Annotated in this window: 53 protein-coding genes and 1 tRNA gene (1 of these 54 running past the window's edge); 26 read left to right on the forward strand and 28 right to left on the reverse strand. The window is 49.7% G+C overall.

Annotated features, from left to right (window positions below; genetic code table 11):
* Positions 1 to 37 precede the first annotated feature (37 nt).
* A complete protein-coding gene (locus CLV60_RS10630) occupies positions 38 to 2224 on the forward strand; it encodes a glutamine synthetase III family protein (protein ID WP_106595347.1) in 2187 nt (728 codons plus the stop codon).
* A 30-nt stretch (positions 2225 to 2254) separates the two neighbouring features.
* The gene (locus CLV60_RS10635) at positions 2255 to 2806 is read left to right on the forward strand and encodes a hypothetical protein (protein WP_106595348.1); all 552 of its coding nucleotides are present in this window, start codon (positions 2255 to 2257) and stop codon (positions 2804 to 2806) included.
* Between the two features lie 130 nt (positions 2807 to 2936).
* Here CLV60_RS10635 and CLV60_RS10640 read toward each other — a convergent pair whose 3' ends face one another.
* Positions 2937 to 3947: a glutamine synthetase beta-grasp domain-containing protein gene (locus tag CLV60_RS10640; protein ID WP_106595349.1), complete on the reverse strand. Its 1011-nt coding sequence runs from the start codon at positions 3945 to 3947 to the stop codon at positions 2937 to 2939.
* Positions 3948 to 4341: 394 nt separating this feature from the next.
* Between CLV60_RS10640 and CLV60_RS10645 the strand changes: the two genes are divergently transcribed.
* The 3 genes from CLV60_RS10645 (at position 4342) to CLV60_RS10655 (ending at position 6747) form a co-directional block, all read left to right on the forward strand.
* A complete protein-coding gene (locus CLV60_RS10645; protein WP_106595466.1) occupies positions 4342 to 5049 on the forward strand; it encodes an RsmE family RNA methyltransferase in 708 nt (235 codons plus the stop codon).
* Between the two features lie 160 nt (positions 5050 to 5209).
* Entirely contained in the window at positions 5210 to 5869 is a 660-nt protein-coding gene (locus CLV60_RS10650) for a DUF4159 domain-containing protein (protein WP_106595350.1), read from the forward strand.
* A 131-nt stretch (positions 5870 to 6000) separates the two neighbouring features.
* Positions 6001 to 6747, forward strand: a complete 747-nt coding sequence (locus CLV60_RS10655) for an acyl-CoA desaturase (RefSeq protein ID WP_106595351.1) — start codon at positions 6001 to 6003, stop codon at positions 6745 to 6747.
* A gap of 314 nt (positions 6748 to 7061) precedes the next feature.
* Here CLV60_RS10655 and CLV60_RS10660 read toward each other — a convergent pair whose 3' ends face one another.
* The 5 genes from CLV60_RS10660 to CLV60_RS10680 all read right to left on the reverse strand — a co-directional run bounded on the left by CLV60_RS10660 (position 7062) and on the right by CLV60_RS10680 (position 12292).
* The gene (locus tag CLV60_RS10660; protein ID WP_106595352.1) at positions 7062 to 8444 is read right to left on the reverse strand and encodes a sensor histidine kinase; all 1383 of its coding nucleotides are present in this window, start codon (positions 8442 to 8444) and stop codon (positions 7062 to 7064) included.
* A gap of 3 nt (positions 8445 to 8447) precedes the next feature.
* Positions 8448 to 9125, reverse strand: a complete 678-nt coding sequence (locus tag CLV60_RS10665; protein WP_019943812.1) for a response regulator — start codon at positions 9123 to 9125, stop codon at positions 8448 to 8450.
* Complete coding sequence (locus CLV60_RS10670) at positions 9122 to 9655, reverse strand: 5' nucleotidase, NT5C type (RefSeq protein WP_106595353.1); 534 nt, start codon at positions 9653 to 9655, stop codon at positions 9122 to 9124. Before CLV60_RS10670 ends, CLV60_RS10665 begins: the two co-directional genes overlap by 4 nt.
* Positions 9655 to 10956: a dihydrolipoamide acetyltransferase family protein gene (locus CLV60_RS10675; RefSeq protein ID WP_106595354.1), complete on the reverse strand. Its 1302-nt coding sequence runs from the start codon at positions 10954 to 10956 to the stop codon at positions 9655 to 9657. Before CLV60_RS10675 ends, CLV60_RS10670 begins: the two co-directional genes overlap by 1 nt.
* Positions 10957 to 11020: 64 nt before the next feature.
* Positions 11021 to 12292, reverse strand: coding sequence for a competence/damage-inducible protein A (locus CLV60_RS10680; protein ID WP_106595355.1), 1272 nt, complete (start codon positions 12290 to 12292; stop codon positions 11021 to 11023).
* A gap of 107 nt (positions 12293 to 12399) precedes the next feature.
* On the opposite strand from CLV60_RS10680, the gene CLV60_RS10685 reads away from it, so the two are divergent.
* Both CLV60_RS10685 and gldC read left to right on the forward strand, forming a co-directional pair.
* Positions 12400 to 13125 carry a DUF4197 domain-containing protein gene (locus CLV60_RS10685; protein WP_106595356.1) on the forward strand — a complete coding sequence of 242 codons (726 nt, stop codon included), beginning with the start codon at positions 12400 to 12402 and terminating at the stop codon, positions 13123 to 13125.
* A 35-nt stretch (positions 13126 to 13160) separates the two neighbouring features.
* Entirely contained in the window at positions 13161 to 13502 is a 342-nt protein-coding gene (gene gldC, locus CLV60_RS10690; protein ID WP_106595357.1) for a gliding motility protein GldC, read from the forward strand.
* A gap of 86 nt (positions 13503 to 13588) precedes the next feature.
* On the opposite strand, the gene CLV60_RS10695 is transcribed toward gldC, so the two are convergent.
* Genes CLV60_RS10695 through ispG form a run of 3 tightly spaced genes read right to left on the reverse strand, consistent with a single transcriptional unit; the run spans position 13589 to position 16136 of the window.
* A complete protein-coding gene (locus CLV60_RS10695) occupies positions 13589 to 13948 on the reverse strand; it encodes an MmcQ/YjbR family DNA-binding protein (RefSeq protein ID WP_106595358.1) in 360 nt (119 codons plus the stop codon).
* Entirely contained in the window at positions 13945 to 14124 is a 180-nt protein-coding gene (locus tag CLV60_RS10700) for a DUF6728 family protein (protein ID WP_090379576.1), read from the reverse strand. Before CLV60_RS10700 ends, CLV60_RS10695 begins: the two co-directional genes overlap by 4 nt.
* An 8-nt stretch (positions 14125 to 14132) precedes the next feature.
* Positions 14133 to 16136, reverse strand: a complete 2004-nt coding sequence (gene ispG / locus CLV60_RS10705; protein WP_106595359.1) for a (E)-4-hydroxy-3-methylbut-2-enyl-diphosphate synthase — start codon at positions 16134 to 16136, stop codon at positions 14133 to 14135.
* Positions 16137 to 16453: 317 nt separating this feature from the next.
* Here ispG and CLV60_RS10710 point away from each other — a divergent pair, with 317 nt between their 5' ends.
* From CLV60_RS10710 to CLV60_RS10725, 4 genes are read left to right on the forward strand one after another with little or no spacing between them, the layout of a single operon-like run.
* Complete coding sequence (locus tag CLV60_RS10710) at positions 16454 to 17182, forward strand: hypothetical protein (protein WP_106595360.1); 729 nt, start codon at positions 16454 to 16456, stop codon at positions 17180 to 17182.
* Between the two features lie 21 nt (positions 17183 to 17203).
* Complete coding sequence (locus tag CLV60_RS10715) at positions 17204 to 17608, forward strand: hypothetical protein (RefSeq protein WP_106595361.1); 405 nt, start codon at positions 17204 to 17206, stop codon at positions 17606 to 17608.
* 4 nt (positions 17609 to 17612) lie between these two features.
* Positions 17613 to 18698, forward strand: coding sequence for a T9SS type A sorting domain-containing protein (locus tag CLV60_RS10720; RefSeq protein WP_106595362.1), 1086 nt, complete (start codon positions 17613 to 17615; stop codon positions 18696 to 18698).
* Between the two features lie 55 nt (positions 18699 to 18753).
* Positions 18754 to 19125, forward strand: a complete 372-nt coding sequence (locus CLV60_RS10725) for a hypothetical protein (protein ID WP_106595363.1) — start codon at positions 18754 to 18756, stop codon at positions 19123 to 19125.
* Between the two features lie 36 nt (positions 19126 to 19161).
* Here CLV60_RS10725 and CLV60_RS10730 read toward each other — a convergent pair whose 3' ends face one another.
* From CLV60_RS10730 to CLV60_RS10740, 3 genes are all read right to left on the reverse strand, one after another.
* A complete protein-coding gene (locus CLV60_RS10730) occupies positions 19162 to 20244 on the reverse strand; it encodes a GHMP family kinase ATP-binding protein (RefSeq protein WP_106595364.1) in 1083 nt (360 codons plus the stop codon).
* Positions 20245 to 20250: 6 nt separating this feature from the next.
* Positions 20251 to 21477, reverse strand: coding sequence for a sugar MFS transporter (locus CLV60_RS10735; RefSeq protein ID WP_106595365.1), 1227 nt, complete (start codon positions 21475 to 21477; stop codon positions 20251 to 20253).
* 69 nt (positions 21478 to 21546) lie between these two features.
* Positions 21547 to 22842: a Gfo/Idh/MocA family protein gene (locus CLV60_RS10740; protein ID WP_106595467.1), complete on the reverse strand. Its 1296-nt coding sequence runs from the start codon at positions 22840 to 22842 to the stop codon at positions 21547 to 21549.
* A 362-nt stretch (positions 22843 to 23204) separates the two neighbouring features.
* Between CLV60_RS10740 and CLV60_RS10745 the strand changes: the two genes are divergently transcribed.
* Together CLV60_RS10745 and folE are read left to right on the forward strand one after the other, a co-directional pair.
* A complete protein-coding gene (locus CLV60_RS10745; protein ID WP_106595366.1) occupies positions 23205 to 23621 on the forward strand; it encodes a 6-pyruvoyl trahydropterin synthase family protein in 417 nt (138 codons plus the stop codon).
* Positions 23581 to 24270: a GTP cyclohydrolase I FolE gene (gene folE / locus CLV60_RS10750; protein WP_106595367.1), complete on the forward strand. Its 690-nt coding sequence runs from the start codon at positions 23581 to 23583 to the stop codon at positions 24268 to 24270. The genes CLV60_RS10745 and folE overlap by 41 nt, the downstream gene beginning before the upstream one ends.
* Positions 24271 to 24447: 177 nt before the next feature.
* On the opposite strand, the gene CLV60_RS10755 is transcribed toward folE, so the two are convergent.
* Positions 24448 to 25371 (reverse strand): sugar phosphate isomerase/epimerase family protein, encoded by a 924-nt coding sequence (locus tag CLV60_RS10755; RefSeq protein WP_106595368.1) that lies wholly within the window; start codon positions 25369 to 25371, stop codon positions 24448 to 24450.
* A 26-nt stretch (positions 25372 to 25397) separates the two neighbouring features.
* Positions 25398 to 26411 carry a cation diffusion facilitator family transporter gene (locus CLV60_RS10760; protein ID WP_106595369.1) on the reverse strand — a complete coding sequence of 338 codons (1014 nt, stop codon included), beginning with the start codon at positions 26409 to 26411 and terminating at the stop codon, positions 25398 to 25400.
* A gap of 38 nt (positions 26412 to 26449) precedes the next feature.
* Here CLV60_RS10760 and CLV60_RS10765 point away from each other — a divergent pair, with 38 nt between their 5' ends.
* Both CLV60_RS10765 and CLV60_RS10770 read left to right on the forward strand, forming a co-directional pair.
* Positions 26450 to 27004, forward strand: a complete 555-nt coding sequence (locus tag CLV60_RS10765) for an NUDIX domain-containing protein (RefSeq protein WP_106595370.1) — start codon at positions 26450 to 26452, stop codon at positions 27002 to 27004.
* A gap of 1 nt (position 27005) precedes the next feature.
* A complete protein-coding gene (locus CLV60_RS10770; RefSeq protein ID WP_106595371.1) occupies positions 27006 to 27620 on the forward strand; it encodes a LysE family translocator in 615 nt (204 codons plus the stop codon).
* A 3-nt stretch (positions 27621 to 27623) separates the two neighbouring features.
* Here the strand turns inward: CLV60_RS10770 and CLV60_RS10775 are convergent, their stop codons facing one another.
* Both CLV60_RS10775 and surE read right to left on the reverse strand, forming a co-directional pair.
* Positions 27624 to 29192 carry a GH3 family acyl-acid amido synthetase gene (locus CLV60_RS10775; protein ID WP_106595372.1) on the reverse strand — a complete coding sequence of 523 codons (1569 nt, stop codon included), beginning with the start codon at positions 29190 to 29192 and terminating at the stop codon, positions 27624 to 27626.
* Between the two features lie 14 nt (positions 29193 to 29206).
* Complete coding sequence (surE, locus tag CLV60_RS10780) at positions 29207 to 29974, reverse strand: 5'/3'-nucleotidase SurE (protein ID WP_106595373.1); 768 nt, start codon at positions 29972 to 29974, stop codon at positions 29207 to 29209.
* A 119-nt stretch (positions 29975 to 30093) separates the two neighbouring features.
* Between surE and CLV60_RS10785 the strand changes: the two genes are divergently transcribed.
* The gene (locus CLV60_RS10785) at positions 30094 to 30588 is read left to right on the forward strand and encodes a GNAT family N-acetyltransferase (RefSeq protein ID WP_106595374.1); all 495 of its coding nucleotides are present in this window, start codon (positions 30094 to 30096) and stop codon (positions 30586 to 30588) included.
* Between the two features lie 5 nt (positions 30589 to 30593).
* Here CLV60_RS10785 and trhO read toward each other — a convergent pair whose 3' ends face one another.
* On the reverse strand, positions 30594 to 31580 hold the full coding sequence (trhO, locus tag CLV60_RS10790; RefSeq protein ID WP_106595375.1) for an oxygen-dependent tRNA uridine(34) hydroxylase TrhO: 987 nt from the start codon (positions 31578 to 31580) through the stop codon (positions 30594 to 30596).
* Between the two features lie 154 nt (positions 31581 to 31734).
* Between trhO and CLV60_RS10795 the strand changes: the two genes are divergently transcribed.
* On the forward strand, positions 31735 to 32349 hold the full coding sequence (locus CLV60_RS10795) for a deoxynucleoside kinase (RefSeq protein WP_106595376.1): 615 nt from the start codon (positions 31735 to 31737) through the stop codon (positions 32347 to 32349).
* Positions 32350 to 32356: 7 nt separating this feature from the next.
* On the opposite strand, the gene CLV60_RS10800 is transcribed toward CLV60_RS10795, so the two are convergent.
* From CLV60_RS10800 to CLV60_RS10815, 4 genes are all read right to left on the reverse strand, one after another.
* Positions 32357 to 32827: a hypothetical protein gene (locus CLV60_RS10800; RefSeq protein ID WP_106595377.1), complete on the reverse strand. Its 471-nt coding sequence runs from the start codon at positions 32825 to 32827 to the stop codon at positions 32357 to 32359.
* Positions 32828 to 33102: 275 nt separating this feature from the next.
* Positions 33103 to 33186: transfer RNA gene (locus tag CLV60_RS10805), tRNA-Leu, on the reverse strand.
* A gap of 286 nt (positions 33187 to 33472) precedes the next feature.
* Positions 33473 to 35158 carry a PLP-dependent transferase gene (locus tag CLV60_RS10810; protein ID WP_106595378.1) on the reverse strand — a complete coding sequence of 562 codons (1686 nt, stop codon included), beginning with the start codon at positions 35156 to 35158 and terminating at the stop codon, positions 33473 to 33475.
* Between the two features lie 208 nt (positions 35159 to 35366).
* On the reverse strand, positions 35367 to 36704 hold the full coding sequence (locus CLV60_RS10815; RefSeq protein WP_106595379.1) for an amidohydrolase/deacetylase family metallohydrolase: 1338 nt from the start codon (positions 36702 to 36704) through the stop codon (positions 35367 to 35369).
* A gap of 303 nt (positions 36705 to 37007) precedes the next feature.
* On the opposite strand from CLV60_RS10815, the gene CLV60_RS10820 reads away from it, so the two are divergent.
* Positions 37008 to 38747: a T9SS type B sorting domain-containing protein gene (locus CLV60_RS10820; RefSeq protein WP_106595380.1), complete on the forward strand. Its 1740-nt coding sequence runs from the start codon at positions 37008 to 37010 to the stop codon at positions 38745 to 38747.
* 240 nt (positions 38748 to 38987) lie between these two features.
* The gene (locus CLV60_RS10825; RefSeq protein ID WP_106595381.1) at positions 38988 to 40712 is read left to right on the forward strand and encodes a T9SS type A sorting domain-containing protein; all 1725 of its coding nucleotides are present in this window, start codon (positions 38988 to 38990) and stop codon (positions 40710 to 40712) included.
* A gap of 14 nt (positions 40713 to 40726) precedes the next feature.
* Here CLV60_RS10825 and CLV60_RS10830 read toward each other — a convergent pair whose 3' ends face one another.
* A complete protein-coding gene (locus CLV60_RS10830) occupies positions 40727 to 42073 on the reverse strand; it encodes a WG repeat-containing protein (RefSeq protein WP_106595382.1) in 1347 nt (448 codons plus the stop codon).
* Positions 42074 to 42255: 182 nt separating this feature from the next.
* Between CLV60_RS10830 and CLV60_RS10835 the strand changes: the two genes are divergently transcribed.
* A complete protein-coding gene (locus CLV60_RS10835) occupies positions 42256 to 43419 on the forward strand; it encodes a DUF3095 domain-containing protein (protein WP_106595383.1) in 1164 nt (387 codons plus the stop codon).
* A gap of 3 nt (positions 43420 to 43422) precedes the next feature.
* On the opposite strand, the gene CLV60_RS10840 is transcribed toward CLV60_RS10835, so the two are convergent.
* From CLV60_RS10840 to CLV60_RS10855, 4 genes are all read right to left on the reverse strand, one after another.
* Positions 43423 to 43941: a cupin domain-containing protein gene (locus CLV60_RS10840; RefSeq protein ID WP_106595468.1), complete on the reverse strand. Its 519-nt coding sequence runs from the start codon at positions 43939 to 43941 to the stop codon at positions 43423 to 43425.
* An 88-nt stretch (positions 43942 to 44029) separates the two neighbouring features.
* Positions 44030 to 44599 (reverse strand): Crp/Fnr family transcriptional regulator, encoded by a 570-nt coding sequence (locus CLV60_RS10845; RefSeq protein WP_106595384.1) that lies wholly within the window; start codon positions 44597 to 44599, stop codon positions 44030 to 44032.
* A gap of 44 nt (positions 44600 to 44643) precedes the next feature.
* Positions 44644 to 45468, reverse strand: a complete 825-nt coding sequence (locus CLV60_RS10850) for a thiol-disulfide oxidoreductase DCC family protein (protein WP_106595385.1) — start codon at positions 45466 to 45468, stop codon at positions 44644 to 44646.
* Positions 45469 to 45524: 56 nt separating this feature from the next.
* On the reverse strand, positions 45525 to 46031 hold the full coding sequence (locus CLV60_RS10855; RefSeq protein ID WP_106595386.1) for a GbsR/MarR family transcriptional regulator: 507 nt from the start codon (positions 46029 to 46031) through the stop codon (positions 45525 to 45527).
* Positions 46032 to 46198: 167 nt separating this feature from the next.
* On the opposite strand from CLV60_RS10855, the gene CLV60_RS10860 reads away from it, so the two are divergent.
* Positions 46199 to 47371: a PQQ-dependent sugar dehydrogenase gene (locus CLV60_RS10860; protein WP_106595387.1), complete on the forward strand. Its 1173-nt coding sequence runs from the start codon at positions 46199 to 46201 to the stop codon at positions 47369 to 47371.
* 10 nt (positions 47372 to 47381) lie between these two features.
* Here the strand turns inward: CLV60_RS10860 and CLV60_RS10865 are convergent, their stop codons facing one another.
* A complete protein-coding gene (locus tag CLV60_RS10865) occupies positions 47382 to 49310 on the reverse strand; it encodes a pectinesterase family protein (RefSeq protein ID WP_106595469.1) in 1929 nt (642 codons plus the stop codon).
* A 129-nt stretch (positions 49311 to 49439) separates the two neighbouring features.
* On the opposite strand from CLV60_RS10865, the gene CLV60_RS10870 reads away from it, so the two are divergent.
* The 5 genes from CLV60_RS10870 (at position 49440) to CLV60_RS10890 (ending at position 55060) form a co-directional block, all read left to right on the forward strand.
* A complete protein-coding gene (locus CLV60_RS10870) occupies positions 49440 to 50111 on the forward strand; it encodes a CAP domain-containing protein (protein WP_106595388.1) in 672 nt (223 codons plus the stop codon).
* Positions 50112 to 50175: 64 nt separating this feature from the next.
* Positions 50176 to 50739 carry a Crp/Fnr family transcriptional regulator gene (locus tag CLV60_RS10875; protein WP_106595389.1) on the forward strand — a complete coding sequence of 188 codons (564 nt, stop codon included), beginning with the start codon at positions 50176 to 50178 and terminating at the stop codon, positions 50737 to 50739.
* 92 nt (positions 50740 to 50831) lie between these two features.
* Entirely contained in the window at positions 50832 to 51590 is a 759-nt protein-coding gene (locus tag CLV60_RS10880) for a type 1 glutamine amidotransferase domain-containing protein (protein WP_211302230.1), read from the forward strand.
* 198 nt (positions 51591 to 51788) lie between these two features.
* A complete protein-coding gene (locus CLV60_RS10885; protein ID WP_229210911.1) occupies positions 51789 to 53276 on the forward strand; it encodes a sulfatase family protein in 1488 nt (495 codons plus the stop codon).
* Between the two features lie 11 nt (positions 53277 to 53287).
* The gene (locus CLV60_RS10890) at positions 53288 to 55060 is read left to right on the forward strand and encodes a sulfatase-like hydrolase/transferase (protein ID WP_211302231.1); all 1773 of its coding nucleotides are present in this window, start codon (positions 53288 to 53290) and stop codon (positions 55058 to 55060) included.
* Positions 55061 to 55072: 12 nt separating this feature from the next.
* Here the strand turns inward: CLV60_RS10890 and CLV60_RS10895 are convergent, their stop codons facing one another.
* Positions 55073 to 56486: the 3' portion of a sulfatase family protein gene (locus tag CLV60_RS10895; protein ID WP_106595473.1), read on the reverse strand. 29 nt of this gene lie beyond the right edge of the window; only the last 1414 of its 1443 coding nucleotides appear in the window; the start codon falls outside the window, past its right edge; it ends in the stop codon at positions 55073 to 55075.

A 56486-nucleotide genomic window follows, 5' to 3' on the forward strand; every position in this document is an offset into this window, starting at 1 on the left:
ATAATTTTGGGGAGAATTAATATAAATCAATAAATACATGACGTTTCGTTCCAAAGCTTTTGAGATTGCGCAAGGCCGTGTCTCGCCTGTTTTGACCCCTCCCACAGAAAAAGTAGCCGACCTCTATGGCAGCAATACATTCAGTGATGATGTGATGAAGACCCTGCTTTCGGCAGAGGCATACACCAAGATTTCCAACTCTATCCGCTCCGGTTCGACGATCGACCGGGAGGTGGCCGAGGAAGTGGCAGCAGCCATGAAATCGTGGGCCATTTCCAAGGGCGCGACCCACTATACCCACTGGTTCCAGCCATTGACGGGGACGACCGCCGAGAAACACGACTCGTTTTTTGACCTTACCATAGACGGCAAAGCGGTAGAGAAATTCAAAGGCAGCGCATTGGTGCAGCAGGAGCCGGACGCGTCCTCGTTCCCGAGCGGAGGCTTGCGCGCGACGTTCGAGGCGCGGGGCTATACGGGCTGGGACCCGAGCTCGCCTGCGTTCCTGATGGACAATGGGGCAGGTGGTAAGACCTTGTGTATCCCGTCCGTATTTATTTCCTACAATGGCGAGGCGTTGGATTACAAAGCGCCACTTCTGCGCTCACTCATGACGCTCGACAAGGCCGCTACCGGTGTTTGCCAGTTTTTCAACCGCGACGTTTCCAAAGTAACGCCTACACTCGGAATCGAGCAGGAGTATTTTTTGGTGGATAAGGCATTGTACTACGCCCGTCCCGATTTGCTGATGGCCGGCCGGACCGTTTTCGGGCATAACCCGGCACGCGGCCAGCAGTTGGATGATCATTACTTCGGTTCGATTTCGCCGCGCGTGAATGCATTCATGGTGGACTTTGAGTTCGAAGCGTTGAAGCTGGGCATTCCAGTGCGCACGCGTCATAACGAGGTGGCACCCGGCCAGTTCGAATGCGCACCGACTTTCGAAGAGGTGAACCTCGCTATCGATCACAATGCATTGCTGATGGATTTAATGCAGAAGATTGGTGACAAGCATAATTTCCAGGTGCTTTTCCACGAGAAGCCATTTGCAGGCATTAACGGAAGCGGAAAGCACAACAACTGGTCGCTTTCGACGGATACGGGCATTAACCTGCTTGCACCTACTTCGAAGCCGAAAGAAAACCTGCGGTTCCTGACGTTCCTGATGAACGTGGTGAAAGCCGTGCACGATCATGCGGATCTGCTGCGCGCGTCCATATCGTCCGCGGGCAACGAGCATCGCCTGGGCGCGAATGAAGCCCCGCCGTCGATCGTGTCGGTGTTCCTGGGGGGCGATTTGACAAATATGCTCGAAGAGCTCGTAAGCAAAGGCGAGATTACGTTGGAAAAGGGAGAGAACTTCTATTATAAACTAGGTATTTCCCGCATTCCTAACCTTCAACGTGATAACACCGACCGCAACCGCACGTCACCGTTCTGTTTTACCGGAAATAAATTCGAGTACCGCGCGGTAGGAAGTTCGCAAAACAGCGCCTCGCCGATGATCATCCTGAATACGATCGTGGCCAATCAGCTGCTCGATTTCAAACGCGAAATGGACGAGCGACTGGCAGCCGGCGAGGAGAAGAAAGTGGCGACTGTGGAGATTCTGAAACGCTACTACCTCGAATCCAAAAACATCCTGTTTGAAGGAAACGGCTATTCCGATGAATGGATCGAAGAGGCTGCGAAACGTGGTTTGAGCAATATCCGCGAAACTTACGATGCATTGTACGCTTACAAGACCGATAAAACGGTTGCTGTGTTCGAAAGAACAGGCGTTCTGAATTCACGTGAGCTGCACGCACGTTACGAGATCGAGCTGGAAAATTATGTGAAAAAATTGCAGATCGAATCACGGGTGATCGGTGACCTGGCGTTGAACCACATCGTTTCTACCGTGGTGAAGTACCAGTTCAAACTCGCACAAACGGCCCGCTCACTCACTGATCTCGAAATGCTGGAAGAAGCCGAGCCGATCAAGGAAATCATCCGCGACATTTCGTCACATGTGGTGGTGATCAAGAAGCTCGTGCATGAAATGACCGAAAGCCGAAAGAAAGCTAACAATATCGAGGAGCTTTTTGAGCGTGCGAAATGCTACGGTTCAGAGGTAAAGGGGCATTTTGATGAGATCCGCTATCACGTCGATAAATTGGAATTGTTGATCGATGATGAGGACTGGCCATTGGCTAAATACCGCGAAATGCTATTTTTGGAGTAGTTTTACAATTGAATCAAACAACAAAAGAATATGAATCCCGGATTTGATCCAGAAGAAATCGCCCAGCTCAAAGCCGAATGCAAGGCCGAAAATTCGAACTTTATATATGTAGAGGACGAATTCGAGGACGAAGGTGACAACAACGAGCATGCACATGTGCAGTTCGTTGGTACTTACAAAAACCAGGAGGTCATTTACGACGCGCTGGTTTACACTTTGCGCCTGCACCATTCTACACTTGTGTACGACGAGGCGCTGGAACGGTTGAAAAAGGAAATGCCCGGTTATTTGTCGCCCGATGAGCGCCCAGCCAACTACAAAATCTCCGACGAGCAGGAAGACGAAGCGGAACTGCTGCTGACCGAGTTCATCGAGGAAATCGAAGAAGGAGAGGAGATTACCGTCCGCGAGCACGTCGAAATTGATGATCAGTTTGAGTACGGCGTGGGGCTGGAAGTGGGTCTAAATAAAACGGAGATCGATGAAGATGTGATCAGCGACTTTATCAAGGCTTATACGGCAGGTAATGTACAGCTGGATCCTACCTTGTATTCGTTCACCGGCAGCGAAGAGGAAGATTGATCCCAATAGGATAGTAATGGAAAAGTGCCTTTTTAACCGAAGGCGCTTTTTTTTGTGCCTAATGCACAATAGCAAACAAAAACGGCCACCTTTTGGGATGGCCGTTTTGCAAAATATGTCGTTCTGCGGATTAGATAGCAGATTTAACAGTCTTGATGATACGAGCTGCCACTTTGTAAGGATCAGCCGCTGAGTTTGGGCGACGGTCTTCCAGGTATCCGCTCCATCCTTTTTGAGGAACCAGAACAGGGATACGGATAGAAGCACCACGGTCAGAAACACCGTAGCTGAAATCGTGGATAGAAGCAGTTTCGTGCTTTCCAGTCAGACGCAGGTGGTTGTCAGCACCGTAAACTTCGATGTGCTCTTTCACTACCGGACGGAATGCTTCGCAAATTTTATCGAAAGTAGCTTTGCTGCCAGCAGTTCTCAAAACGCCGTTTGAGAAGTTAGCGTGCATACCTGAACCGTTCCAGTCAAGGTCGCCAAGCGGCTTGCAGTGCCAGTTGATAGATACACCGTATTTCTCACCGATTCTTTCGAGGAGGTAACGGCCCAACCAGATTTGGTCACCAGCTTCTTTCGCACCTTTCGCGAAGATCTGGAATTCCCACTGACCAGCAGCTACTTCTGCATTGATTCCTTCTACGTTCAGACCTGCATCGAGGCAAACGTCAAGGTGCTCTTCGATGATCTCACGACCGTAAGCGTTTTTCGCGCCTACTGAGCAGTAGTATGGTCCTTGCGGAGCTGGGTAGCCATTTGCAGGGAAGCCAAGGGGTTTGTTTGTTTCGTTATCCCAAAGGAAATATTCTTGCTCAAATCCGAACCAGAAGTCGTTATCGTCGTCTTCGATAGTTGCGCGACCATTTGATTCGTGAGCAGTTCCGTCAGCGTTCAATACCTCGCACATTACCAGGTAGCCATTTTTACGCTGTGGATCAGGAATAATGTAAACCGGTTTCAGCAAACAGTCGGAAGAACCGCCGGGAGCCTGCTCAGTTGACGAGCCATCAAACGACCACATTGCGCAATCTTCCAGTTTTCCACTAAAATCGTTTTCAATTTTGGTTTTGCTGCGTAAACTTTGGGTCGGCTTGTAGCCATCCAACCAAATATATTCCAGCTTGGACTTTGACATAATAGTACTAGATAAAGTGGTGACGAATAATTATAACGGCACAATATTAATGCAAAAATGTATTTACAAAAAATAAATGTTAGGAAAAATTAACCATCCACAGAATATTATTGCGTTCGTGGTAGTATTGTCAGTAAAAAATGTACTATTCCAATAAAATGAGCAGGTTTCAAAAATCGGTATTTCGCGGGAATTTTTTGTTAAAAAGTCTGAAACAGGTTAAAAATATGCCTTTGAAAACATAAAATAGTGAGAATATCCAATAAACCGTCACTTTTGGATCCGCACTCGGATAGAATTCTGCGGGGATTGTAAATTTTGTGCTGTTGCCGATATTTTGTATATTTTTGAAGGCTTCAGCGGTATTTGCTCACATTATCATAATATTGGAAAAATGCATTTGTTTTACCAGCCTGACCCTCACGTTTTTGAACTCGACGAGGAGGAAGCAAGGCATAGTTCGAAGGTTTTGAGGCTGGGTTCCGGCGACATGATTTATGTTACAAACGGCAAGGGATTACTCCAAAAATGTCGGCTCAACATTCAGGGGCGAAAAGTAGGTTATGAAGTGATAGAATCCAAAATGACGGAGCGAAGAAATTTTGCCGTCAATATGGCCATCGCACCCACGCGTAAGGCCGAGCGGAACGAATGGATGGTGGAAAAAATGACCGAAATAGGCGTGGAGCGCATTGATTTCGTCGTAACCGAGCATACCAACCCGGAGACGTTGAACCGCGTGGTGAACCTGACGAGGCTGAACCGCATTGCTGCTGCCGCCATGAAACAGTCGCAGCAATATTATATGCCCGTCATTACAGTAAATAACAAGTACGAGCCGTTTATTAAAAACGTGGGCGACGCCATCAGGCTGATTGCCTACGTTCCCGAACAAAATACGGTGGAACACGTTTTCAGTAAAATAAAGAAAGGCAGCGATACCACTTTGCTGATTGGCCCCGAGGGCGATTTCAGCCCGAAGGAAGTGGAACTGGCGCTCGAAAACGGATTCGAAACGGTATCGCTCGGCCCGACAAGGCTCCGTACCGAAACCGCAGCGGTTGCAGGTTGCCATGCGATTAACCTGGCGCAGATTTTATAATGTTGAATGATTGAATGACCGAATGACTGAATAGGTTTTATAGTCATTGAGTCAGAAGTGGTCATGAAATAGCCAGGTAGAGTTAAACAACACCTGACCATCCCTGACCACACCTAACTTTCATTCAGTCATTCAATCATTCAGTCATTCAATCATTAATATGAACATCCGCCTCTTCGTTATTGCCCTATTACTTTGCGCCTCGAGTGCGTCGTTTGCGCAATCGTCCTTAAAAATCGCCAAGCTGAAATATGGCGGGGGCGGAGACTGGTATGCCAACAAAACATCGTTGCCGAACCTGATCAAGTTCTGTAATGCGGAGCTGAAAATGAATATCAACCCGGTGGAGGATGTGGTGGAAGTGGGCAGTCCGGATATTTTCTCGTACCCATTTGTGCACATGACCGGGCACGGGAATGTTGTTTTCAGCGATGCCGAGGCATTAAACCTGCGGAATTACTTGCTTTCGGGGGGCTTTTTGCATGTGGACGACAACTATGGCCTCGATCAGTTTATCCGGCGGGAGATGAAGAAAGTCTTTCCCGAGCTGTCGTTCGTAGAGCTCCCGTACGACCACCAGGTTTACCATATGAAATATAACTTCCCCGACGGCCTGCCGAAAGTGCACGAGCACGACGGCAAGCAGCCGCAGGGATTCGGGCTGATCTGGCAGGGAAGGCTGATCTGCTATTACAGCTACGAAACCGACCTTGGGAATGGCTGGGAGGACCAGAGTGTGTATAACGACCCCGAGGAAATGCGCCGCAAAGCATTGCAAATGGGGGCAAACCTGCTCAGTTATGCTTTCATGATCGAGTAGGTCATTGGGAGGTTCGGATGTTGGTAAGTCCTATGGCTATATTCCAAATTTAGTTTGGGAAATTTCGGTTTTCTAACCTTTGGCACTTACTTTTGTGCAAAGTTTAGCTTATCAAAATTTTCCGCCGTTCCATGTATATAGTCCTGATTGTATTTGTTGTACATTGGTATTTGTCACTATTCTGTCAAACCTTTTTCCTGCACCGCTATTCCGCTCATAAGATGTTCATTATGAGCAAGCCGTGGGAACGGTTCTTCTATTTGCTTACCTATCTTTCACAAGGTTCTTCCTATCTGAGCCCACGTGCATACGCAATCCTGCACCGCATGCACCACGCGTTCAGCGACACCGATAAAGACCCGCATTCACCGCATCACACCAAAAACGTGTTCACGATGATGTGGGAGACCAAAAATATTTACAATGCCGTATTGAACCGCAAACGTGCGGTCGAAAGCCGTTTCGAGCGTAACTACCCTGAATGGAGTTTTGTAGAAAAGCTGGGTGATTCCTGGATTTCGAGAGCAGGCTGGGGTGTGTTGTACATCGTATTTTACGTGCTGGCCTACATTTACCTGGATATGCACTGGGCGTTTTTCTTCCTGCTGCCGATCCACTTCCTGATGGGCCCGATCCACGGAGCGATCGTTAACTGGAGCGGACACAAATATGGCTACCAGAACTTCGATAACGACGATAAGTCTAAAAACTCTCTGATCTTCGACTTCCTGATGATGGGCGAGCTTTTCCAGAACAACCACCACAAACGTCCGAACTCAATTAACTTCGGTTCCAAGTGGTTCGAAGTTGACCCGACTTACCCGGTGATCAAGCTGCTGAACAGGTTGAAGATTATCGAAATCCGAAAGAAGCACTGATAAGGTAATATGATATTGAAAGCCCTTCGTCGACCTGGCGAGGGCTTTTTTGCGTTATGGACTGTCTTCGACTTCGCTCAGACTGACAGTGTGCATATGTCAGTCTGAGCGAAGTCGAAGACAGTCCGAACGGCAAGATGTTAGAACAGCTGTAAAAAAAAATTGGCAGACGTGAGAGACGCCTGCCAATCTGCTTATTAACACCACAAAAAATGAAATCCTTTGAAATGCGACTTGCGATTGTTTCGCCCTGTCGACATTACAAATAAGATTAACAATACTTAGAAAGGCGTTAATAATAAGTTAGAATTTCCTTAGAGGCGTAAAAAAGTTAAGCGGAATGTGGTGCCTTTCGGGAAGTTGGATTGAATGCTGATGCTGCCGTTGTGCAGCTTCACAATGCGCTCCACGAGCGAAAGGCCGATGCCATACCCTTTGATATTCGCGGTGTTGTCGCTGCGGTAGAAGGGCTGGAAAACGAGGCTCTTATCTTTGTCCGGAATCCCCTTTCCATTGTCTGAAAACGTGAGCCCGAGCTGTCCTCGCGAAGGGAGCAGGCAGACGGTCACCGCATTGTCTTCAGAGAACTTGCAGGCATTATCCATCAGGTTCAGGAACGCGGTTTTGAGCAGCGTCGAATTGCCGGTGATTTCGAGCCAGGTATCGTCTTCCGGGAGCTCGTCGAAGTTGAGCTGAATGTTGTAAGTTGGGTTGGCCTGGGCGAGGTTCATGCGGCAGTCGAGCAGGAGGTCGTCCACCCGGATAAGTTCGGTGAGCAGGTCGCGCTGGTCTTCGCTTACTTTCGCGAGTTCCAGCAACGTATTGGAAAGCTGGCCCAGCTCCTGGATGTCTTCCAGTACCGAGCGGATGGTCATCTGGTACTCGGCCGGGTTTCGCTCTTTGAGCATACTCACTTCCAGCTGCGATTTAATTTTGGTCAGAGGGTTTTTAAGCTCGTGTGAAACGTTTGCGACGAATATTTTCTGCATTTGGAAAGCCGTTTCAATACGGTCCAGCAGCTTATTAAAAGTGATCGTCAACCGCCCGATTTCGTCTTTCTGGTTGGGTACATTGAGGCGGGTATCAAGCTTTTGAGGCAAAATACCTTCCACCGCATTCATAACCTTTGAAATAGGCCTTAATGCGCGTTTGGAGAATATCCACCCTACGATTGCTACCACGAACGTGACGATGAGATACAGAACGGTCAGCAGCGTTTTGAGGTTGGAGAGGTTCGCTTGCCCGTACAAATCCTTCGCGCCGAGCATGACCACGGCTTTATTGAATGGGTATTTGTAGTAAAGTCCTACCACTTTATAATCACCATCGTCGTACCGGATCTGGCCCGCTTTGCGGATTTCGTCGAGCCAATAGTTTGACACGTGCAATGCTTTGAGCTGCGGGGTAGTGGAGTTGCTGTAAATGAGCCGGTTCTTTTCGTCGAAAATGAAGATGTTTTCGTCGTAAATCAGGTCGCGGTTGGTTTCGTCGAGGGCTTTGAGTACTTCCGCATTGATGAGCGGCACTTGTACTTTCAGCAAAAGCTCGGCCTGGGATTTCGCTTTGGAGCGCAGCCGGTCATAGAAGTCCTCGGTAACATTATAATAGGTGAAAAAGTAGACGGCCAGGAAGGTGACCAGCAAAATACCGCTTACCAGCAAGGAAAACTGAACCGTAAGTCGGGTGCGGATTTGCATAGCTTATTCTACTTTGAGCACATAACCCATTCCAAACTGCGTATGAATGAGTTTCACAGGATAATCTTTGTCGATCTTCTTGCGAAGGTAATTTACATATACTTCAATGACATTGGTACCCGTGTCAAAACCGATATCCCATACCTGCTCGGCTATTTCGACTTTTGAAATAACCCGTCCCTGGTTACGGATCAGGTACACGAGCAAATTGAACTCCCGGGCCGTCAGATTGATCTTGTTTCCCGAACGGTAAACGGTTTTGGCGTCCAGCGAAACTTCCAGATCGGCAAACTTCAAAACCTGCGCGGTATGTGACACGGTCGAGCCGCGCTTTGTGAGCGCGCGTACCCGTGCGAGGAGTTCTTTGAATTCAAATGGTTTGACCAGGTAGTCATCTGCGCCGGCATCCAGCCCTGTTACTTTGTCGTCGGTCGTTCCCAATGCAGTAAGCATCAATATGGGCGTCTCATCGCCCCAGCTCCGGATTTCGCGGCAGAGCTCGATCCCGTTGATGCCGGGAATGATAATGTCGCTGATAATCAGCTGGTAGACATTGCTGCGCGCAAGTTGTTTACCAATCAGCCCGTCGTAAGCAATATCGACCTCATACCCATTCTCTTCCAGCCCTTGGCGTATGGATTGCAATGTTTTGGGCTCGTCCTCTATCAGTAACAGTTTCATACGCTATGCAGGAATAGTTCCGACACTTCCTTCCAACTCGATACACGCTTGTAGGCCGTTTCCCGGAGGTTGTGCGGGGATGAAAAAAGAATGCCTTTCCCTTTGAAAGCCGCCAGGTTACGCACGTGGTCGTCGATCAGGTAATCCGACTGGATAATGCTCTTATACCCGCAGAAAACCACATTCGTCCAGGGGATAAACGGAAAGTGTTTTTTGAGCCAGTCGAACTTGTCACGGAACGAGTTGGGAAATTCCATGCAGGCCGTTGCCACGAACAGTTCGTAGTACTTCGAAAGTTTATGAACTGTTTCGATGGCTCCTTCTTTCACCTGGATATCTGCGAAAAAACCCGGTGAATCCATGATCTTATGCAGCTTCGATAGCTGCTTCGGATGCAGCAATTCCCTCAAACCTTTGGTCTGGAAATCCTCGCGGTGCAATGTGGTCGAAAAATCGGCGAGGACAATGTCGACGAGTTTTTCGTGGGTATTAGCCAGCACATCGTCCATGTCGAGGGTCAATCTCAGCATCAGAGTATGGTTCGGCTAATGTCGAAGTTTTCTAGATAATCGTTCACGCGTTTCAGGAACAGGCCGCCCAGCGATCCGTCTACCACGCGGTGGTCGTACGAATGCGAAACGAACATCATGCTACGGATACCGATCAGGTCGCCTTGTGGCGTTTCGATAACCGCGGGTTTCTTTTTAATCGCCCCGAATGCCATAATTGCCACCTGCGGCTGCACGATGATCGGCGTGCCCATCAGATTCGCGAATGCGCCGATGTTGGACACGGTGTACGTGCCTCCGGCCAGGTCGTCGGCTTTCAGGCGGTTCTCCCGCGCGCGCTTGGCGAGATCGTTCACTTTGCGGGCAAGGCCAGGCAAGTCGTAGCGGTCGGCATTATGAATCACCGGCACGATCAGGTTACCATCCGGTAACGCTACGGCCATTCCTATATTGATGTCTTTCTTTTTGATGATTTTGTCGCCCTCCACCGAGATATTGATCAGCGGATAGTCTTTGATCGCCTTCACCACTGCTTCGATCAGGATCGGGGTAAATGTGATGCTATCGCCCGTTTTCTTGCGGTATTCCGCCTTCACATGCTCGCGCCAGCCTACCACCGGCGTCATATCCGTTTCGATAAACGATGTTACATGCGCAGAAATCCGCTTCGATTCGACCATCCGTTGCGAAATCATCTTCCGCATGCGGTCCATTTCGATGATTTCGTTGCTGCCATTCAGCGAAGTAGCAGGAGCAGGGGTAACCGCAGGCCCTTTTTTACGGCGGTGTTCGACATAGGAAAGGATATCGTCCTTCGTAACCCTGTTTTCGAGTCCGCTTCCTTTGATTACCTTCAATTCATCCACAGGAATCTGCTCCTCACGCGCGATGCTCAGCACAAGCGGCGAGTAGAAAGAATTAACTGCGGAATCCGCAGGGGCATATTCATAAACCGGCTCGGAGGTTCTGCTTACAGCCGTTTGGAAATCTTTTTCAAGCACGGCTACCGTCGCCGCCGCATCAGCGTCCTCTTCCACGCCTACCAACACAGGTGTACCGGCATCCTGGGCAACTACGTCGTCGGCTACTTCAATTTGCGCCACAGCGCTGCCGATCGGCACCACTTCATCTACTTTGACGAGCCATTTGGTGAGTGTTCCCTCGTAAGGGCAGGGTACTTCGGTATCTACTTTATCGGTAGCCACTTCCAGGATGGAGTCATCGATCCGCACCTTCGCGCCTTCTTCTGCAAGCAGGTGTAGCACGGTGCATTCCATGATGCTTTCCCCCATCGGAGGCATTACCATTTCAATTATTTTCATAAATGGTGTTTTTTCGAAGGTAAGGAAAACATGCTTTCGTTACCCTTATGGTCCTGATCTTCGTTTACCCTTTTACCGCGAGAGAAGTTTTTAGTATGGTTTTTCTCAGCAGGTTGAGCGCGTAAGAGCAGGTTAGTTCTATATTGATTTTTCTGTTGTTCCTCAATGTCAGCAGCTGGGTAAATGTCTCCTCGGGCGTCGCGCACGCGATCCACACGGTGCCCACCGGCTTGTCGGGAGTGCCGCCATCGGGACCTGCAATGCCGGTTGTAGAAATGGCGAATGTCGTGTTCAGTACACGCCTTGCACCTTCGGCCATTTCACGGGCGGTTTGCTCGCTCACCGCGCCATAGGCTTCCAGCGTTTCGCGTGATACGCCCAGCACACTCATTTTAACATCATTACTATAACTTACCACCGAGCCTTCATAATACCGCGAGGAACCCGGAATACTCGTGATCTGATTCGCCACATACCCGCCCGTGCAGCTTTCTGCGGTACCGACGGTCGCATTGTGGTTCATCAGCAGTGTTCCTATCACGGTTTCCAGCTCATCCGAATCATAACCGAAAACATATTCTTCGATCAGCGGAAGTACCAATGCTATTTGCTCATCGAGTTGTTTGTCCAAAACGGCCTGATCCGTTCCCGTGCCGGTGAGCCTGAGCTTTACCTGGCCGAAATGGGGGAGATAGGCCAGTTTAATATGCTCCGGCAAGGCATCTTCCCAGGTTGAGATTTTCTCAGCGAGGAAGGATTCGCCGATGCCGATTGTGCGTATTTGTTTGTGCTGGATGATATGGGTCGAAAACCGCGCTTTCAATCTCGGCAGGATCTCGAACTCCATCAAGCTCTTCATTTCATAAGGTACGCCGGGCAGCGACACGTAAATGACCCCATCCTTTTCGAACCACATGCCGGGAGCGGTGCCCCAGAGGTTCGGGATGTAGGTACAGTTTTTGGGGAGTGCTGCCTGCTGGATGTTCATCTCGGTCATGGCCCGGCCCCGTTTCGCGAAAAATTCGGTTACCAACGCCAGGGCGTCCTGGTTGATTTCCAGTTCTGTTCCGAAGTACTCGCAGAAGGTGTGCTTGGTAATATCGTCGCGCGTGGGCCCGAGGCCGCCTGTTACGATCACCACGTTCACCCGCTGGCTCGCCTGGGTGAATGCGTCGAGAATGTCCTGCCTGTTGTCGCCGACGGATGTTTTCCTTGCCGGACGGATACCGATGTCAGTGAGTTGGGTGCCAATCCATTGTGTATTCGTGTCGACGATCTGACCAAAAAGAATCTCGTCACCGATCGTGATTATTTCAGCCCTGGCAGAGGAAATCATAGATTGAGAACAGGTTAAATGGGACCGTTATTTTCCCAAAAATAAGTAAAATTAATCGTTATTGAGTACGTTTGAACCGTAGTGAAATATTAACAAACTCTATTGTAATGAAATACAAAATCCTTTCGTTAACGCTGTTTTGGCTCATTTTAGGACACACATCGCACGCTCAGTTCAACCTCGGAAAGCTATTGGGAAAGGGGAGCGGGAAGAGTGGCGGACTCAGTGAGAATGAGATTGTTCTGGGCTTGAAAGAGGCATTGAACGTAGGCATCAGCAATGGTTCGGAGTCGGCATCCAAAGTGGACGGCTTCTTTAAAAACGAACTGATCAAAATAGCAGTGCCGCCGGAGGCGCAGAAAGTAGCGGATGCACTGCGCAAAATGGGCCTCGGCGCAGAAGTCGATAAATTTACTTTGTCGCTCAACCGCGCTGCGGAAGATGCCGCTAAGAAATCCAAACCGATTTTCGTGAAAGCGATTACTTCCATGACCGTACCCGATGCACTGAGCATCCTGAAAGGCCAGGACGATGCCGCCACGCAGTATTTGAAGAAATCGACTAACGACGAGCTTTTCAAAACGTTTTTTCCGGTAGTCGACAGTACATTGAACCTCAATAAGGCCACGGAATATTACGCTGACATTGTTAAAACTTACAATCAGCTGCCTCTGGTCAAAAAAGTGAATCCTGATTTGAAGGAATATGCGACGCAAAAGACCATCGATGGTCTTTACGTACTGATTGCCCAGGAGGAAAAGAAAATTCGTGAGAATCCGGGTGCGCGGGTGACTGATTTGCTGAAAAAAGTGTTCAAGCAGGCAGGCAAGTGAGTTTTGCTTACTTTTGTAAAAATTAACACCTCAATATGAAAAAGTCAGAAATACATTTCACCGTTGAACTCGACGAAAAAAATATACCGGAGAAGATCTTTTGGGACGCTACCGACAACCCGAATGAGGGGATCAACGATACACGTGCCATCGCGATAGGTGTGTGGGACCATTACCATCGCGGAACGCTGAAAATCGACCTCTGGACCAAGGATATGGAGGTTTTTGAAATGAAGCGCTTCTACATCGAACTCATGAGCGGTATCGCGGATACGCTGCTGACCGCCACCAACGACCGAGGCATGGCCGATATGATCGAAGGGGTTTGCGACACACTGAGCAAGCGTCTGGACGAAGAAATGAAGGCAGCGAAATAGCGTTTGTCACGCTGAGCGCAGTCGAAGCGCATGCACGGTGTAGCCGTAAGGACTGTCTTCGACTGCGCTCAGACTGACATTTTGTATTATACTATTTTCTTTAATTCTTCCTGCGTTTTCTTCGGCAAGCTCGCCACGACCAGATCGTAGGAATCCCTCACCCAACTGAAAAGCTCGTCGCTCGGAATGCTCCCCGTGACATACACGGTATTCCAATGCTTCTTGTTCATATGGTATCCCGGCTTCACGTCGGAATACTTTTCCCTCAACTCTTCCGCTTTTTCCGGGTCGCATTTCGCATTGAACTGATGCTGCAGAGAATCCAGCGGTGTAAGCAGGAAAACCTTTCCCATTACTTTAAAAACCAATGTATCCGGACCGAACGGCAGTTCTTCCGTAACACCGGGCAATTTCAGGCAATATTCACGTAGCGTTTCGAGGTTCATCGCGTTAAGGCTCTGACAATCATAATGATGACGCAAATCAGGAACATGACGATCGAGATGCGGTTGATCCCGTGCATCATGCGCAGGTTGAACGAATCGGGGTTATTAGGATCGCGTTTTTTGAAGACGCGGATGAAGTAGGAAAACACTTCGCCCAGTTGAAAGTACTTTTTCATTGTATTTGTTAAACCAAAATTTCTCGTTCCTCCGGCTCAATCCACCGGCCATCTTCCCGGATCAGTTCGATCAGTTCTTCCACCGCTTTGGAAGAATGTACCGACCGCTTGATCACCTCCTGTCCGCGGTACAATGCAATTTTATCCTTGCCCATACCCACGTATCCATAATCGGCATCGGCCATTTCGCCCGGGCCGTTCACGATGCAGCCCATAATACCGATTTTCACACCTTTCAAATGCTCAGTATGCTTGCGGATCATCGCCGTTGTTTCCTGCAAATCGAACAATGTACGGCCGCAGGAAGGGCACGAAATATATTCCGTTTTCGACATCCGCGTGCGCGCCGCCTGCAAAATGCCGAATGCAATGCTATTATAGGAAGCGGCTGCTTTGAGTTTGTCGGCATGTTCCGAGCCACCCGCAAATTCGGGCGAAAGCAATGTTCCGTCACCAAAGCCATCCACCAGCAAACCGCCGATATCCGTCGCAGAATATAGCGTCAGTTTATCTCCCAGGTCGGTTTCGTAGAATCGGTTAATGATTACCGGTGTTTTGATGTGGAGTTCTGTGAGTTTGTAAAAGAACCGCCGCATTTCCGGCATTGCATGCGCATTGTTCGTGTGCAGTATGAGGACGACGTTCTTTTTACCTGAAACAGTATTCAAAAATGCGTCGTCGAATGAATGAATATCGCCTTTGATAAAATTCAGCTCGGAAGAAATATCCGTAGCCGCGCTCCACTCAGATACCTCAAAAAGGGGGAATTTAATGTGCTTTTCAGCATGTGCCTGCCATTGCGGATAGTCAAGAATTTCGCGCAAGCCGTTAGGCAGCATGAAAGGCACCGGTTTTTGTCCTGTATAAATAAAATCAGCTCCCTGATCATTCATAGCCCATTTATCGGGAACTGGTAAGAAGAAATGCCCGATGCTTTTCAGGTCGTCCAATTGCCGAACCTCGATATTCGAATAATCGGCGATCACCCGCGGCACATTCAAATGACCGATATTGTAAACTTCACGGGTATCGCGGCGCGTATATTGGAATGGGTTGATCGGGCAATGGTCGATCGGCTCGATGGGTGCGTGTGCAGCGCGTGAAGTGTACCGCTCGATCAGCGCACGGGCCACGGGGGCTTCTTTTTCCGGCGCTTCGGTCAGCGAAACACGTACCGTATCACCCAGACCGTCTTCCAGCAAAGTCCCGATTCCCACTGCCGATTTAATGCGGCCGTCCTCCGCCTCGCCAGCCTCGGTAACCCCCAAATGCAGCGGATAGGGCTTCAAACCCTCTTCATCCAGCCTTTGCACCAGCAGGCGGTAAGCTTCCACCATCACCTGCGTGTTGCTGGATTTCATCGACAACGCGATGTTGAAATAATTGAATTCTTCGCAAATACGCAGAAATTCCAGCGCCGACTCCACCATGCCGAGTGGCGTATCACCATAACGGCTCAGAATACGGTCCGAAAGTGAGCCGTGGTTGGTACCAATGCGCATGGCCGTGCCATATTCCTTGCAGATTTTTACCAGGGGAATAAATTTTTCCCGGATTCTTTCCAGTTCGGCGGCGTAGGAGGCATCGGTGTAATCGATCACCTCGAAACGCTTGCGGTCGGCATAGTTACCGGGGTTAATGCGCACCTTCTCGACGATGCGTGCAGCCAGTTCGGCGGCATTGGGCGTGAAATGTATGTCGGCGATGAGCGGCACCTGAATGCCCAGCTTACGCAGTCCGTTGCGGATATTTTCAAGATTCTGGGCCTCTTTCACGCTCGGCGCGGTGATGCGCACATACTCGCAACCCGACTCCACCATCCGGATCACCTCGTCGATTGAGCCCTGCGTATCCATCGTGTCGACGGTTGTCATTGACTGTACACGGATCGGGTAATCGGAGCCCATTGGCAGATCGCCGATATGGATGGAGATCGTCTTGCGCCGTTCGTAGGCAGTCAGTGACGGGCAGTAAATATTGGTTTTTTGTTCAGAAGGTGTGATCACGGTCATTGAATGGTCATATCGACAAAGGTCTTAAATCTGAAACACAATCGGAACGGCAATGGTGCATTTTTCAATTTTCGGCCAAGCCTTTGTAACCACTACTGATACGCGTCGTAGATATTCGACCACGTTACCGTTCCCATATTAATTCCGACCGGATATTCATTGCTCATAGGAATGGTTATGTTTTGTATTTGAAAAGTTAAATATTTGTATCACCCGTCACCGCCAGTCTACGGCAGATTAAACAGCTCAATGTTCTGATACGATCGTCCGCGTTCGCGGCAAGTGCATGTTTTATTTATCATGTAAACCGGAGTTCTATGAGAAAAATCGAACTGTTTGTGATTGCTATGTTGTGGTCGTCCGTCGCTTCGGCACAACTCTCGCTGCGCTGGAACTACCCCTGCAAGCCGGGTACCGAATGCTGGAACGCGCTTACATCTGTCGCTGAACGGCAGAATGCCTGCCAGATCAAAGGAATTGATCTAAAAACGCTGAGTACGGAAGAGTTGCTGCTGATTACGATGGAGCATCCGTTTTTCCGGAGTTATGTAGCACATGACAGTCCGTTGGAAGGTTTGGGGTTCGCGTTGGAAGGATTTAATGGGTTTGAGGAATTCAAGAGGCGGCCTGATGCGATGAAGGCTGCTTGCGAAATCTATTTCAAGGAAGATTTTAGCAAGGTAGAAGCTTTCCCGGATAGCGCGGAAATGGGCGCATATTCCTTGAAATGGATTGGCGTGGAGCTCATAATGAGTGACAAGGCGCTCCTGAATCAAATGTCTTCGCGGGAAAAGACTGACTTTTTGAAGCGGTTGCATGCGTCGTTACTCATTAAACAGCGCTACCGGGATGTGTTTGGAGGTATCTCGGATGCGGTCACTGCTTACATCTTTGATAAAGTGATGCATTCGATGGGAATTGAGATTGTGGAAAGTCAGTTCTACGCAGATGGTATCGTGGCGTTTGAAGAACGGCTTATTGCGCGAGATCCTGGGCTGATTGAGTTATTGCTGAACAAGTTTACGGAATATGTTAAAAATCATTGAGTTGTACTAAAATCAAGAATTATGAAAGCATTTACATCATTTGGTGCGTGGCATAATGTGCTTGTAACGAGACATGTTTCCTTAATTGTAATCGGATTTCTACTGATTGGCGGATCTTGTACGGAAGCTGAAATTAAGGAATACGAAATTGGAGAACCCTGCTTTACAAAAGAATCGCTTGAAACAGTGCCTTGGGTAAAAGATCAGCTGGCATTTTTCCAGGTTTCCAAGCAGGGGCCATTACGGGTCGCCGTGTATCAGTATCGAGATCAGTATTATCTCGCTTTTGAGAATCCCGCACTTTCCTCGCCCATGTCTTACATATTTAATTGTGACGGGAAGACGATTGGTGAAGTGAGCATTCACTATAACGAGTTCTATGGGCAGAATAAATTGATGATGGTATTATTGGAAGCTAAATATTGATCGAATGAAATACTTTACAGCATATGTTTTGCTTCTCGGGATCATCTCGGCAGAAACCCGGGGGCAAGTCAATACTCCCAATGGTGTACAAGTGCCCCCCAGTGCATTGTTCGCATACCTCGATGCTTGGCCAAACACCAACGCTCAGCTCCAATCGTTTCAAAATGATATCAAAAACGGATTCTATGGGCCAAGTTGTGTTGTGTTGAATGATTATACCCGGCGGTACAATTGTCATGGTTACGCATGGCACGTTTCGACAGGCGGAAACAAAATTGGTATCGATCAGGTAACACATGGCGGAGTTACGCCCTATGTATCTGGTGTAAACCCGAGTTATACTCAGACCATCTATAATGGGACTCAGGGTAAACTTCGCGTCAGATATTCCGGAGACCACTCCGCCGTAACCACTTATGATGCAGGTAAGTATATTTCAAAATGGGGTGCAGGGCCCCTAGTCAAGCATAATGCGAACGATGTTATGCCCGGTTATGGCGTACCATCCAGTTACTGGACCTGCAAATACGCTCCGCCATCAACAAGCGTCTACCTCGACGGTAACCTTATTTCTGGAAGTTTCCAAAACACCACTTGGGGCTCGCACAGTATGCAGATATTCTGGGGACTCGACCCGGATACAGGTCCGACATTTAGCTCGACTGCCGCGAGTACTATCATCAATAATCAAAATTCAGGTACTGTGAATTTTACGTTTAATGGTCCTTCGAATAACGGTGGCCTTTCCATTGCATTCTGCGGTGCCCCGCGGCATTCGTTTACATTCTTCAAACCAAGCGGTGCCAAAATGCAGATTTATCCCAATCCGGCTGAGGGTGAAGAAGTCATCACAATTTCATCGGAAACTCCGGAGAATATTCAAGCCGTGAATCTGGATAATCAGGTCAACAGAATAACAAAAATTAGCCTCCTGGATGATCGCCAGAGAGTTTTACAGGACTATTTACCAAAAGCGGAAGGAAAACTGACAACCGTCAAGTTGAATGCAGGGTTGAAAGGAACTTACTTCTTAAAGGCGACTTTCGAGGATGGGACTGTACAAACGAAACGGGTTTTGATCGGGAAATAAGATAGTTGGCAGTGAAAACAGCTAACGAATGTTCTACTTAAAAAGCTAACCAGCCATGAAGAAAACGAAAGTCCGGATGAAGATTGCCATCGTACTAATGTGTACTTTGTTGGCCGCATTTGCCTGCGTAGAAAGCGATCGTGTTGACAATATTGATCAACCCTGTTTTACCAAAGAATCATTGGAAACAGTCCCATGGATTGTCGACCACTTGAAGAAATATACTTTGCCAAATGGAGGAGGATACCATGCCGCAGTATACATTTATCACGATCAACAATTTTTGGCGATAACGACGCCATTCGGCTGTACGCCGCTTGGACACGTTTTCAACTGTGGGGGAGTGCCGCTGGACTCGTTGGAAATAGATTATGTTGATTTCCAGAATAATATGAAGCTCGCCGCGGTCTTGACTGGGCCCAAATGATAGGAGATTATAAGGCGACAAAGCGCCCCGGATCGATTATCCTTCAATCCGGGTGCCTTCGTCAACTGTAATAATATAACTTTTCCCGCCTTCGCGCTCGATGGCTTCGGCCACTTCTTCCGCGTGCGTAGGCGCGTAGGCGAACATGCAGCCGCCTCCGCCCGAGCCGTTGATCTTGCCGCCCAATGCACCGGCACCGAGTGCGGCATTCATCATGCGTTCGATTTTCGGGGTCGAGGTGCGTTTGTGGTCGCGGAGGTTCTGGTAATGCTTGTAAAGCAGGCTGCCGAATTGCTTGTCGAAATTCTGGCTGGCGTGATCTTCGGCGCTGTCGATCAGCAGGGCTTTGCCTTCGACCAGAATGTCCCGGTCCTCGATGTTGGCTTTCAGTAGCCCCAGTTGGTCGGGAGAAAGTATTGATTTGTAATCGCCTACCTTTTCTAATGGCGTCGTAAATATCGAAAATGACGGGTCGTAATCGGTGACGATCTTGATCACATCCTCCATTCCGTAGCGGCAACGGGCTATAATGCCGAGCGTGTCTTTCGGTTCCAGCGAATCGCCGAGCACGAATGTTCCTAGTTTGGGCGTCAACGCTTCTACCTTAATAACCGGTGTCGATTCCAGATAAATGACGTTGCCGATTGCGGTGGAGTAGTTGTCCATCATGCCGCCAGGTTCGCCGAATTCCAGTACTTCGGCCGCATTGGCGATTTCACCCAGTTCCTTTTTTGAAAAATTGAGTGGTTTGTCGCTCAGCTGGTCCAGAAATTTTGCCCACGAAACGATCAGCGCCGAGGAGCTGGACGTTCCCGAATTGATGGGGATATTGCCATGAATGGTTGCTTCGAAGCCTTTCGAGAATGTTAATCCCCTTCTTTTAACTACATTGATCGTGCTGCGGAAATAGTCGCGCGGCTTGACGTAAGGGAAAGTCGTGTCGAGAGAGAACTCTTCCTGGGTACCCAGGTCGGGCAAATGCAATACTATTTTTTGATCATCGCGATAACCGCCGTCAACGCTAATTCTACGCGATATGGCCGCTGCGATCACGGGGAGCCCCAGGTAATCCTGGTGTTCCCCGAAAAAGCAAATGCGGCCGGGAGTTGAAATCCTCATTGTGAACTACCAGCTTTTCTTTTTGTGGCCTATGTAGCCGAAATACAGCATATAAATGTAAAGTGGAACCAAAATCCAGTAAGCTTTCTGCGTACTTCCGATCGAGTCGGCGATGCTTCCGTACACCAAAGGTAACACGGCTCCGCCGGAAATACCCATTACGAGCAATGCAGAAGCGATTTTTGTGAATTTCCCGAGGCCGCTCAACGCCAATGGCCACAATGCCGGCCAGATCACCGCATTGGCGAAACCAAGAATTGCGATGCAAAGTACGGAGGTGAAACCGGTTGAATTAATGGCGATTACGGTAACGATCAAGCCCAGGATTGCCGAGAATTTGAGGTAAGCTTGCTGCGATACATATTTAGGAATCAATACGATACCTAAAACATACCCGAACATCATACCATATAATGTATAAGTACCGAACAAACGGGCCTCTTCTTCCGGAAAGCCCAGAGACACGCCGTAGCTGATAATAGTGTCACCCGCGATTACCTCTGCACCTACATAGCAGAACAACGCGATCACACCCAAAACAAGGTTAGGAAATTGCAGAACACTGGTTTTCTGAACTGCAACCTGTTGCGCAGCCAGCGGTGCGTCATCTTCTTCGTCTTCGCTAACTTCCACCAATCCTTTCGACATTCTGATGATGATCGCCAGGGCAACCAGCACGACTGTTAGCGCCAGGTAAGGCATTGCTACCTTGTCCAGTTCCGACTTAGGATCGGCCGAAGAGGCCCCTGCGAGAAGCAGTTTACCAAAAATGATCTGGCTGAAAATACCGGCGGTTTTATTGGCAATACCCATGATACTGATCCGCTGGGCAGCGCTTTCGCGTGGACCGAGGATCGTAGCGTAAGGATTCGAGGCTGTTTGCAATACCGTAAGACCGATACCAATCGTGAACAAACCGACCAGGAATAACGGGTAGGAAGCCATTTCGGCAGCCGGGATGAATATCGCTGTTCCCAATGCCATCACGATCAAGGCGAGCGACATACCGTTTTTAAAACCGGTCTTTTTCAAAACCATCGAGCACGGGATCGCCATGACGGTGTAGGAAATGAAAAACGCGAACGTTACCAGGTAAGAACTGGTGTTGTCGAGAGTAAATGCTTTTTTGAAGAAGGTGATCAGTGTTCCGTTAACCCATGTGACGAAACCCATCACAAAGAATAGAATGCCGATAATGAAGAGGGGACCCAGGTAACTGTTCTTTTTGCTCATTTAAGTCGTATTTGGAAAAGGTTGTTCAGGTTATTCTGTACTGGTATAAATTTGGTTTTGTTATAATACTCAATATTCATCATTCAGGCCAAAGATCCGCTTATTTGTTCGCCATTTTCCACGCGTAAAGTCCGGAATTTCAACCGGAGAGCTTCCACGGGCAATCGAAAGTTCTGACAATGGGCTGATGGCGCTCCATACTGCCGCGTCGTACACGTCGATTGGCGGGGCGGTTTTGCGTTTGATGGCCTCTACAAATCCCCGCAGTACAAAGTAATCGATACCGCCGTGGCCTGCATTCTCGGCTTCTTTGGCATATTTCGCCCACAGCGGGTGGTCGTTTTTATCCAGGTAAGGCTTGTCGGGCTCACCGATGTGCTCTTTTGGGGATACGCCTTCGAGGTAAATGGTGTGGCCGTCGTTCATCCAGATTCCCTCGGTTCCCTGCGCGCGGAACGCGAGCGAGTAGGGGCGTGGAGAGTTGGTATCGTGGATCAGCACGATGTTTTCGCCGTTATGGCATTGGATCATCGTGGTGACGATATCGCCCAGTTTGAAATTTACTTTCGCATTGGGATGGTCCTTACCGCCGTGATCTACCACATATTTATGTAAACCGCGCGACTTGGTCGCCATGGATGTGAGGTGCGTAAAGCAATTGCCCCGGTTGATGTCAAGCCAGTGTGCCACCGGGCCGAGTCCGTGGGTAGGATAGAGGTCGCCATTACGATCGACCGAATGCTGGGTGCGCCATTTGGCTTCGGAAAAACCCTTTGCACCAAATTCGACACCGTGGCCTTCATTGCTTTTGCCGGTATTGAACTTGATACCGCGCAAATCGTGCTGGTATCCGCAATGCGCGTAGGTCATTTCGCCGAACATGCCTGCCCGGATCATTTTGAGAATGGCCATTACATCGCGGCGATAACACACATTTTCGAGAATCATGCAATGCGAGCCGGTCTTTTCGAAAGTATTGACCAAATCCCACGACTCTTGAAGCGTAACAGTCGCTGAAACCTCCACCGCCGTATATTTTCCCGCATTCATCGAAGCCAGCGCCATCGGCACGTGCCACTGCCAGGGCGTGGCTATGAGTACGCCGTCGAGGTCGTCGCGCTTGACGAGGTTCATAAAATCCTCTTCGCCTTTGGAATACACCGCCGGTGCTTTGCGTCCTGCTTTTTTGATCTTATCGAGGGTGATATTGACCGCTTCGGGGTCGATATCGCAGATCGCGTTGATCTCCACATCCGGGCGGAACAATGCCTGCTCCACATGGTTGCGGCCCCGCAGCCCGACGCCGATAAATCCCAAACGTACATTTCCTGCCGGTCTCTCTTTTTTCAAATGAAGCGATGGCATCATCCCCGCGACGGGCGCGGCCAGCGCTGTTTTTTGCAGAAAATCACGTCTATCCATATCAAAATCTGTTGAAAGTTAGCGGGACGGATGGTAAAAGATTATTTGGTCATACCCGGTCCGGGGCTGCAATTTACACGCAAATGCCAGATTTTTAAATTTTTTTATTAATTAAAAATTGACATTGAGAACGCTTTCGGGTAACACTAAATAGGAATGCCGTGAACAATTTGCTAGCTTACAGCGTTTACCCAAAGCAAGAGACTTCTGAGAGCGACTCACAGCATGCTCGAACCCTTAAATGTGTTGGACACAAACTTTGTAACGACATTTAAGGCAAACTAAAATTTTAAGTGGTTTAAAATATGGTGCAAAAGGTGGCGGTGTTCCGAAAGGAGCATTTCAATGCAGCCCATCGTCTTCATAATCCGGAATGGTCGGAAGAAAAGAACGGGGAGGTTTTTGGAAAATGCAATAATCCCAACTTTCACGGACACAATTATGAGCTGATCGTCCAGGTGACGGGTCCCGTTGCCCCCGAGACTGGCTATGTGATCGACATGAAAGTGTTGAGTGCCATATTGAAGGAATCCGTTATCGACCGGTTTGACCACCGGAACCTGAATCTCGACGTTGAAGAGTTCAAAACCCTTAATCCGACCGCGGAGAACATCGCGATCGTTATTTATTCAATTATAAGACCCAAAATTGAAGCAGGCCTCGACCTGAAAATCAGATTATATGAAACAGAACGGAATTTTGTCGAGTATCCAGTCCAGTGAAGCTTTGGACATCGAAGAGGTTGGTGACGATCATTTGTTTTCAGGAATAGACACTCCCCTCCGCGCCGACGCGTTCGCGATGGAGGACGAGCTTAAAATGGAGTTGATCGAGAAGCATTTCCGCCACATTATGGAGATCATGGGGCTCGATCTGACGGACGACAGCCTGAAAGGCACGCCGAAAAGGGTTGCGAAAATGTATATCAAAGAGGTATTCAGCGGCCTTGATCCTAAGAATAAGCCGGCCATCGCACTTTTTGATAACAAATATAAATATAATCAGATGCTCGTCGAGAAGGATATTTCGGTATTCTCGAACTGCGAGCACCATTTTGTGCCGATCTACGGCAAGGCGCACGTCGCTTACATTTCGAGCGGAAAAGTGATCGGGTTGTCGAAATTGAACCGCATTGTGGAGTACTACTCGAAACGTCCGCAGGTACAGGAACGCCTTACCGTGCAAATCGCCAATGAACTGAAAGAGGCATTGCAGACCGAGGACGTAGCCGTGGTAATCGACGCGCAACACATGTGCGTACAGTCACGCGGGATCCGCGACTCGGGCAGCTCGACCGTTACCGCTTTCTACGGCGGTAAGTTCGAGGACGAGGCGACCAAGAAGGAGTTTCTGGCTTACCTGGGAATGTAAGACGGTATTGTCACCCTGAGCGAAGTCGAAGGGTGAAGGAGTGATGCAGATACCCTTCGACTTCGCTCAGGATGACAGTGTCCTGATGCATGATCTATAAATGACAACACCTGACAAATAGCTTGTCAGGTGTTGTCATTTATGGTCAAGTGTTGTCACTTGTTGTTGCGAATGCAATTACACGGTCGGTCCTACGCGTTCGAGGAGCGCTTTGGTAGCCTTGATACCGTCATACTCCGAAAGTTTGCTTCCTTCATATTCGATACCGGCGATGCCTTTGAAGCCGCTGGCTTTCACTACTTTCAGGATTTTAGCGTAGTCGGTTTCGATACAGTTTCCTTTTTCATCGAAATCGTAAGTTTTCGCGCTCACACCTTTTGCGAAAGGCATCAGCTCCTGCGTTCCCTGGTAGCGGTCGTAAGACTCTTCGCAGCCGTTGGCCGAACGTTTGATACAGAAGTTACCGAAATCAGGCAGGGTACCTACGTTTTTCATATTCACCTGCTTCATCACGCCCGACAACCATTTACCGTTGGAAGAAGAACCGCCGTGGTTTTCAACGATCACGTTGATGCCTGTTTTGGAAGCGAATTCGCCCAATTTGCTGAGACCTTCCACCGCAGCTTTCGCGATTTCTTCGTCCGATCCTTTACCGAAAGCATTCACGCGGATGGTTTTGCAGCCGAGGTATTTCGCCGCTTCAACCCACTTGTAGTGGTTTTCAACCGCTTTGTTACGTACCGCAGCATCGAGCTCGCCCAGGCCGCCCTCGCCGTCGATCATGATCAGGTTGTTGGTTACGCCATTATCTTTCGCTCTTTTCAACAGCTCGGCGAGGTAAGTTTTATCTTCCGCTTTGTCTTTGAAGAACTGGTTTACGTATTCTACGATCGAAATACCGAATTCTTTCTTAGCGAGTTCAGGGAAATCGAGGTTGGTGAGTTTTTTCGCGAAAAGAGCCTTGTGCAACGACCATTCGGCCAGTGAAATGTCGAACCAAAGCTTTTTAGCAGCCGGTTCGGCGAACAAATCAGTGAATGCAGAGGCAGCAAGCGCAGTGGCTCCGGCCTTTTTAAGGAAATCGCGACGAGAAAAGTCCATGATTGGTTAGAATTTAGATTTGATTATTATTCCTGAATATTGATTCTGGCTTCGCGGTACAGCTTTTCGTTTTTGGTGAGCTTGGCTGCGTCCCATTCGATGTCCTGCACGAATGCGTGCTGGCGCACGGGACAGTTGTCGATCCTGCAAAAGTAGCAACATTGGTAGACGCACGGATCGGCGTGGACAAAAATTTCCGTCTCGCCCGGCTGCGAGCCTTTCAGTATGTTTTCGAAATCGTGGATCGTTTCGTGCACTTTCTGCAATTCCCAGTAATAAGGTAATGTCAGGTGGCAATCGATATGCAGGTCGGAGCCGTATTGCTGGGCGCGCAGGTTATGTACGTCGATCCAGGTTTCCTTTTTATTTTCATTCAGAGTCTGGATCACCTTGTCGAGCAACAGTTCGTCACTGGCGTCCATTAAGCCGGCCACGGATTTACTGACTAATTGCGACCCGCTGTAAGCCAGAAACAGTCCGAAAAACAGGGAGGCTACGCTGTCGATCCACACATAACCGGTGAGCATAATCAGTCCGACACTCAGAATGAGCACCACGCTGCTGATACTGTCGGACATTAAATGCTTCCCATCGGCCACCAAAGCGAGAGAGTTCGCCCGGCGTCCTTCGGTGAGGAGCTTATAACCGATGGCGGTGTTGACAAAAATGGTGAAAATGATAAACAGCGAGCCCTGCGCCAGGTTTTCGATCGGTGCCGGGTCCATCAGCCTTTTCATGGCTTCCACCACAATGAATATCGATGCGATGATGATCAATGCGCCTTCAAAACCGGCTGAGAAAAACTCGACTTTGCCGTGCCCGTACGGATGGTTTCGGTCTTTGGGCTGAGAGGAAAGGTAAACGCTGTAAAATGCGAACCCGCTGGCGATTACGTTGATGATCGATTCCAGGGCATCACTCAGAATGGCGTTGGACGAAGTCAGATAGAATGCAAAAAACTTCAATGCTGTCAACAGAATGCTGGCTACAAAAGACAGCATGATGAGACGTTGTTTAAGCTTATTTTGGTTTATTTGCATTTGAGATTTGTCAATGAAAGGCCAAAAATACTAAGAAAATGCGGGTTATATCCACTGAAAATAACTGGAAAACACTATCGTCGGAAACCGTTTATGAGAATGCCTGGCTGGAACTCAGTCACCGTGACGTGATTAACCCTTCGGGCAACAAAGGCATTTACGGTTTGGTAAAATTCAAAAACCAGGCGATAGGCGTGATACCGGTGGATGCCGACAACAACATTTACCTCGTGGGCCAGTACCGTTACGCAATCGACGAGTATTCCTGGGAAATTCCGGAAGGCGGCGGGGCACTTGGTGCCGATCCGCTCGACGCGGCGAAGCGCGAACTGAAAGAGGAAACCGGCCTGTTAGCTAACAAATGGACCAAGCTTTCCCGCATTCATACCTCCAACTCGGCAACTAACGAAGAAGGGTTCCTCTTCATTGCCGAAGAACTCACCCAGGATCAGGCCGAGCCCGAAGATACTGAGGATTTGCAGGTATGGAAACTCCCCTTGAAAGACGCGGTGGAAATGGTCATGCGGTCCGAAATCACCGATTCGCTTTCGGTAGCGGGCATATTGATGACTGCCAGACTGAAAGGTATTTAATATGCTGCAAGCGCTACTTTACGGGACGCTGACGGGCGTCGCATTGTGTCTTACTTTCGGAACCGTTTTCTTTTCCCTGGTCCAAAACAGTGTCGATAATGGCTATCGCACGGGTATCAAAATTGCATTCGGCGTATTTATCTGCGACATTATCTTCGTTTTCTTCGCCATTTTCGGGACGGCGTTGCTGCCCGATATTCCCAATTTTCAGAAATGGATGGCTGGCGCCGGGGTAGTGTTCCTCGTTGCTTTGGGTTTGAGCAATATCATCAAGGGGCAACCGCAAATTGCCGAACCGCAAACTCGTTTTGGGAACTTTCTGTATTATTTCACCACCGGCTTCTTGCTGAATGGATTGAACCCGGTAAACTTCATCAGTTGGGTAACCATAGCCTCGTACATCCGCACGAACCTGCATTATGATCTGAATCAGGTGATATTGTTTTTCACCGCGAGCGTGATTGCGGTGTTTTTGGTAGAAAGCGCCATTGCTGTCTTTGCACACAGGCTCAAAAAGCTCTTCACGCCAAAAGTGGTTACCGTATTTAACAAAGTGACAGGCGTAGTTTTTATCCTAATCGCCTGTCAGATTGCTTATACCAATTTTTTGAAGTAGGGGTCAGGGGGCAATATACCCCTCTGTTTTAAGGAAGTTTTTCCAATCGTCGATCAGGTCTTTCTTGAAAACCCGGGGGAATTTGTTCTGGCCGCCGAGCTTGCCTTTGGATTCCATCCAGTGATAGAACGCCTGATTGGGCAGCACATTTACGAATACTTCTTTCAATGCGTGGCGGCGCTCTACGGCGTAGTCATCGTTGAGTTCCGCGAGCTTGGCGTCGAGTTTTTGTTTCAGAACCTCCGCATCCACATTGGACTCTTCCACGCCCACGTACCAGTCGTGCGCGAACAAGGTGCCGTGTTCGATGCCGCAAACGGTAAATTCTTTCACCGAAATACCCATTTCACGCGAAACGAGGTCGATCGCCTTGTTCATATTATCCACCGAAAGGTGTTCGCCGCAAAGGCTCAGGTAATGCTTCGTGCGACCGGTGATGACGATCTCGCCGCGCGATTTGTCCACGAATTTCAGCGTATCGCCGATCAGGTAACGCCATGCTCCCGAGCAGGTCGAGAGCAGCAATGCATATTCTTTACCTTCTTCCACCTGGTCGATCATCAGCGTCTCGGGATTATCGAGCATAGCACCGTCGGAATCGAAGTTTTGAGGGGTGAAGGGGATAAATTCAAAGAACAGCCCATTATCACATACCAACTCCATACCCACCGCACCCGGCCGCGACTGGTAGGCGATAAAGCCCTCCGACGCAAGGTAAGTGTTGATGTAGGTCATCGGCTTGCCCAGCAATTTCTCGAAACCCTTGCGATAAGGCTCGAATGAAACGCCGCCATGCGCGAAAACCTGCAAATTCGGCCATATCTCGTGAATGTTCTTCACATTGTAATGCGCGATGATCTTTTCGAAAAGCAACTGGATCCACGCAGGAACACCTACCACGAATCCAATGTCCCATTCGCTCGCTACGCGGGTAATTTCTTCCAGTTTCAGGCCCCAGTCGCGCTGTGCAGCGATTTTCTGGCCCGGTTTATAATAAGGACGGAACCAGCGCGGGATCTGCTGGATTTGAATACCACTCAAATCACCTGCCAGGCTTCCGGTATCGTGCGGGTTCAGGTTGGTACTGCCGCTCAGCATCAGGAAACCTTTTTCGTACAAATCAGGCGGGAGGTCTTTGTAATGGCCCAACGACAAAATCTGGCGGATACTGGTCTTTTGAATAGCCTTGGTCATCGCTTTCGTCACCGGAATCTGCTTAGAAGCGGCTTCCGATGTTCCCGAGCTCAATGCGTAATATTTCACCGTGCCGGGCCAGCACACATCCTTATCACCTTCGAGGGATTTGTGCCACCATTCGTTGAATATCTTGTTATAATCGTAAACGGGCACGGTGCGCTTGTAAAGCTCATAAAATGCCCCTTTTTCACCGAAGAGAATGGTGGAAAGCAGCTCGTCGAAATTGTATTTCTCGCCGAACTCGGTATATCTGGCCTTGGCCAGGAGTTTGGCCAGGGTTTTTTTCTGTTGCTGGTGTAAACTTGCCTTGCGGCGGTTGGCAACGATGTTGCTGAAATGGATGCCTTTCTTTAATAAACTGCCTACTAATGCCATAGCTGTTGGTTAAATTACAAATCCCAGGTCGATAGCTTTTTCAACGCTTCATACTCTGTCAGATCATATTGACATGGCACCACCGAGATATAGTTATTATCCAGTGCCCAGACATCGGTGTCTTCTTTTTCGGTATCGAAATTGACAAACTCGCCGGCCATCCAAAGGTAGCCGCGACCATTAGGGTCTACGCGGTAGTCGAATTTCTCCTGCCATTTGGCATGCGCCTGGCGGCATACTTTTACGCCTTTCAGCGCCAGGTCTGTTTTGGCGGGGATGTTTACATTCAATGCAATGCCGTTTGGAATACCATTTTTCAAAGCCTCTTCCGTAATCGACTTGATGTAGGGAACTGCGTGGCTGAAATCCGCATCCTCCCTGAAATCGCAAAGCGAAAAGCCGATTGCCGGGATGCCCTCGATCGCCGCTTCAATGGCCGCCGACATCGTGCCGGAGTACAGCACGCTGATCGAACTGTTGCTGCCGTGATTGATACCGCTCACGACGAGGTCAGGCTTGCGGTCCTGCAACACGTAGTTTTTAGCCAGTTTCACACAGTCGGCCGGTGTTCCCGAGCATTCATACTCCGTCACATCATCAAAAATATGGGTGGAATAAAGCCTGAGCGGTTCACCGATGGTGATAGCATGGCCCATTCCGGATTGCGGGCTGTTGGGAGCGACTACGATCACTTCACCCAGCGTTTGCATGATTTCAACCAGTGTTCGGATTCCTTTTGACGTTATTCCGTCGTCATTTGTAACTAAAATGAGGGGTTTCATATATTTCTACTGATCGGGTGCTTAGCAGCGTCGTGCGATCTGGTCTGCCGGCTCAGTAACATGGTTTTTAAGTGAATAAATATTTAATTGCGCTTTTCAAGCTGCCAAATTTAAGCAATATGCCTTCATTCGCAACACTACAAGCCTCGGTCGGGGACATTCCGACCATCATCGAAATCCAGGAAAAAACATGGGAACCCACTTACCGTGACATCCTTAGCAAGGAGCAGATCGATTTTATGTTCGAAAAAATATATTCTCCCGAATCGCTCTCACACCAGATGGAATCCGGGCAGCAATTTATGATCCTGCTAAGCGACGAAACGCCCGCCGGCTTTTCGTCTGTTTCGGAAGAAAAGCCCGGAAAGTACAAATTACACAAAATATATGTGCTTCCCGCCACGCAGGGAACCGGCGCGGGTAAATACCTTTTGCAAGCAACTGAAAACTACGTGAAGTCGGTGGGGGGAACTGTGCTGTCGCTGAACGTGAACCGCTACAATAAGGCCAAAACTTTCTATGAAAAAATGGGCTTCCAGGTCGTAGACGAGCAGGATATTCCCATTGGGCCTTACTGGATGAACGATTACGTGCTCGAAAAACCATTGAACTGAACCGGCTAGGCCGATTCAGTTTTCAATGCGAGTTTCATTTTCTTGATATTCTTCTGCTGGCTTTTCAGGCCTTGCATCGGATGGTAATGGTTGCTGTTTACCACATAATAGCCGGTGCCGTCGTAAGCGCGTTTGGCAGGATGTGATTTACATTCTGCCGAACAGGCGCCTTCCATTTCCCAACCGCATTTTTCGCAGATCGGTACGTGGTTGTTGCATTCGGCGTTCGCGCAGTTCACCATGCGGTCGCTGGGCTCTTCGCAGATGTAGCATTTCGAAATGACCGTCGGGTTCACGCTGTTCACATTCACGGTAATGCGGTTGTCGAACACGTAACACTTGCCGTCGAAGTTTTCGCCGCCTTCTTCCAGTCCGTAACGTATAATGCCTCCGTGCAGTTGGTAAACGTCGGTAAAGCCCTGGTCGAGCAGGTAGGCGCTGGCTTTCTCGCATTTGATGCCGCCGGTGCAATAGGTGATTACCTTCTTGTCTTTCAAATGGGCAATCTCATGTACGTGATCGGGGAGCTCGCGCAGGTTGTGCATATCGAACGTGATCGCGCCCTTGAACTTGCCTACCTCATGCTCGTAATCCGAACGCATATCCACCAGCACCACATCCGGGTCGTTCAGCATTGCTTTGAAATCGGCCGGTTCGAGGTGCTTGCCTGTTTGTACGAGCGGGTTTACGGGGAGATCGGAATTTACGATCTCATCCTTTACACGCACGTGTAATTTTTGGAATGCAACGTGGTCCGACTCTTCTACTTTGAACTGAACGCCTGCGAAACGCGCGTCAGAACGGACGTAGTTCATATAGGCCTCGCATTGCTCAGGCGTGCCCGAAACCGTGCCGTTAAGGCCCTCAGGCGCCACGATAATGCGGCCGAGGAGGTCGTTTTCCACACAAAAAAAGTGATGCTCGTCGCGGTAGGTGTCGGGATCGGCGATGGGCGTGTAATAGTAATATAATATAACCCGGTAAGGTTTCATAGTTCAATTCTTTTCTCCAAATCAGCCGCAAATATACGAATAATGCAAGTTTTAAGAAAATGCCGAAAATCAGTTTTGTAGCTGACCGGTTATCCGTTGAAATACATATTTTTGTGAGCACTCGTTCATTCACTCAACTTCATCCTATCTCCTTATGCACATCGCTATCATTGGTAACATCGGCGCAGGTAAAACTACATTGACCCAGATGCTGGGGGATTATTTCAAATGGGAAGTGATGTACGAAGCGGTGGAAGGAAATCCCTATCTGGCTGATTTTTATATGGATATGGAGCGCTGGGCGTTCAATCTGCAAATTTACTTTTTGAACAACCGCTTTGCGCAAGTCCAGAAAATCCGCGAAACGACCTATTCGACCATCGTTCAGGACCGCACTATTTTTGAAGATGCCTACATTTTTGCCCGCAACCTCTACGAATCGGGCGTACTCACCGACCGCGATTACCAGACTTACCTGCTGCTCTTTGAATCCATTATCCGGACCGTTTCCCAGCCCGATTTGCTGATTTACCTCAAAGCGGATATTCCCAAGCTGGTGTCACAAATCAAAAAGCGCGGCCGCGAATTCGAATCGGATATTTCGATAGACTATCTGACGAATCTGAATCGCTATTACGAGGATTTCGTGCAGAACTACGAGGATGGTAAAATCCTTGAAATAGATGTTAACAACATGGATTTCGAGTCGAATCCCAAAGATTTCGAGCACATCGTTTCGCTGCTGAACAAAGAGCTGTTCTACGTGTGACGCGTGCCTAGCGCATACATGCGATTGCTTTGTGGAGCAGCTGGTTCTTTTTAGCATCGACCTTGAACGTCCGTCTGTCGTCGGGCAGCAGTATCTCAATCTGCACCGTTCCTTTCATTTTTTCGAGCTCTTTCGGTTCGATAGGAGTGGACAGGACGAATTCGCTCTGCCAGTTGCTGCGGTCGGTGGAGTTGATGGTGGTGTAGAGGGAAAAATTGCCTTTCACCGATGAGAACTTGATTTCGGTGAACATCTGAACGTGGTAGACCTGGCCAAATTCGTCATTATGGTAATTGAGAATCCGCTCCTCGCCGGTCCTGGCGAGGGTCAGGTACTCTTTAGGCCCGGAAAGCTGGACGATGTGATAGTGGACTTTCTTGTGATTCGACGGGCTGACGGTTTCCTTGCATTGCGCAAAAGACTTATTCTCGTCAGCCATCAGTAAGCCGACCACACCAAGCAGGAAAGTGAACTTCATGCAGAGGGCGTAATTCAACACTTTTCTAGATTTCAGGGTTATTCAAACGTTTGTAAAGATAATTGCCTGATAAGTAGAATGCAATAGAATCGGCGGAAATGACTACTTTCTGCTCTATTCCTATGCCGGTTATTTGTAGGTTTCCGCGAACTTGCCCCTGGCTCCCTGATTTTCGTTTCCGGTTTTTCGACTTCGCTTTTGTAAAGGGGCCTTACAGCTATTAAAAAGGCATAAAAAAAGTGCGTTTACAGCTCATAAACGCACTTTTAACAATGTGACCAGAAGGAGAGTCGAACTCCTATACCCGAACGGGCACTACCCCCTCAAAGTAGCGTGTCTACCAATTCCACCACCTGGCCGTCAATCGTGATGCAAAAGTAGTATTTAAATCATACGACGCAACAGTTATGCCCTGATTTTTTTGAGAAAAAATGGCGCATTGCGCAAAAAAGCCTTCGTATTTGCGCAATTTGGTCGTAGTTTCGTGGCCCGAAAACGGGTTAGTGACCAAAGGATCAGACGGTTCAGCCATTCGGTCGACGAAGGCTCAGAAATATTAAAAATTTTAGATTTAGTAATTAGCATAAAAGCCCTGGCATCGATCCAAGGCTTTTTATGTTAATTACCGTTATGTGAATCCAGGTCCTAGGTCGACAACGGACGTCCGGCAGGGATATTGATCCGCTGGCGGTTGCTGGGGAAGGTTGCCTTCTTGGCGGTAAATTTCGCGTTCACATATTCTACCATATCGATTTCACCGGTAATGGTGTCGCCCGAGAGCTTTCCGTGGAATGTCATGGTGAGGTTGTCGCCCGGCACGCTGTACCGGCTTTGGAAGCGTACTTCGTCCCCATCGATGTTGCCGAACAGCTCGCGCGTCGCGAATTCGCCCTTATGCGTTCCGTACAGGTAGTTGCCGTCCTGCCTTTCGATAATGAATGTATGTTTGCTCGCACTGGTGTAAAACTCGATGCTCACATCCCAACGGCCTGCGATTTCCGCTGCCGGTGCTTTCATCGTCGCCTCGGCTTTCGGTGCGCTGCGCTTGCGGGTGAGGATTTCGTAAATGCGTTCCGCCACAATTTTGTCGTTACCGGGGCCCATCATATAAGCGGCTACGGTTATCGATGTGGTAGGCGGGCCGGATTGCGCTGCCTGGCCTCTGCGGAAACCGGTTCCTACGGCCACACGCGGTTTGGTGGTTTGCAGCTCGTCGGCTACTTCCTGGCCCGTGATGTTAAGCTTGGTAGGGTCCCAGGTTACGGTTAATGTCGGTGTTGCATTATCCAGTGCGCCTTCGGCAGGCTCCTTAATTTCGAGTTTAGCACTTGGAATGCCGTTCAGTTTCTTGGAAATGTTTTCCAGCCACGACACCCAGGTTCTCATTTCAGCCTTATGGTCACGAGTGGCCCATGCTTCCACAGCTGCGAGCATACCTATCATTTCTTCGCGGCCTACTTTATTGTTGCGGCAAGGTCCGTGGTGCGGTGCGCTGGCCTGCCATGCCGACATGAGTACATCCTTGCTACCGAGCATCAGACCTGCACATTGCGGTCCGCGGATTACTTTTCCACCGCTGTATGCTACCACCGAAGCGCCGGCTTGCAGGTGGATATTAGGGATCGTCAAACGCTCGGCCGCGGCATCCACCAGCAATGGTACACCGGCAGGTTTGGCGATATCCGCTACCGCCTTCACAGTCCATGGCTCATCACCCGGCATCATGTAAATCATCGCCGTGCGCGGCGTGATGGCTTTTTTGAGCTCTTCGATGGTCTCTACCGTAATGATTTTTACGCCCACGTTACGTATCGCGTGGTCATACACGTTGCGCGAGGATCTCGGGATAATCACCTCTGTTTTTTCAAAACCTTCGAGATTGGGAATACGGATCAGTTTTTCAGGATTACCACCTGCGATAATGCCTGCGGTTACCTCGTTCATACCCGCCGCGCAGCCCGATGATACCATGCCCCATTCGGAGCCGACGATTTCTGAAAGGCGCTGGCCTACACCAAATGCCAGCTCGTCGATCTGTACATTATACTGGCATGCATATTCCATGGCCTGACGAACTTCGGGAAGCTCAATGGATGCCCCGATAATGGTAAATGTCCCCCGGCAGTTGATAATCGGCTCCACGCCGATCGACTGATAGATTTGCGGTCCGGGCTTCAAGGGTCCGGGTGCTGATACGGCTGCCGCAGCTTGCTGAAACCATTTCGGTTTGCTGCTCTCGGCAAAGGCGGCCGACGTGCTGGCCGCCGCGCTCAGAACGCCTCCCGCGAGCGGGATCATGGAAAGATCTTTCAAAAGTTCTCTGCGTTTCATTGGTGTTAAGGTATTGGGGGTTTTGAATGGTTAAAGGGCTTTGTCAGGAAAATAGGCCGGACGTAGTCGGGTGTTGTCAACGTTGTCAGGTGTTGTCAGGTGTTGTCAATTGTTGCCAGGTATTGTCAAGCATTGTCAGATATTGAGGTAAGGATGCCTGATTTGATTTGGAATACCCTTTTTTTGGAATAAATATCTTGCTGTTCGCTTACCGGGGGCCTGCTCCCTGGCCTTGTTGGCCCTGGGCGCCCGCGGGGCGCTCCGGACGAGGCAGGTTAACAGGCTCTACGCGGGCATTGAGCGTGTACACGATGTTGCCACCGCGGATGGTGGCTTCGGTTTCGATGCGTTTTTTACCGGTGATTTTGCCGTCGCGGGCGTAGTAGCCGAAGTTGCCGTCGCGCAGGTTCAATAGGGCAACATCTGCGGGTGAGCCTACGGACAGGTTACCGAGCTCCTCGCGGCGGATTTCCTGTGCGGGATTCCAGGTGCTGGCTTTGATCACACTTTTGAAATCCATACCCATGGCCATAAACATCGACATAATGTTGTTCATATCCTTCATCGCCGAGTTCATACTGCTCGTGTGGAGGTCGGTGCTGATGGAGTTCGGGTAGAAACCCTGCTTGATCGCGGGCTGTCCCTGGGAGAGAAGAAAGCTGGCGCCTCCGAAACCCACATCAAAGATCACCCCGCGTTTCTGCGCTTCGATGGCGTAGGGTTTCACTTTGTTAGTCGATACATCGACGATGGATTCGCGACCGCGGCCGCTGTTATTGCTGTTTCCGCCAAAGCAATGGGTGTAAATGTCGCCTTTGCGGAATTTTTTCAAATACAATTCTTCCAATGGCAAAACGGGATTGGCGCTGCCGAAGTCGACCATGATGGGGATGTTGGCAAGCGTACCTGCCTCCAATGCACGGTCGGTCGGTGTCCAGTCGTGCCCTACGAAATGCGCCAACTTTACGCCTACGACGTCGTTGGGGTACTTTTTGGCCATTTCGGCGGTAGCCTTCGCGTCCATTTCTTCGAGGCTGTTCTCGAATTTCCCACCGGCCATTCCCTCGCCTACAATGTTCAGGAAAGCCAGCACGCGGGTTTTGGAGAGATCGATGGTTTGCTTTTTGAAAGTCTCAAAGGTCTTCCAGCCGGAACTTCCCGCGTCCACTACGGTGGTGACGCCTGAGCGGAATGTGAAACCGTCAGCAGGCAGCCCATTCGGGCCGTTGCGGTAGGTGCCTTTGAGGTCGGTGCCCCAGAAAAAGTGGACGTGAATGTCGATCAGCCCGGGCGTGACGTAGAGCCCTTTGGCATCTACCACCTGCACGGCCTGGCTGGCGTCGATGTTTTTGGCTACCAGGGCGATTTTCCCGTCCTCACCGCCGGGTGTGCCTTCAATGGCCACATCCATGACGGCGTCGATGTTGTTTTTCGGGTCGATCACATGCCCGCCTTTGATCACGATGCTGTATTTCTTCTCCTGCGACCAGGCCGGCTGGCACAGCATAAAGAGCACCACCAAGGCAAAAAGGGAGAAAGCTCTCATAATATATTAAGGGTTTAGGATAGATAAATGCTTCTGTACAATGCCGTTGCAAGCAGGCTGCATTCAAGATGAGGACACATATTTAACATCAAAACCCCCATCGCCAGCCTGTAATTATTTTCAGGATACCCGGTATGCTGATAAAAGCAGTGATGGTACTGCTTTTACGCTGGTATTCAGCCCCAAATACCGGAATTTTTTGCTCGGGCGGTGTGCTCTGTTGCCCGTACAAAAAGATTGCTCCTTTCACGCAACGGCAGTGATTTTTAGCGCGTAAAATGTTGCAACGAACCTCGGACCCTTATGCAGCATATTTTACGTTTTACCGCCATTTTCTGCCTTTTTTTTCCAGCGGCGCGAGCCCAGGTCGATTGCAGCAATGTGGGCTTCGAACAAGGGAATTCCAACGGCTGGGTGCTCACCTATGGCGCCGTTACCGATGCGAACCAGCAAACCGTTTTTCAGAGCGAGCAAAATGGCACGCAGAACAACAAGCATTATGTTACCAGCCTTTCCGACGGCAACGATCCTAAAATTCCGTCCATTCCGATGGTGGCACCGGGAAGCACGCACTCGATCCGGATCGGCAATGTGAATGAGGGCGGGCACTTCAGCCGCATTCATACCGAATATACCGTTACAGCAGATAACACGCTTTTTCAATACAAATTCGCCGTCATTTTGCAGAATACCGGCACCGACGGCCGTGCCAATCACGAACCCTATCAGAAACCCGGGTTTAATATCCTGATATTCGACAGCAATGGAGAGGAATTGCCTTGCAGCAGCTACGATATTCAACTGGAAGGTACCAACACGGTCGAGGGTTTCCAGGCTTCGGGCGATATTCAGTACCGCAACTGGACGGTCGGGGCGATCGACCTGCGGAATTTTGTAAGGAAAAAACTGACGATCGTCGTGACCGCCCACGGGTGTACGCGGATGAGGCATTTCGGCTATGCCTATTTCGACGCCGAGTGCCTGAAATCGGAGATTAAACAGGTAGCCGATTGTCCCGATGCCGATGGTTATATTACCCTGGCCGCGCCCGAGGGCTTCGGGAAATACAGCTGGAACAATGGCGCAACTTCCCAGCAGATCCGTGTGAAAGCCAATGTGGGCGATCAATTTCATGTGGATATGGTCCCGCGCGGGAGTCTCGACGAATCCTGCGCGCTCGGCTTGGATTTTACGGTTGCTTTTAAAAAGAAAACCGCCACGCTGGCGCAAGCAATCTGCGAGGGAGATGTGTATGCATTAGGTGATACTTTGTTGAAAACCAGTGGTATTTATATTCGTAATGTGAGCAAAAGCAATGTATGTGATAGTACCGTGACCCTGACGCTCACCGTGAACCCCGTTGGGAAGTTTACCCAAAACCTGCGCATTTGCGAAGGAGAAAGTGTGAAGGTGGGGGATAGTACCTATTCAGAAGCCGGTACCTACGTCCAGAATATCCCGCAGCCGACCGGCTGTGACAGCCTCGTGACAACCATCCTTGAAGTGGTGAAGCTTGATGTATCCGTCACGCCGACGCTCTCCATGACCCAAGGTGATAGCGTCCACGTGGAGCCGATTGTTGAGCCTGTGGGTAGCTACGCTTATCATTGGGACCAGCAGGGCCTGTCTTGCACCGATTGCCCCGATCCATGGGCGTCGCCGCCCAAATCGACATTGTATCACCTGGAAGTATCGGACGCGGACAAAATCTGCACGCGACAGGCACGTGTACAGGTGTACGTGAAGCCCTGCGGCATTGATATACCCGACGCATTTTCTCCCAACAACGACCAGTTGAACGAAGTGTTTTACGTGTATGGCAATGCCTGTGTGAAGCAGGTCAGGGAGATGTTCATTTACAATCGCTGGGGCGAAGTGATTTACCAGAAATCCAATTTCGCTGCGTCCGATCCATCGGCAGGCTGGGATGGTACTTACCATGGACAGAAGACTTTGCCGGGTATTTATCCCTACAAAATCAGGATAGAATTGACGAATGGTAAGTTTTTGAATTATAAAGGTGTAGTGAATCTACTTCGCTGAATGTTGAATGCTACTCGGGAGCTTGCCGGCGGGTATTTCTGAAAAGGAAATATGAGCAATTCCAATTTGGGACTATTGCCTGGAATTATGTGAAATAGATCGGCGATTTGAAGTCGTAGAATTACTTTTCGTAGTGATTATTATTAATAGAATAGTGATTTCCTCTTGCGTATTTTAGAATAGAATTTCGCTTTATTGCATTGAAAAATTGTCCCTCGAATACTACGAACAAGAGAAGCTATGAAAAGAATTTTGCTGTTAATTACGTTGATTGTTTCATTAAAATGTGTGGGACAAGGCTCTATTGAAGGCGATCGGGCGGCGTTGGCTGCGCTTTATAATGCTACGGATGGCTCTAATTGGCTTCGTGACGACGACTGGCTGAGCACCACTCCTCCGTTTGATAACCCCTGTGGTTTTTTCTGGTACGGAATAACTTGTGAAAATGGCCGTGTTACCGGTATAAATCTCTCAAACAATAATTTAAATGGCCCGCTGCCGCCCGAGATCGGCAACCTTACAGAACTCAAAACGCTAATTGTCCGTCATGAGCGGGCATATGAATTTGAAAATGTACTGGCATTTGTCAATGGCTCGATACCGGCGGAAATAGGGAACCTCACGAATCTCGAATATCTGGATCTGGCCGGAAATCATTTCACGGGTAATATCCCCGCGAGTTTTCAAAATCTTAAAAAATTAAAACATCTTGATTTAAGTTATATCGCGTCGGATCCCGGCTTCGATCCTCATGGGTTTCTCACCGGGAGTATTCCCACGGAGCTAGGCAATATGCCCGAGCTCGAATACCTTGCTATTGCCGATCAGGACATTACCGGAATTACGTCCGCTTTGGGAAATCTGACCAAATTGAAGCACCTCGACCTTGCCGGGAACAATATTACCGGAACACTCCCGGCCCAATGGGGTGCGTTAGTGAACCTGGAATATCTTGATTTGCATTTCGAATCGTATATGAGAGCCAATCAAAAGGGTGCGCTGTCGGGGGCTATTCCTGCACAATTCAATGCACTCACCAATCTTAAATACCTGAACCTCGCAAATAACTCCCTGACCGGGCCGATCCCTAATTTGCTCGGCATTCCCATATCGGCGGAAGTGCATTTGGAATATAATGACTTCACTTTTGCAGGTATGGAGACGAATATCAGCCGGCTGGATTATTATGACAACCAGGGGACGGTGCAATTGCAGCTAACGATACCCCTGGGGGCGATAGACGGGTCGGGCCCGGGAGGTCTAATGGAAATGCTTGTGGGAGGGAGCATGGCCAACAATACTTTCTATTGGTATAAAGACGACGTGCTGGTTTACAGCGGTACCGGTGGGGATTTCTCCTACTACTATCCATCAAAAAAGGGCGTGTATTATGCCAAAGCAACCAATTCAATTGCCACTCAGCTTACTTTGACCAGCAATAAATACGACGTAATCGGGTTTCCGGTGACGCTGGTTTCTTTTTCCGGCCAGGCAGCAGCGGGAGAAAACAGGTTGCATTGGAAAACAACCTCGGAAACCAACAATAAAGGGTTTCAAATAGAAAGAAGTGCCGATGCTAAAACATTCTCGACGGTTGGTTTTGCAGATGGTTATGGGGATACCAATGAAGATAAGAATTACAGTTTTGTCGATAAAGCTCCTTTGGATATTACCTATTACCGGCTGAAACAAATTGATCACGATGGTACTTCTGAGTATTCGAGCATTATCGTAGTCAAAAATGAATCCGCTATTTCGATCTATCCGAATCCGGCACAGAATGAGGTGACAATAAAGGGTTGGCCCGAGGGAAAACCAGTGGTAATATTTGATCAATTGGGACGAAAGGTGCTGGAACAACAGCGCGATTCGGCTGGTAAAAATGTTTGGATAGGAGGCCTGGCCAAGGGGATTTATACCATTCAGGTCGGAGATTCAAAAAAGCAATTGGTAGTAGCCGACTAGCAGGTCCTTCCGGGTCACTTTTTCGGCTTTTTTATCAGACGATTTTTTAGTACCCGCTGATAAAGCAGGTTGTTGAGCCAAATGAAAATAAGTACCCCAATAATGATGAACACCGCATTCAGTTTGTAAGAAAAGCCGACAAATTTCTCCTTACCGTCAAGTGAAAGCTCGAACCGGAGCCAGGAACGCTCGACGGTAGTGGTAACATGGTCGAAGGGAAGTGCCTCGTCGTAAATGATTTCGGTAATGAAATGGCCGGTCGTATCCATATAACCGTACTTATCATTAATGCGGATCATCGAAATGCCGTGGTTGAAATAGGAAGCAAAATCATATTTCAACGGCGTCCGTATTTTGCCTGATTTATCGATATGCCCGAACTTACCATTGATGGCAACGGCGGAACGGTCTTCCGCGGTGAAACCAGTGGCTTCGTCGTACAAATGTGGGATCCGCAGTTTGCCGGTTTTATCGATACAGCCCCATTTTCCATTTTTCTTAACCCAAAACAAACCATTAGTGGGCTTGCGGGTATCGGTATATTCAAATGGAACAATGAGATCTCCGGTGAACGGACTAATATAACCGTACTTATCGCCGTATTGCACGCGCTCCATTCCCTGGCCGGAATACTTGTAATCAGGATCGATGTCGTCGAGTGTTACAGGGACTTTCAGCATCATATTTTTATCGATGATGCCGTATTTGCCTTTATAAAGAAAATGGTAAATGAATTTAGACGCTTTAATTTCCTTTTCGATAAAGCGGCTGAAATTGAAATTCAGGATATGGAAATCCATCGGCCTTTGTATCCACCATAACACGTCTTCTTTCGTATCGTGATTGCACAGGAAATCGATATCCGAATCCTTGATCAGATAATGTCTGGTATAGTGGTGAATAGGGATTCGGTAAATCTCCTTGCCCGTGAGGCCAATATATGAAAGTCCGTAATGTTTGCCGGACGGGTATATAACCCAGGTTTTACCGTCGCGAAACCTGTCTGTGGAGGTGTATTTGGGTTCGATTACGATTTTTCCGCGTTTGTCGATGAATCCGTGCAGACCGTGTCCTTCGGCATCGAGCTCCATGGGTACAAACTCGGCGAGGCCCTCGGCAAAGTCACCGATGTCGCGGTAGGCGGGTGTAAGTTTGCGGCCGCTTTTATCGGTAATGAATGTTTCGTACGACCGGCACGGAATATTCACTTTCTTTACGACGTACACATCGTCGTATTCTCTGTATTCATTGTATTCTTTCAGCCATGCTTTGTTGCCCGCGGCGGGCGTCTGGGCCACAGCCAACGCCGATTGCAATAGGAAAAAGAGGTATGCAAGATGATAAAAAGTCGGTCGAAGCATTCAGAAAACGCGGTTTTCAGGTTAGTCGCGGCCACTGCGTAGTACCATCGGCATGGTGCCGAACGCGGCAGGCATTCTATTTTAACCTGCAAAAAACAAAAACTTGACAGGATTATCGATTTTCAGACGGGTAATTATTTAAGAAAATAGGTTTAAATTAACCTCAAACTTATTCAGGAATCATGTCGCTGGCCCGGAACGAACAGTTTTACTCGCGTTTGCCTGCCAACCATATTTCGTTGGGCGAACTGCTTACGGAAGAGCATCTTTTTTACAATGTGCCCGAGTCGTGGCATGTGGTGATTACCGACATTCGGAATTCGACCGGCGCCGTTGCGGGCGGGATGCACGAGACGGTCAACCTGATCGCGACAGGCAGCATCGTGAGTGTACTCAATATCGCATTCAAGGCGGGTATCACCGTGCCGTTCTTTTTCGGTGGCGACGGGGCTACTTTCATTGTGCCGCCCGCGATCGCCGATGCCGCCATGCGTGCGCTGGCGGTTTTCAGGAAAAATACCAGAGAGAATTTTGCGCTCGATCTTCGCATCGGTATCGTCGCGGTGAGCGAAATTTATGCCCAGGAATATGAACTGAAACTCAGTAAGCTCAGAGTGTCCGGCGCATTTTCGATTCCCGTCATATTGGGCGACGGACTGTATTGTGCCGAAAAACTCATTAAAAGTGAACAGTACCGGTTCGACTATGAGCCCAAGCCGGACGATGAGCTCGACCTCAGCGGTATGCAATGCCGGTGGGACAAGATCGGCCCGCCGGAAATGGACCAGGAAGTAGTGACGCTCCTTGTGACAGCCCCGGCCGGTAAAAAGCAGGCAGAATTATTTGCGAAGGTGATGGAGCACGTCGACGGTATTTATGGGCCTTTCCCGCGGCGGCAGCCCATTTCTGTTGCCAGGCTGATCTGGCGGACGACCTTCAAGAAGATGGAAATGGAGATGCGGGTGAGGGAAGGTGGCACGAGCATTCTTGGCCTGGCCGCGTCCTGGATTGCCTGGCTCTTTGGTTACGTATACTTCCGGACGTCATATGGCAGGAATTACCTCAACAGCCTGGTCGAAATGTCGGATACATTGGTGATCGACGGGAAGATCAACACCGTAATTACCGGCACGCCGGAGCAGCGTGAGCAACTCCAACGCGCCCTCGATGCCATGGAGGCAGCACGGGAAATCCATTACGGACTGCATGTGAGCGGCGAATCCGTGATGTCGTGCTACGTCCATGACCTCAAAGACGGCCATATTCATTTCATCGACGGCGCAGAGGGAGGTTATACCAAAGCGGCGGGGATGCTGAAACGGAAGTTGCGGAATGCGGGCGTTTAGCAACTACTGCGGAGGCCCTACTGGTAGCATATTTTGCACGTCCACCGGGAAACTGTCATATTTCTGATACAATTTCAGGTATTTCGCCGGGTCGATCACCGGTTCCGTCAATATCGATTTCAGCCCGCGGAAAAAGCCTTCCCGCTGCTGGCCGGGGTTGAATATGAGATTGATCACCACTTCTTCGTCGGATTGATTGGAAAACCCATGCGCGGTCATGCGCGGCACGTAGACTACTGCGCCCTCACGCGCGTGGACGGGGCCGTCGGCCAGTTCGACCGTGAGCGTACCTTTGCGGACGACGAAAGTCTCATCCATAAAACGGTGATAATGCAATCGCGCGCCGATCGTCGCGGGAGCCAGTTTGATTTCGTAGACACCCAACTGGTCGTTCGAAATGTCGCTGGTAACCTTTAATGTAATGCTGTTGCCGCCCATAGCCAGCACCTCACCTTCGCCTGGTACGAACATAACGGCTTTACTTTCAAGGGTGTCGGCGAGGAAGTCAGTTTCATTTTTCATAGCATTTGTCATGGTTTTGATTTTAAACAGGACAAATGTCGGAGTACCGTCCACCGAAAACATTTACAAATGTTGAGACTTCCAAAAATTACATTTCGGACCGGATGCGGCTGAGCTGGGTAGGGGTAATGCCGAGGTAGGAAGCGATTTCGTGCTGTTTGAGGCGCGGTTCGAGATTGGGATAGTCTTTCAGGAAATTGGCATAACGTGTTTTGGCATTGTCGTACCGAAAGGAAATTTCCAACGGTTCCTTTTCAATGACCCAGTGGAGCTCCATATAACGGATGTAGAATGCGGCGAGGTCGTGGTGCTTTGCGGTAAGTGCTTTGAAATCGTAGAAATTGTACTCCAAGGTTTCCGTAGCTTCGAGCGCTTTGATCGCGAAAATGCTGGGTGCATGCGTAAGCATTGCCGGCAGCGAACCTGCGAAATGGTTTTCGGGAAAGAACTTCTTGACCACCATGTCCCCGTCCGGCGACGCATAATACTGCGATAGAAGCCCTTTTACTACAAATCCGACGTTTTTGGGTGTTTGTCCTTCCTTCAAAAAGTAATCGCCTTTCGCGTAGGAATGCGGCCGGATGAGCTTCGCCAAATCCTCCATCGCCTCTTCCGAAAGCGTGCCGTAAGTATCGAACTTTGCACGGAGCTGTTCCATTTGTTTTAGAATTTGGTAGAAATATAAGGTTGGGCCGCCTATATTCAGTTAAGCAGGTTTAATAAAACTATGACAATGATTAGACGGTACAAAATCCACGTAACGGTTGGCCAGTAACCTATCCCAAGTAGCCTGGATCGCCGCATGTGCTCCCGGATCATCAATGCAATGATGATTAACCCGCTAATCCCGGCGATTTGCCAGCCAAGATTGATCATACAAATAATGGTAGTCACAAAAAAGGTCAATGAGCCTGCGAGAGAGATTGTTGCGAGATTACCGAGATAATCCCAGGTTTTGCTCTTTTTACAAAACATTAGCACAAAGTATTGGAGCAAAATGTGTCCTGCACCGATCGCAAACTCCCGTACAAACATTTTGCCCGACACTGTAGCGCCAATTAACGCGGGGTAAGTGGTCATAACGAGCGATGTAACAACCCAGCTCAATATGATCCAAGCAATGCGATACTTCAAATTAAACGATGGCTGATACCCGAACGGATTTTCAGTAGCCGCTGCCGGGATGATCACGCGGCGGTTGTAGGAAATGAATGCGTAGGCTTTCGTCGCAATCCATAGAAACGGCTTCCAGCGGAATAACGGGGCCAGGAGGGGCATACTTGTTCCGCAAACTTTCAGCAGACTTTCGATGCCGTAGGTAACTTCGCCGGTGGCCTGGTTGACGAGCGCTATTTCGTTGACAGCGCGTTGCCAGTCGAGATTAGGGCAGGCCGCGCCGGCATATTGCTGGTAGGCCTCGCGGCCGTTTGCGTCCAGCAGCCCGTTTCGCACAAATGCGCCCGTGTAGAGGTAGCACATCGGGCACTCGGCGTCGTACAAAATGATGTGATTGTGCAGCGTTTTCATTTTTATAGTATATTTTGAATTTTCAGTAAAAATTGAAAGTTTGATTCAAAAAAATATTACTTGAACAATTTGAAAATACCACCCCAAAACCAGCTCTCTTCCGCACCTAACATGGTTTCCAGGGTTTTATCAACGTTTTTGGCCAGTTTGTTGATGTCCGTAACCGACTTGTTGAAGGTGCTGAATTCGGGATCATTGGCGTCACCGGTAACCTTCGACAGTTCGTCAAGCACTTTGATAACCGGCTCCAACTCGCGTTTGCGACGCTCTTTGGCTACCTGCTTGGCGATATTCCAGACATCCTTGTCGGCAAAGAAGTATTCCTTCCGCTCACCCGGCTTGTGTTGCTTTTCGATCAGCCCCCAGCCGATCAGGTCGCGGAGGGTCATGTTGGCATTACCGCGCGAAATGCTGAGGGTTTCCATGATTTCCTCGGTTGTAAGCGGGTCGGGAGAAATCAGGAGCAACGCGTGGACCTGCGCCATGGTGCGGTTAATGCCCCATTCGGAGCCGAGTTTGCCCCATGATTCGATGAATTTCCGTTTCGCGTCTTCGAGTTCCATATTTCAAAGGTAATAATGTATTTAAACTTTCAAAACTTTTTGAAAGTTTAAATATTAAAACTTCGTTGTAACGGGGTCGGAAGGCAATGAGAGTAAATCTGAAATGCATTTGACTTGTAATCGGGCAGGAAACTGGCTGCTATTTTTAACTCCCAACCCGATTTGCCATGAAACATTTAGTCATAAAGAGCCTCGCAGGGCTCGCCCTTCTAACCATTTGCAATGCTTCGAAGCCGCACGGCCCCGGCACTGCGGCGGGAGTAAAGGTGGTAGAGGCCTTTCCAAAGCTGCATTTCGATTATCCTGTCGACCTTACGCATTCAAATGACGGTACTAACCGCCTGTTTGTGCTGGAACAGGAAGGAACAATCCGCGTTTTTGAAAATGCCGCGGCAACCTCGTCTGCAAAAGTGTTTCTCGATATTAAAAAGCTGGTGAGTTACGGCGGTGAGGCGGGGTTATTAGGTCTAGCCTTTCATCCGGATTACAAAAACAATGGCTATTTTTTTCTGAATTACACGACGAAGGTATCCGGCAAACTCGAAACGGCCATTGTACGCTATAAAGTAAGCGCCAGTGATCCTGACCGCGCCGATCCCGCCAGTGCGGCGGTGCTTTTTACGTTCGATCAGCCATTTGATAATCACAATGGGGGAGCAGTAAAGTTCGGGAAGGATGGCTACCTCTATATTTCAACGGGCGACGGCGGCAGCTGGGGCGACCCGAGCAACAATGGGCAGAACAAAAGTGCCTGGCTTGGCAAGATCCTGCGCGTAGATGTAAACAGCAAGGCCAAAGGAAACTACGGAATCCCGGCCGACAACCCGTTTGCGGGTAACAAGGAGGGATTCAGGGAGGAAATATATGCTTACGGCTTGCGCAATCCATGGCGGATCAGCTTCGATGATCCTACCAATACGCTTTGGGCCGGGGATGTGGGGCAGAACAAGCGAGAGGAGATCAATATCATTGTCAAAGGAGGTAATTATGGCTGGCGGTTAAAGGAAAGTATCGACTGCTATAATCCCAAGCGGGATTGTAATGCGGAAGGGCTGATCGACCCTGTGCTCGATCTCCCGCAAGCCAATGGCGAGCACTCGGTAACCGGCGGGTTTGTGTACCGCGGTAAGGCGGTGCCTTCGCTCGCGGGCAAATATGTATTCGGGGATTATGTGAGTGGGAGGGTTTTCGCGCTCGAAACCCAAAATGGCAAAGCGGTAAAAAACAGCGTGATTGCCGAAGGGGTAGGGCAAATATCCGCCTTCGGTACCGACCAGTCCCATGAGCTTTATATCTGTAACCACGGTACAGGAAAGATCATGAAACTGGCACAGCCCTAATTGGGCCTGCTTATTCGGAAACAGTACGTGGGCTGCCTGGCAGGACTTTTTTCAAGAAAGCCGAGACCGTGGCAAGCGTAGGTTCAAACCACGGATCGAAGAACATGAAAGTGTGCGGGGCGTCGGAGAAGGTCTTTACTTCGCTGTATGTCCCGAATGCATTTAGTTTTTGGATAAAATCCGTTCTTCCCGCGTGCATACGTTCCACCGAGCTATTGATAAACAGAAACGGCGGCGTTTTCGCGCTCACGTGTGCAAGCGGAGCGGCTTCGTTCCAGAGGTCGGGGCGCTCGCTTTTGGGATAGCCAAACCAGTAGGTAGCTGCGGAAATCGATCTGGAATCGTCACCCTCGCCCGATTCAGGGTGGATGAACGCTAGCGTACCATCAATGTCGATCACAGCCTGCACGGCGCTCGATCCTTCATTTTGGGCGCCTTCAAATTGGGATATTCCGTTCGTCGCGCCAACAAATGCGGCGAGTTCACCGCCAGCCGAAAAACCCAGAATGGCAATGCGTGCGGGATCGATATTGTAGTCTTTGGCGTGTGACCGCGTCCAACGTACCGCGGCCTTGAGGTCGTGCACCGCGGCGGGGTAGAGGGCCTGCGTGGAAAGACTGTAATCGGCTGTGATGCAGACGTATCCCTTGCTTGCGAGCTTACGCGCGAGGGTGTTGTTGTGTGTGCGATCGCCCGAGCGCCAGCCTCCGCCGTGCACCATCAGGACCGCCGGCAAAAGCATCTTTCCCCGTTTTTTAGGTTTGTACACATCCAGCGATAGCTTTTTCCCGCCGGTCGTCGTGCGGTAGGCAATGTTTCGGACGACCTGCACCGTGGCCGGCATTGTGGAATCCGCGATGCGGATATTCGGATAGCGCGCGATTTCATGCCGGTAAGAACCTTTCACCGAGAAACTGGTATCCGGTATGCCCGAGGGCTGCAAGCGCAGTTTCTTGCGAGGAACCCAGCCGGAGAATATATTTTCGATCGTGTATTTTTCCCTTTCCTGCGGCGTGAGCTGTTTCGACCAGGCCACGCGGGCGGCTGCATTCGCGCCGGCCCCGGTGCTGTTGTATTCGGCGTAAAATGCGGTTTTCTCCTTTTCAGGGAACATATTGTCGCCCTTCCACGGGTCCCAGCCTTCTTTTACGATGTGCCCGCCCATTTCGGTATCGATGAAAACCGTTTTGGCGAATGGCCGCCACGGGCGACCGAGGTACACCTTCGTCGCTTCCTCGTTGGCCGTAAGTTTGCAGTTTAAAAACACATAGCCGTAGGCCTGCTCGCGGGTGGTGGAGGCGGCGGTAATGTATGAGTTGGTGAGGCTTTGAATGGTACAACGCTGGAAAACGGCGGTAGCTTCTCCGAAAATGAAGTCGGTGGTACCGGTGATGAGGCAATCCTTGTAAAAATTCCGGCCGTCTTTGGAGGTGTATAATGTGTCCTGATTGCCCAGAATACGGCAATTGTAAACGTCGATGCGGTCGCCCTCGGTGGCCAGCGCCACGGCCTGGCCCACGCGCCCGGCAGTGTTTTCGATGGTCAGGTTTTGCAGGGTGCAGTCGCTGGCCTGCACCAGCACCGTATAGGAAGTATAGGTGCTGAACTTTGCATTGCCGGTGAAATCGCGCTGCGGAAAGTCCTTGCCCGAAAAGTCGTTGTGGGTAATGATGGTGTGTTCGGCACTCTCGCCGATTAGTGTAATATTTTTTTTCCAGGCGGGGATTACGAGCTTTTCGTGGTAGGTGCCATTTTTGACCCGGATAGTGGCCCTGATCTGCGAATGGTCGCGCACGGCATTCACGGCTTCCTGGATTGTCCTGAAATCGCCGCTTCCATCCTGGGCGACGGTAAATTGCTGCCCGATGGCCTGTACCTGCCCTTGTACATGGAGGCAAAGCAAGAGGCAAATAAACAACAGACCGATTTTCGTTGACATATTCTGTGAAATGGTTTTTAATAATGCAGTCAGTGAAAGTATAACTGCACCGCAAAGTTTTTTAAATATTATTTTATTATTATTTTTCATCCATATTGTTCTAAATGATTCAATTCATTTTGCAATGCCATGGAAACCCTTATCATTTTTGCCCTCTATTTGTATTCGCATTTAGGAATCGACCTGCATAAAAACCAGTATTATGCAGTCGATGACGGCCGTTTTTTTGCATTACCCAAATGCAATGAACTGATCCCATTGCAGAACCCCGATACGCTTTTTCTGGATGCGGCCGTTTTTCATGCCAGTAATGAAGTGAGAAGAAAATATGGTTTGGCACCATTTGAATATGACCCTGGTTTATACCTGGCGTCGTCAGGCCATGCCACTTCGATGGTGTATCGCATGTTTTTCAATCATACCAATCCATACAGCCCCTACGAACGCACGGCACAGCGGCGGGTGGAATTGTACACCAAAAGATTTAGAAGGATTGCTGAAAACATCGGCAAATACCAAACTTTGGTTAGCGGTGATTTTATGATCGCGCGATTTGACCGCCGTTTAAAACAATATGAGTTCCTAAATGAAAGCGATCACAAACTTTGCATTCCCTTCACTTATGCCGCCTATGCAAGGTTTGTCGTAGAGCAATGGATGGCTTCGCCGCCGCACCGGAGTAATCTGATGAACCCGGCTTACACTTACCTCGGTTGTGCCGCACGACTCTCGCCCGAACCTTATCTTCATAAAAAAGCTCCCTACGGAAGCCTCGTGCAAAACTTCGGCGGGGTGCAGTGAATGATTTAGAGTATAAATTCGTAGAATTGCCATTAACGGCATTTTACGGATTGACCTGCAAATCATGTTTGAGGAACTCAAAACCCATTTTGGCAAGCTGGTATCGCTCACACCCGAAGAGTTTGCGTATGTCAGTTCGCATTTCACCAGCCGAAAATTCAGAAAGCATCAATTCGTCGCACAGCAAGGCTCGCCGGTAAGTCATGACTTTTTTGTCGTGAAAGGCCTGCTGAAATCATCATTCGTCAATGAGCAGGGGAAAGAGCATATCCTTCAATTGGCGATGGAGGATTGGTGGATATCGGATTACCAGGCATATTTCAATCAAACCGACGCCACGCTCGATATTACTTGTGTGGAAGACGTGGAAGTGCTTTGCTTGTCGCTGGCGAACCGGGAAAAGCTTTGCAGCGAATTGCACCAGATCGAACATTTTTTTAGAAAAAAGTCGAATGCGGGATATATCGCCCTGCAAAGGCGCATATTGTCTTTGATGAGCCAAAGTGCTGCCGAGCGCTATCACGAATTGCTCCAAATGTACCCTTCACTGGCCCAACGCCTGCCGAAAACACTGCTGGCCTCTTACCTGGGCGTGTCACGCGAAACGCTCAGCCGCCTGTCTGCCTAGTGTGATCTACATCACATCAAAGTAGTGACCTTCTTCCTGTCGCATCCCGGGGGCAGGAGGCAATTTTGCATTGTCAAAACAATTCAGAAAACATGGCAAATACTTTGGTAAAACTAGCCCTCGCGGCTTCTGTGATCAGTTCGAACAGTGACGCGATGGCCCAGACAGGACAAAAAATGGAAAAGAAAATTCTATTCGTGGTTACGAGCCACGATACAAAAGGCAGCACGGGCGAACCTACCGGATATTATCTAGGCGAAGTATCCCACCCATGGGAGGTGCTTGCAGAGGCAGGTTATGAAATAGATTTTGTAAGCCCGAAGGGCGGTAAGGCGCCGGTAGACGGTTTCGATCTGACGGATCCGGTCAACAAGAAGTTTTGGGAAAACGAAGAGGCTCGCAGAAAGGTGGAGCACACGCTGACTCCCGACGCGGTAAAACCGCAGGATTACCAGGCGATTTTCTATGCAGGAGGCCACGGGGCCATGTGGGATTTCGCTGGCGACGCGAAGCTTGCAACGATTGCGGCTGAAATTTACGCGCGAAACGGTGTGGTGGCGGCTGTGTGCCACGGCCCGGCCGGGTTGGTCAATATCAAACTTGCCGACGGCAGCTATTTGGTGAATGGGAAGAAAGTCAATGCATTTACGAATGAGGAAGAGACAGCGGTAGGACTGGAAAAAGTCGTACCCTTTGCTTTGGAGACGAGGCTGATTGAACGCGGGGCGAAATTCGAGAAGTCGGGGAAATGGCAAACACACGTGGTGACCGACCAGCGGCTTGTCACAGGACAAAACCCGCAGTCGGCCAAAGCGGTAGGACTGGCGATGCTGAAAATCCTTGGAGAATAAGGAAGGTGTATTTTGATAAGCCGGTGTCCGAAATCACGAGTGGTTTCGGGCGCCGGCTTTTGTTCTTAAGTGTAATGGAACGGTGGTAAATTGCGCTAACTTCCGGGCGGTACATTGCAAACCCGAGTAAAATGGTGGGATAAGTGTGTAAATTAGCGCCGAACGTCTTTTGAGTTTGTATTAAACACTAAACCTGCATTGAAAACCTTTACAAGTCTGCGCTGGCTGTGGGCCGTGTTGCTGGTCGCGCCATTCTTCCTTCAATATCTGCCTGAAAAGCAATCGGCTCCCAAGCCCGCTGCAAAGCCCAATATCCTGTTCATCTTTGCAGACGACCAACGTGCCGACGCGCTGGGGATCGCCGGTAACACGGTGGTGAAAACGCCTAATATCGACCAGCTGGCGAAATCGGGCACCCGATTTGAGAACTGCTACGTCATGGGCGGGCATCACGGGGCGATCTGCGCGCCCAGCCGCGCGATGCTCATGAGCGGAAAAAGCCTGTTTCATGTATACGATGTGCTGGACGGTGTACATACGATGCCCCAGCATTTTGCGGAAAACGGGTACGAAACTTTCGGTACCGGCAAATGGCATAACGGCGGCCAAACCTTCGAAGCCTCATTTCAGAAGGGTAAGGCCGTCATGCTAGGGGGGATGAGCGACCATTTTCAGGTGCCTGTACGGGATTTGAACAATGGAAAACTCGGCGAGCCGGTGGTGAAAGGGTTCTCAACCGACATTTTTGCCGAAGCAGCGCTTTCTTATATTGATGAGTACGCAAAAGGCAAAAAAGCCAATCCGTTCTTCTGCTACATTGCCTACACCGCGCCGCACGATCCGCGTTCGCCGCGCGAAGATTATATCGGCAAATACCCTGAAAAAGACATTCCATTGCCAGGGAACTTTAAAGTTGTGCACCCATTCGACTATGGTGAAGCGCAGGTGCGAGACGAAAACCTGGCACCGTGGCCGCGAACGCCGGAAATGGTTAAAGCCACTTTGTCGGACTACTACGGCCTGATCAGTCACCTCGATGCCCGCGTGGGCGACATTATCCGCTCGTTGAAGGAAAAGGGACTTTACGAGAACACAATCATCGTTTACGCCGCCGACAACGGCCTGGCCGTGGGTAGCCACGGGTTACTGGGCAAGCAAAGCCTGTACGAGCATAGCATGAAGGTGCCTTTCATCATCACCGGGCCGGGTATTCCGAAAAACCAGGTGTCCAATGCGCTGGTGTACCTCTACGACATTTTTCCGACGCTGGCATCGGTTACAGGCCTACCCAAACCCGATGCGGTCGACGGCAAAAGCCTCTCAGAGGTGATCAGCGGTAAGTCCCAAGGCGTCCGGGAAAGCAGCTTTACGGCCTACCGCAACCTGATCAGGGCGGTGCGGGACGAGGAATGGAAGCTGATACGCTACCCGAACCGCGATTACACCCAGCTTTTCAACCTTAAAAAAGACCCGCTGGAAACGGAGAATTTGTCGGGCAAAGCCGAATACCGCCAGAAGGAGGAAAGTTTGAAAAAGGTGCTGATCCAATGGCAGCAGCAGACCGGGGATACCGTGGCCTACACGGCCAAAACGATCCTTCCAATGCAATACGATCCCACGAAGTCCGCGCGGACCATGGATAAGTTTCAGCCTAAATACACGCAGGATCGGTATTTTAAGAAGTAAATGTTAAAATCATGAAAAACGCCTGCTGCTCGGTTCGTGCGATGCTCCTGGCATTGTGTGTATTAATGTTTTGGAATGCGAATGCGCAAAAGCGCCCTAATGTTGTCCTCATCCTGGCGGACGATCAGGGCTGGGGCGATTTGAGCATCAATGGCAACACCAATGTACGTACGCCGAATATCGATCGCATCGGGAAGGAAGGGGCGCAATTTTCAAGGTTTTACGTCTCGCCTTTGTGCGCTCCCACGCGTGCGGGCCTGCTCACCGGGCGCTACCACTACCGCACGGGCGTGTGGGGCGTGTCCAACTCGCGGGAATTTATGAATCTCGACGAGATGACGCTGGCCGATCTGTTGAAAAGAGCCGGCTATGCCACCGGCTGCTTCGGTAAATGGCATAACGGAAGCCAGTATCCCTACCATCCCAACGGACGCGGGTTCGATGAGTTTTACGGAATGCTTAGCGGGCATTATGCCAATTATTTCAGCACCACGGTCGACCACAATGGTGAACCTGCGAAAAGCTCCGGCTACATTGCCGACGATCTGACGACGAAGGCCATTGATTTTATTGAAAAGAGTAAGAAGGCTAACAAGGCATTCCTGTGCTACATCCCTTACAATACGCCGCATTCGCCTTTCCAGGTGCCGGACGAGAACTATAACCGGGTAAAAGCGCGAGGTATCCGGCAATTTAGCCAAAACCGGGCGGAGGAAGACGAAGAAACGACGATCGCTGCATTGGCCATGACCGAGAACATCGACGACAATGTAGGCCGGATCCTGAAAAAGCTCGACGACCTGAAACTCACGGACAATACGATCGTCATTTATCTCAGCGACAACGGGCCCAATTCCTGGCGATGGAACGGCGGTATGAAGGGCAGGAAGGGTACGCCGGGCGAAGGCAGCGTGCGCGTACCATTCCTTATTCGATGGCTGGGGGTAATTCCCGCGGGAAAGGTGGTAAACGGCAATGCGGCATACATCGACCTGCTTCCCACATTGACCGATCTGACGGGTATTCCCATGAAAAAAACGGGCAAACCACTCGACGGTATCAGCCTCCAACCGGCTTTGACCGGCGACACCGAGTTGCCCGACCGGCTGTTATTTTTATCCATTAACAAAAACAACAGCGTAAGGAAGCGGCATTATTTGTACCAAAACAATGCGTTGTACGACCTCTCCAAAGATTCGACCCAGCAATACGACATCGCTTCTCAATACCCGGCTTTGACCGACAGCCTTCGCACGGCGTTCGATCAATGGTATGCCGAAGTTTACAAAAATGTAGATTCAACCCGCGGGCTGCCGGTAGGTTACAGGCAGTTTCCCCAAACCGTGTTACCATCCCAGGACGCTGTTCTGCATCGATCGTCCAGCGGCAGACTTTCTTACAGCGCCTCCGCACCCAACTCATCCTGGATTGCAAACTGGTCGGATACGGCTTCCTACGTAAGCTGGAACGTGGATGTGCACACCGCGGGCAGGTATCAGGTGAATATCCGCTACACAAGCGCCGACGCGGGCGACGCATTCAAATTAGTCTTGAATAGGAGCCAAATCTCCGGGAGGATCCCCGAAGCATTTGACCCGCCGCTCATTCCAAGCCCTGACCGCGTGAAAAGAACGGCCGAGTCTTACGAAAAGGAATTCAGGACATTGAAAGTGGGTGAAGTGAGGCTGGAAAAGGGTCAGGGCGAGTTGAAATTGCTTGCCACCGAGCTGAAAGGTGGCAAGTTTGCAGATATCAGGGCTGTTGAGTTGGTGCTTTTGAAATAATCTACTCAGTAATCAAAACGGCCCCTTCGCATTCACGCGATCCGCATTTCTGGCGGCGCCGGGCATTTCGCCGCGCTTGTCCTTCGCGGGTAGCGGCTCGCCGGTTTCGCGGTCGTACCAGTCGGGGGTGAGATGCTCGGGAACGGTATCGCCGGTGTCGTGCTGCCATTGGGCTAGTACCTTTTTCAAAGTTTGGATTTGTTTGGAATAAGTCTGGTTTCCAAGCAGGTTCTCGACTTGCGCAGGGTCCTTGAAATTGTCGAAGAACTCTTCCGAGGGGCGCGGTACCTTAAAGGCGTCGTCCTGCAACGGGCTTAACTTGCCGGTTTTCCGTGCGGCTTTCAAGGCTTTGGCCGACGGGCTCTGGTTGGCGTCGATGGGGCCGCCATTGTCGAGTTGCCGCCTTTTATTGATGATGTATAAAAAATCTTTCGTGCGTACGGCGCGCTCGTAAGCTTCGTAATCATGCCAGTTGTGTTCTGCGAATATATAGTTTCTGAATTCCTGAGCCGGATTTTTGAACAACTGCAAAAAGCTTTTGCCCTGGAAAGTCGGCCCGGCACTGATACCTGCGACGGCAAGTAATGTCGGTGCAATGTCCACAGCGCTGACCAGGCTCTGGCAGGTTTGGTCGGCCCCGATTCCCGCCGGCCATTTCACGAGGAACGGCGTTTTAATGCCGGCGTCCGTCAGCCGTGTTTTGCTTCCCGGGAAAGGACGTCCGTTGTCGGCTGTGAAAATGATGAGGGTATTATCTGAAAGTCCCTGGGCGGCAAGTTCTTTTTCCAATTCTCCTACATAATGGTCCAGCCGGGCTATTTCATTGTAATACGAAACCAGGTCTGCCCGCGTCTCGCGCGTATCTACGAGCGTAGGCGGCACCTCTACGTCACGCGCGGGATCGTGCTGCGGGCCGTTGGTCGATGCCGACCAGGGCCGGTGGGCATCGTAAGGCGAGAGCCAGAAGAAGAACGGCTTGTTGCGAGGTCTGGCTTTCAGGAGGTTAATCCATTGTACTTCACCGCCTTCTCCATTCTGTGCCTGGTTTACCAGCAATGTATCGTAAGCACGCCGCGTGTTGGGCCCTTCGTGCCATTTGCCGGCCAATGCCGTGTAATATCCTTTCTGTTTCAATAGCTCAGGGAAGTATTTCAAATGTGCCGGGAGTGGGGAATGCAACTCAGCCGCACCGGTATTGTGCGGGTACCGGCCCGTGAGGATGCTCGTACGGCTGGGGCTGCACGAGCTGGCTGTGAGGAACATATTGGTGAACTTGATGCCTTCCCGGGCGAGCTTGTTGAGGTTCGGTGTTTTCACTTTGCCATTCCCATATGCGCCGATATCGTCCCAGCTGATGTCGTCGCCGATGATGAATATGATATTGACCGGCTGTGCGGCCTGCGCAGCAATGCTGGTCAAAAGCCAT

This window comes from Dyadobacter jiangsuensis (assembly GCF_003014695.1).
In the GTDB taxonomy this organism is placed as follows: domain Bacteria; phylum Bacteroidota; class Bacteroidia; order Cytophagales; family Spirosomataceae; genus Dyadobacter; species Dyadobacter jiangsuensis.

Excerpts from the sequence above, each read along its gene's own strand:
- CLV60_RS10860 (WP_106595387.1), top strand. The coding sequence starts at position 46,199 with ATGAAACATTTAGTCATAAAGAGCCTCGCAGGGCTCGCCCTTCTAACC.
- CLV60_RS10835 (WP_106595383.1), top strand. The coding sequence starts at position 42,256 with ATGTCGCTGGCCCGGAACGAACAGTTTTACTCGCGTTTGCCTGCCAAC.
- CLV60_RS10660 (WP_106595352.1), bottom strand. The coding sequence starts at position 8,444 with ATGCAAATCCGCACCCGACTTACGGTTCAGTTTTCCTTGCTGGTAAGC.
- CLV60_RS10700 (WP_090379576.1), bottom strand. The coding sequence starts at position 14,124 with ATGAAAAAGTACTTTCAACTGGGCGAAGTGTTTTCCTACTTCATCCGC.
- CLV60_RS10760 (WP_106595369.1), bottom strand. The coding sequence starts at position 26,411 with ATGCAAATAAACCAAAATAAGCTTAAACAACGTCTCATCATGCTGTCT.
- gldC (WP_106595357.1), top strand. The coding sequence starts at position 13,161 with ATGAAAAAGTCAGAAATACATTTCACCGTTGAACTCGACGAAAAAAAT.
- CLV60_RS10785 (WP_106595374.1), top strand. The coding sequence starts at position 30,094 with ATGCCTTCATTCGCAACACTACAAGCCTCGGTCGGGGACATTCCGACC.
- CLV60_RS10825 (WP_106595381.1), top strand. The coding sequence starts at position 38,988 with ATGAAAAGAATTTTGCTGTTAATTACGTTGATTGTTTCATTAAAATGT.
- CLV60_RS10640 (WP_106595349.1), bottom strand. The coding sequence starts at position 3,947 with ATGTCAAAGTCCAAGCTGGAATATATTTGGTTGGATGGCTACAAGCCG.
- CLV60_RS10720 (WP_106595362.1), top strand. The coding sequence starts at position 17,613 with ATGAAATACTTTACAGCATATGTTTTGCTTCTCGGGATCATCTCGGCA.
- CLV60_RS10755 (WP_106595368.1), bottom strand. The coding sequence starts at position 25,371 with ATGGACTTTTCTCGTCGCGATTTCCTTAAAAAGGCCGGAGCCACTGCG.
- trhO (WP_106595375.1), bottom strand. The coding sequence starts at position 31,580 with ATGAAACCTTACCGGGTTATATTATATTACTATTACACGCCCATCGCC.
- CLV60_RS10630 (WP_106595347.1), top strand. The coding sequence starts at position 38 with ATGACGTTTCGTTCCAAAGCTTTTGAGATTGCGCAAGGCCGTGTCTCG.
- CLV60_RS10735 (WP_106595365.1), bottom strand. The coding sequence starts at position 21,477 with ATGAGCAAAAAGAACAGTTACCTGGGTCCCCTCTTCATTATCGGCATT.
- CLV60_RS10820 (WP_106595380.1), top strand. The coding sequence starts at position 37,008 with ATGCAGCATATTTTACGTTTTACCGCCATTTTCTGCCTTTTTTTTCCA.
- CLV60_RS10815 (WP_106595379.1), bottom strand. The coding sequence starts at position 36,704 with ATGAGAGCTTTCTCCCTTTTTGCCTTGGTGGTGCTCTTTATGCTGTGC.
- CLV60_RS10855 (WP_106595386.1), bottom strand. The coding sequence starts at position 46,031 with ATGGAACTCGAAGACGCGAAACGGAAATTCATCGAATCATGGGGCAAA.
- CLV60_RS10840 (WP_106595468.1), bottom strand. The coding sequence starts at position 43,941 with ATGAAAAATGAAACTGACTTCCTCGCCGACACCCTTGAAAGTAAAGCC.
- CLV60_RS10670 (WP_106595353.1), bottom strand. The coding sequence starts at position 9,655 with ATGCTGAGATTGACCCTCGACATGGACGATGTGCTGGCTAATACCCAC.
- CLV60_RS10710 (WP_106595360.1), top strand. The coding sequence starts at position 16,454 with ATGAGAAAAATCGAACTGTTTGTGATTGCTATGTTGTGGTCGTCCGTC.
- CLV60_RS10745 (WP_106595366.1), top strand. The coding sequence starts at position 23,205 with ATGGTGCAAAAGGTGGCGGTGTTCCGAAAGGAGCATTTCAATGCAGCC.
- CLV60_RS10830 (WP_106595382.1), bottom strand. The coding sequence starts at position 42,073 with ATGCTTCGACCGACTTTTTATCATCTTGCATACCTCTTTTTCCTATTG.
- CLV60_RS10685 (WP_106595356.1), top strand. The coding sequence starts at position 12,400 with ATGAAATACAAAATCCTTTCGTTAACGCTGTTTTGGCTCATTTTAGGA.
- CLV60_RS10850 (WP_106595385.1), bottom strand. The coding sequence starts at position 45,468 with ATGAAAACGCTGCACAATCACATCATTTTGTACGACGCCGAGTGCCCG.
- CLV60_RS10770 (WP_106595371.1), top strand. The coding sequence starts at position 27,006 with ATGCTGCAAGCGCTACTTTACGGGACGCTGACGGGCGTCGCATTGTGT.
- CLV60_RS10845 (WP_106595384.1), bottom strand. The coding sequence starts at position 44,599 with ATGGAACAGCTCCGTGCAAAGTTCGATACTTACGGCACGCTTTCGGAA.
- CLV60_RS10740 (WP_106595467.1), bottom strand. The coding sequence starts at position 22,842 with ATGCCATCGCTTCATTTGAAAAAAGAGAGACCGGCAGGAAATGTACGT.
- CLV60_RS10725 (WP_106595363.1), top strand. The coding sequence starts at position 18,754 with ATGAAGAAAACGAAAGTCCGGATGAAGATTGCCATCGTACTAATGTGT.
- CLV60_RS10655 (WP_106595351.1), top strand. The coding sequence starts at position 6,001 with ATGTATATAGTCCTGATTGTATTTGTTGTACATTGGTATTTGTCACTA.
- CLV60_RS10680 (WP_106595355.1), bottom strand. The coding sequence starts at position 12,292 with ATGATTTCCTCTGCCAGGGCTGAAATAATCACGATCGGTGACGAGATT.
- CLV60_RS10795 (WP_106595376.1), top strand. The coding sequence starts at position 31,735 with ATGCACATCGCTATCATTGGTAACATCGGCGCAGGTAAAACTACATTG.
- CLV60_RS10870 (WP_106595388.1), top strand. The coding sequence starts at position 49,440 with ATGGAAACCCTTATCATTTTTGCCCTCTATTTGTATTCGCATTTAGGA.
- CLV60_RS10810 (WP_106595378.1), bottom strand. The coding sequence starts at position 35,158 with ATGAAACGCAGAGAACTTTTGAAAGATCTTTCCATGATCCCGCTCGCG.
- CLV60_RS10645 (WP_106595466.1), top strand. The coding sequence starts at position 4,342 with ATGCATTTGTTTTACCAGCCTGACCCTCACGTTTTTGAACTCGACGAG.
- CLV60_RS10665 (WP_019943812.1), bottom strand. The coding sequence starts at position 9,125 with ATGAAACTGTTACTGATAGAGGACGAGCCCAAAACATTGCAATCCATA.
- CLV60_RS10635 (WP_106595348.1), top strand. The coding sequence starts at position 2,255 with ATGAATCCCGGATTTGATCCAGAAGAAATCGCCCAGCTCAAAGCCGAA.
- CLV60_RS10800 (WP_106595377.1), bottom strand. The coding sequence starts at position 32,827 with ATGAAGTTCACTTTCCTGCTTGGTGTGGTCGGCTTACTGATGGCTGAC.
- ispG (WP_106595359.1), bottom strand. The coding sequence starts at position 16,136 with ATGACCGTGATCACACCTTCTGAACAAAAAACCAATATTTACTGCCCG.
- CLV60_RS10875 (WP_106595389.1), top strand. The coding sequence starts at position 50,176 with ATGTTTGAGGAACTCAAAACCCATTTTGGCAAGCTGGTATCGCTCACA.
- CLV60_RS10715 (WP_106595361.1), top strand. The coding sequence starts at position 17,204 with ATGAAAGCATTTACATCATTTGGTGCGTGGCATAATGTGCTTGTAACG.
- CLV60_RS10890 (WP_211302231.1), top strand. The coding sequence starts at position 53,288 with ATGAAAAACGCCTGCTGCTCGGTTCGTGCGATGCTCCTGGCATTGTGT.
- CLV60_RS10675 (WP_106595354.1), bottom strand. The coding sequence starts at position 10,956 with ATGAAAATAATTGAAATGGTAATGCCTCCGATGGGGGAAAGCATCATG.
- CLV60_RS10730 (WP_106595364.1), bottom strand. The coding sequence starts at position 20,244 with ATGAGGATTTCAACTCCCGGCCGCATTTGCTTTTTCGGGGAACACCAG.
- CLV60_RS10880 (WP_211302230.1), top strand. The coding sequence starts at position 50,832 with ATGGCAAATACTTTGGTAAAACTAGCCCTCGCGGCTTCTGTGATCAGT.
- folE (WP_106595367.1), top strand. The coding sequence starts at position 23,581 with ATGAAACAGAACGGAATTTTGTCGAGTATCCAGTCCAGTGAAGCTTTG.
- CLV60_RS10775 (WP_106595372.1), bottom strand. The coding sequence starts at position 29,192 with ATGGCATTAGTAGGCAGTTTATTAAAGAAAGGCATCCATTTCAGCAAC.
- CLV60_RS10765 (WP_106595370.1), top strand. The coding sequence starts at position 26,450 with ATGCGGGTTATATCCACTGAAAATAACTGGAAAACACTATCGTCGGAA.
- surE (WP_106595373.1), bottom strand. The coding sequence starts at position 29,974 with ATGAAACCCCTCATTTTAGTTACAAATGACGACGGAATAACGTCAAAA.
- CLV60_RS10650 (WP_106595350.1), top strand. The coding sequence starts at position 5,210 with ATGAACATCCGCCTCTTCGTTATTGCCCTATTACTTTGCGCCTCGAGT.
- CLV60_RS10865 (WP_106595469.1), bottom strand. The coding sequence starts at position 49,310 with ATGTCAACGAAAATCGGTCTGTTGTTTATTTGCCTCTTGCTTTGCCTC.
- CLV60_RS10695 (WP_106595358.1), bottom strand. The coding sequence starts at position 13,948 with ATGAACCTCGAAACGCTACGTGAATATTGCCTGAAATTGCCCGGTGTT.